General features: G+C 71.6%; 45 protein-coding genes, 1 other RNA gene and 2 pseudogenes (2 of these 48 running past the window's edge). 22 read left to right on the top strand and 26 right to left on the bottom strand.

Annotation, left to right across the window (positions count from 1 at the left end; translation table 11 throughout):
- Both IE260_RS14020 and IE260_RS14015 read right to left on the bottom strand, forming a co-directional pair.
- Positions 1-200 carry the beginning of a serine hydrolase domain-containing protein gene (locus IE260_RS14020; protein WP_189871541.1) on the bottom strand. The gene continues 976 nt to the left of window position 1, outside the view, so only the first 200 of its 1,176 coding nucleotides appear in the window; the start codon lies at positions 198-200; its stop codon lies beyond the left edge, outside the window.
- Positions 152-1,528 (bottom strand): multidrug effflux MFS transporter, encoded by a 1,377-nt coding sequence (locus tag IE260_RS14015; RefSeq protein WP_189871539.1) that lies wholly within the window; start codon positions 1,526-1,528, stop codon positions 152-154. The genes IE260_RS14020 and IE260_RS14015 overlap by 49 nt, the downstream gene beginning before the upstream one ends.
- Before the next feature lie 88 nt (positions 1,529-1,616).
- On the opposite strand from IE260_RS14015, the gene IE260_RS14010 reads away from it, so the two are divergent.
- The gene (locus tag IE260_RS14010; RefSeq protein ID WP_189871537.1) at positions 1,617-2,642 is read left to right on the top strand and encodes a Gfo/Idh/MocA family protein; all 1,026 of its coding nucleotides are present in this window, start codon (positions 1,617-1,619) and stop codon (positions 2,640-2,642) included.
- Here the strand turns inward: IE260_RS14010 and IE260_RS14005 are convergent.
- Positions 2,629-4,269, bottom strand: coding sequence for an alkaline phosphatase D family protein (locus IE260_RS14005; protein WP_189871535.1), 1,641 nt, complete (start codon positions 4,267-4,269; stop codon positions 2,629-2,631). The genes IE260_RS14010 and IE260_RS14005 overlap by 14 nt on opposite strands.
- A gap of 143 nt (positions 4,270-4,412) precedes the next feature.
- On the opposite strand from IE260_RS14005, the gene IE260_RS14000 reads away from it, so the two are divergent.
- On the top strand, positions 4,413-5,198 hold the full coding sequence (locus IE260_RS14000; RefSeq protein ID WP_189871533.1) for an SDR family oxidoreductase: 786 nt from the start codon (positions 4,413-4,415) through the stop codon (positions 5,196-5,198).
- 403 nt (positions 5,199-5,601) lie between these two features.
- Here the strand turns inward: IE260_RS14000 and IE260_RS13995 are convergent, their stop codons facing one another.
- A complete protein-coding gene (locus IE260_RS13995) occupies positions 5,602-5,928 on the bottom strand; it encodes a nuclear transport factor 2 family protein (RefSeq protein ID WP_189871531.1) in 327 nt (108 codons plus the stop codon).
- 121 nt (positions 5,929-6,049) lie between these two features.
- On the opposite strand from IE260_RS13995, the gene IE260_RS13990 reads away from it, so the two are divergent.
- The 3 genes from IE260_RS13990 to IE260_RS13980 all read left to right on the top strand — a co-directional run bounded on the left by IE260_RS13990 (position 6,050) and on the right by IE260_RS13980 (position 8,190).
- A complete protein-coding gene (locus IE260_RS13990) occupies positions 6,050-6,595 on the top strand; it encodes a DoxX family protein (RefSeq protein WP_189871530.1) in 546 nt (181 codons plus the stop codon).
- A gap of 31 nt (positions 6,596-6,626) precedes the next feature.
- Entirely contained in the window at positions 6,627-6,977 is a 351-nt protein-coding gene (locus IE260_RS13985) for a MazG-like family protein (RefSeq protein ID WP_189871528.1), read from the top strand.
- Positions 6,978-7,119: 142 nt separating this feature from the next.
- The gene (locus IE260_RS13980) at positions 7,120-8,190 is read left to right on the top strand and encodes a PASTA domain-containing protein (RefSeq protein WP_189871526.1); all 1,071 of its coding nucleotides are present in this window, start codon (positions 7,120-7,122) and stop codon (positions 8,188-8,190) included.
- 433 nt (positions 8,191-8,623) lie between these two features.
- Here IE260_RS13980 and IE260_RS13975 read toward each other — a convergent pair whose 3' ends face one another.
- Both IE260_RS13975 and IE260_RS13970 read right to left on the bottom strand, forming a co-directional pair.
- Positions 8,624-9,355 (bottom strand): DUF7873 family protein, encoded by a 732-nt coding sequence (locus tag IE260_RS13975; RefSeq protein ID WP_189871524.1) that lies wholly within the window; start codon positions 9,353-9,355, stop codon positions 8,624-8,626.
- 132 nt (positions 9,356-9,487) lie between these two features.
- Positions 9,488-10,273 carry a hypothetical protein gene (locus IE260_RS13970; RefSeq protein WP_189871522.1) on the bottom strand — a complete coding sequence of 262 codons (786 nt, stop codon included), beginning with the start codon at positions 10,271-10,273 and terminating at the stop codon, positions 9,488-9,490.
- 639 nt (positions 10,274-10,912) lie between these two features.
- Between IE260_RS13970 and IE260_RS13965 the strand changes: the two genes are divergently transcribed.
- Both IE260_RS13965 and IE260_RS41650 read left to right on the top strand, forming a co-directional pair.
- Positions 10,913-11,077 (top strand): hypothetical protein, encoded by a 165-nt coding sequence (locus IE260_RS13965; protein ID WP_189871520.1) that lies wholly within the window; start codon positions 10,913-10,915, stop codon positions 11,075-11,077.
- A pseudogene (locus tag IE260_RS41650) lies at positions 11,074-11,187 on the top strand (NUDIX domain-containing protein); the annotation flags it as partial. The gene IE260_RS13965 and the pseudogene IE260_RS41650, both read left to right, overlap by 4 nt.
- Positions 11,188-11,208: 21 nt before the next feature.
- On the opposite strand, the gene IE260_RS13960 reads toward IE260_RS41650, so the two are convergent.
- From IE260_RS13960 to IE260_RS13940, 5 genes are all read right to left on the bottom strand, one after another.
- Complete coding sequence (locus IE260_RS13960) at positions 11,209-13,470, bottom strand: UvrD-helicase domain-containing protein (protein ID WP_189871518.1); 2,262 nt, start codon at positions 13,468-13,470, stop codon at positions 11,209-11,211.
- Positions 13,471-13,517: 47 nt separating this feature from the next.
- Positions 13,518-20,549, bottom strand: coding sequence for a DEAD/DEAH box helicase (locus IE260_RS13955; protein ID WP_189871516.1), 7,032 nt, complete (start codon positions 20,547-20,549; stop codon positions 13,518-13,520).
- A 137-nt stretch (positions 20,550-20,686) separates the two neighbouring features.
- Complete coding sequence (locus IE260_RS13950; RefSeq protein ID WP_189871514.1) at positions 20,687-21,067, bottom strand: PIN domain-containing protein; 381 nt, start codon at positions 21,065-21,067, stop codon at positions 20,687-20,689.
- Positions 21,064-21,321: a hypothetical protein gene (locus IE260_RS13945; RefSeq protein ID WP_189871513.1), complete on the bottom strand. Its 258-nt coding sequence runs from the start codon at positions 21,319-21,321 to the stop codon at positions 21,064-21,066. Before IE260_RS13945 ends, IE260_RS13950 begins: the two co-directional genes overlap by 4 nt.
- A gap of 93 nt (positions 21,322-21,414) precedes the next feature.
- Positions 21,415-21,939, bottom strand: coding sequence for an ATP-binding protein (locus tag IE260_RS13940; protein WP_189871511.1), 525 nt, complete (start codon positions 21,937-21,939; stop codon positions 21,415-21,417).
- A gap of 150 nt (positions 21,940-22,089) precedes the next feature.
- Between IE260_RS13940 and IE260_RS13935 the strand changes: the two genes are divergently transcribed.
- Both IE260_RS13935 and IE260_RS13930 read left to right on the top strand, forming a co-directional pair.
- Positions 22,090-22,983: a helix-turn-helix domain-containing protein gene (locus tag IE260_RS13935; RefSeq protein WP_189871509.1), complete on the top strand. Its 894-nt coding sequence runs from the start codon at positions 22,090-22,092 to the stop codon at positions 22,981-22,983.
- On the top strand, positions 22,980-23,195 hold the full coding sequence (locus IE260_RS13930) for a DUF397 domain-containing protein (protein ID WP_189871507.1): 216 nt from the start codon (positions 22,980-22,982) through the stop codon (positions 23,193-23,195). The genes IE260_RS13935 and IE260_RS13930 overlap by 4 nt, the downstream gene beginning before the upstream one ends.
- 70 nt (positions 23,196-23,265) lie before the next feature.
- Here the strand turns inward: IE260_RS13930 and IE260_RS13925 are convergent, their stop codons facing one another.
- The 3 genes from IE260_RS13925 to IE260_RS13915 form a co-directional block, all read right to left on the bottom strand.
- Entirely contained in the window at positions 23,266-28,806 is a 5,541-nt protein-coding gene (locus IE260_RS13925; RefSeq protein WP_189871505.1) for an Eco57I restriction-modification methylase domain-containing protein, read from the bottom strand.
- Complete coding sequence (locus tag IE260_RS13920) at positions 28,803-31,886, bottom strand: DEAD/DEAH box helicase (protein ID WP_189871503.1); 3,084 nt, start codon at positions 31,884-31,886, stop codon at positions 28,803-28,805. Before IE260_RS13920 ends, IE260_RS13925 begins: the two co-directional genes overlap by 4 nt.
- 134 nt (positions 31,887-32,020) lie before the next feature.
- On the bottom strand, positions 32,021-33,325 hold the full coding sequence (locus IE260_RS13915; RefSeq protein WP_189871501.1) for a serine/threonine-protein kinase: 1,305 nt from the start codon (positions 33,323-33,325) through the stop codon (positions 32,021-32,023).
- Positions 33,326-33,542: 217 nt separating this feature from the next.
- On the opposite strand from IE260_RS13915, the gene IE260_RS13910 reads away from it, so the two are divergent.
- On the top strand, positions 33,543-35,135 hold the full coding sequence (locus IE260_RS13910) for a CBS domain-containing anti-phage protein (protein WP_189871499.1): 1,593 nt from the start codon (positions 33,543-33,545) through the stop codon (positions 35,133-35,135).
- A gap of 27 nt (positions 35,136-35,162) precedes the next feature.
- On the opposite strand, the gene rnpB is transcribed toward IE260_RS13910, so the two are convergent.
- The 4 genes and pseudogenes from rnpB to IE260_RS13890 form a co-directional block, all read right to left on the bottom strand.
- Positions 35,163-35,566: RNase P RNA component class A (rnpB, locus tag IE260_RS13905), an RNA gene on the bottom strand.
- 115 nt (positions 35,567-35,681) lie between these two features.
- A pseudogene (locus tag IE260_RS43040) lies at positions 35,682-36,398 on the bottom strand (DMT family transporter); the annotation flags it as partial.
- An 82-nt stretch (positions 36,399-36,480) separates the two neighbouring features.
- A complete protein-coding gene (locus IE260_RS13895) occupies positions 36,481-37,308 on the bottom strand; it encodes an AraC family transcriptional regulator (RefSeq protein WP_189871497.1) in 828 nt (275 codons plus the stop codon).
- 28 nt (positions 37,309-37,336) lie between these two features.
- Complete coding sequence (locus IE260_RS13890) at positions 37,337-37,912, bottom strand: Uma2 family endonuclease (protein ID WP_189871495.1); 576 nt, start codon at positions 37,910-37,912, stop codon at positions 37,337-37,339.
- 162 nt (positions 37,913-38,074) lie between these two features.
- Between IE260_RS13890 and IE260_RS13885 the strand changes: the two genes are divergently transcribed.
- The 4 genes from IE260_RS13885 to eda all read left to right on the top strand — a co-directional run bounded on the left by IE260_RS13885 (position 38,075) and on the right by eda (position 41,007).
- Positions 38,075-38,836 (top strand): MerR family transcriptional regulator, encoded by a 762-nt coding sequence (locus tag IE260_RS13885; protein WP_189871493.1) that lies wholly within the window; start codon positions 38,075-38,077, stop codon positions 38,834-38,836.
- Positions 38,833-39,444: a hypothetical protein gene (locus tag IE260_RS13880; protein WP_189871491.1), complete on the top strand. Its 612-nt coding sequence runs from the start codon at positions 38,833-38,835 to the stop codon at positions 39,442-39,444. The genes IE260_RS13885 and IE260_RS13880 overlap by 4 nt, the downstream gene beginning before the upstream one ends.
- Before the next feature lie 50 nt (positions 39,445-39,494).
- Complete coding sequence (gene yaaA / locus IE260_RS13875; protein ID WP_189871489.1) at positions 39,495-40,277, top strand: peroxide stress protein YaaA; 783 nt, start codon at positions 39,495-39,497, stop codon at positions 40,275-40,277.
- A gap of 70 nt (positions 40,278-40,347) precedes the next feature.
- Entirely contained in the window at positions 40,348-41,007 is a 660-nt protein-coding gene (gene eda / locus IE260_RS13870) for a bifunctional 4-hydroxy-2-oxoglutarate aldolase/2-dehydro-3-deoxy-phosphogluconate aldolase (protein ID WP_189871487.1), read from the top strand.
- Here eda and IE260_RS13865 read toward each other — a convergent pair.
- From IE260_RS13865 to IE260_RS13855, 3 genes are read right to left on the bottom strand one after another with little or no spacing between them, the layout of a single operon-like run.
- On the bottom strand, positions 40,982-42,619 hold the full coding sequence (locus IE260_RS13865; protein WP_189871485.1) for a bifunctional RNase H/acid phosphatase: 1,638 nt from the start codon (positions 42,617-42,619) through the stop codon (positions 40,982-40,984). The two genes, eda and IE260_RS13865, sit on opposite strands and share 26 nt — an antisense overlap.
- 12 nt (positions 42,620-42,631) lie before the next feature.
- Positions 42,632-43,375: a zinc ribbon domain-containing protein gene (locus IE260_RS13860; RefSeq protein WP_189871568.1), complete on the bottom strand. Its 744-nt coding sequence runs from the start codon at positions 43,373-43,375 to the stop codon at positions 42,632-42,634.
- Positions 43,372-44,223, bottom strand: a complete 852-nt coding sequence (locus IE260_RS13855) for a Nif3-like dinuclear metal center hexameric protein (protein WP_189871483.1) — start codon at positions 44,221-44,223, stop codon at positions 43,372-43,374. The genes IE260_RS13860 and IE260_RS13855 overlap by 4 nt, the downstream gene beginning before the upstream one ends.
- A gap of 186 nt (positions 44,224-44,409) precedes the next feature.
- On the opposite strand from IE260_RS13855, the gene IE260_RS13850 reads away from it, so the two are divergent.
- Positions 44,410-45,588, top strand: coding sequence for a hypothetical protein (locus IE260_RS13850; protein ID WP_189871481.1), 1,179 nt, complete (start codon positions 44,410-44,412; stop codon positions 45,586-45,588).
- Positions 45,589-45,686: 98 nt separating this feature from the next.
- Positions 45,687-45,854, top strand: coding sequence for a hypothetical protein (locus IE260_RS13845; RefSeq protein ID WP_189871479.1), 168 nt, complete (start codon positions 45,687-45,689; stop codon positions 45,852-45,854).
- Between the two features lie 85 nt (positions 45,855-45,939).
- Here IE260_RS13845 and IE260_RS13840 read toward each other — a convergent pair whose 3' ends face one another.
- Positions 45,940-46,836: a MaoC/PaaZ C-terminal domain-containing protein gene (locus IE260_RS13840; protein ID WP_189871477.1), complete on the bottom strand. Its 897-nt coding sequence runs from the start codon at positions 46,834-46,836 to the stop codon at positions 45,940-45,942.
- A gap of 568 nt (positions 46,837-47,404) precedes the next feature.
- Positions 47,405-48,844: an MFS transporter gene (locus tag IE260_RS13835; RefSeq protein ID WP_189871475.1), complete on the bottom strand. Its 1,440-nt coding sequence runs from the start codon at positions 48,842-48,844 to the stop codon at positions 47,405-47,407.
- Positions 48,845-49,052: 208 nt separating this feature from the next.
- On the opposite strand from IE260_RS13835, the gene IE260_RS13830 reads away from it, so the two are divergent.
- The 5 genes from IE260_RS13830 to IE260_RS13810 all read left to right on the top strand — a co-directional run bounded on the left by IE260_RS13830 (position 49,053) and on the right by IE260_RS13810 (position 53,986).
- The gene (locus IE260_RS13830) at positions 49,053-50,792 is read left to right on the top strand and encodes an MFS transporter (protein WP_189871473.1); all 1,740 of its coding nucleotides are present in this window, start codon (positions 49,053-49,055) and stop codon (positions 50,790-50,792) included.
- A 132-nt stretch (positions 50,793-50,924) separates the two neighbouring features.
- Positions 50,925-51,587, top strand: coding sequence for a class I SAM-dependent methyltransferase (locus tag IE260_RS13825; protein ID WP_189871470.1), 663 nt, complete (start codon positions 50,925-50,927; stop codon positions 51,585-51,587).
- 10 nt (positions 51,588-51,597) lie between these two features.
- Positions 51,598-52,596 carry an N-acetylmuramoyl-L-alanine amidase gene (locus tag IE260_RS13820; protein WP_189871468.1) on the top strand — a complete coding sequence of 333 codons (999 nt, stop codon included), beginning with the start codon at positions 51,598-51,600 and terminating at the stop codon, positions 52,594-52,596.
- Positions 52,597-52,754: 158 nt separating this feature from the next.
- Positions 52,755-53,588: a DUF5336 domain-containing protein gene (locus tag IE260_RS13815; RefSeq protein WP_189871466.1), complete on the top strand. Its 834-nt coding sequence runs from the start codon at positions 52,755-52,757 to the stop codon at positions 53,586-53,588.
- A gap of 104 nt (positions 53,589-53,692) precedes the next feature.
- Complete coding sequence (locus tag IE260_RS13810; protein ID WP_189871463.1) at positions 53,693-53,986, top strand: hypothetical protein; 294 nt, start codon at positions 53,693-53,695, stop codon at positions 53,984-53,986.
- 19 nt (positions 53,987-54,005) lie between these two features.
- Here the strand turns inward: IE260_RS13810 and IE260_RS13805 are convergent, their stop codons facing one another.
- Genes IE260_RS13805 through IE260_RS13795 form a run of 3 tightly spaced genes read right to left on the bottom strand, consistent with a single transcriptional unit; the run spans position 54,006 to position 57,186 of the window.
- Positions 54,006-55,076, bottom strand: coding sequence for a prenyltransferase/squalene oxidase repeat-containing protein (locus IE260_RS13805; RefSeq protein ID WP_189871461.1), 1,071 nt, complete (start codon positions 55,074-55,076; stop codon positions 54,006-54,008).
- Positions 55,073-55,807, bottom strand: coding sequence for a class I SAM-dependent methyltransferase (locus IE260_RS13800; protein WP_189871460.1), 735 nt, complete (start codon positions 55,805-55,807; stop codon positions 55,073-55,075). Before IE260_RS13800 ends, IE260_RS13805 begins: the two co-directional genes overlap by 4 nt.
- A complete protein-coding gene (locus IE260_RS13795) occupies positions 55,801-57,186 on the bottom strand; it encodes a glycosyltransferase family 4 protein (RefSeq protein WP_189871457.1) in 1,386 nt (461 codons plus the stop codon). The genes IE260_RS13800 and IE260_RS13795 overlap by 7 nt, the downstream gene beginning before the upstream one ends.
- Before the next feature lie 197 nt (positions 57,187-57,383).
- On the opposite strand from IE260_RS13795, the gene IE260_RS13790 reads away from it, so the two are divergent.
- On the top strand, positions 57,384-57,671 hold the beginning of the coding sequence (locus IE260_RS13790) for a TetR family transcriptional regulator (RefSeq protein WP_189871567.1). It continues 330 nt past the right edge of the window; the window shows 288 of its 618 coding nt (coding positions 1-288); its start codon is at positions 57,384-57,386; its stop codon lies off the right edge, out of view.

The raw sequence follows: 57,671 nt of genomic DNA, 5'->3' as shown, positions 1-57,671 counted from the left end.
AGCACGGGCCCACGCCCGACGGCCACCACGACGCCCGCCGCCCAGGGACGCTTCCCGGTGGTGAGGTCGTGGACCTCCCGCACCAGGAGGCGGAGCTGTTCGGGGTCGAGCCCGGCCCGTTCCGGCGTGTCGCTGCGCAGTCTCGGTGCGCTCAGCTCTCCACTCCCTCCACCGTCGCACGCTTGTTCGCAGTACGGCACATTCCCATGAAGCAGGCCAGCGCCACCAGCGCCGCGCCCAGCTGCACGACCGCCATCGGCAGGGCGGTGTCCTCCCCGGCGACGCCCACCAGCGGAGAGGCGATGGCGCCGATGAGGAAGGACGACGTACCGAGCAGGGCGGAGGCGGAGCCGGCGGCGTGCTTCACCCGCATCAGGGCGAGCGCCTGGGTGTTGGGCAGGGTGATGCCCATCGCGGACATCAGCACGAACAGCGCGGCGGCGACGGGCGCGAGCCCCACGTCACCGAAGACGCCCAGGGCCATCAGCAGCAGAGCCACCGCGGCGGCGATGACGACCGCGAGCCCGATGCCCAGCACCCGGTCCAGCCGTACCCGCCCGACCAGGACCTTGCCGTTGATCTGCCCGACCACCACCAGGCCGATCGAGTTGAGGCCGAACAGCAGGCTGAACGTCTGCGGCGAGGCGCCGTAGATCTCCTGCACGACGAACGGGGAGGCCGAGATGTAGGCGAACAGCGAGGCGAAGGCGAAGCCGCCCGCGAGCATGTAGCCGCTGAAGGCCCGGTCGGCCAGCAGCGTCCGCATGGAGCGCAGGGCGTCCCCCACGCCGCCGCTGTGGCGTTCGGCGGCGGGCAGCGTCTCGGGGAGCTTCGCCCACACCACCCCGCCCAGCAGCACCCCGACGACGGTGAGCACGACGAACACGCCCCGCCAGTCGGTCAGGCGCAGGATCTGCCCGCCGATGAGCGGCGCGACGACGGGGGCGACGCCGGAGATCAGCATGAGGGTGGAGAAGAAGCGGGCCATGGCCACACCGTCGTACAGGTCCCGGACGACGGCCCGCGCGATGACGATCGCGGCGGCGCCCGCGAGACCCTGCGCCAGCCGGAAGGCGACCAGCAGTTCCACGGTGGGCGCGAACGCGCACAGCGCGGTGGCGACGACGTAGACGGCGAGGCCGGCCAGCAGCGGGCGCCTGCGGCCCCACTTGTCGCTCATCGGGCCGACCACGAGCTGGCCGAGGGCCATGCCGGCCAGGCAGGCGGTGAGCGTGAGCTGGACGGTGGCTGCGGGCGCGTGCAGGGACCTGGTGACCTCCGGGAGCGACGGGAGGTACATGTCCATGGCCAGCGGGGGCGTGGCGGTCAGGCCGCCGAGGACGAGCGTGACGAGCAGTCCGGCACGGCGGGTGCCGCGCAGCGCGGAGACGGCCGGTTCCGTTTCCGGTCCGGCCGCCTGCGGGCTGTTCGGTGTGAAGTCCGATCCAGTGTCCGTTGCTGTGTCCGTTGACGTGTCCGTCGGTATGTCCGGTGGCGTGTGCGGTATGGACGGCCCGCGCTCGGGCATGTGCCCCTCCCTCTTCGGCAGATCCGGCACCTATGCTCTCAGCTCGAACGGACGGACCGGTACGAACGTGAGTGAGGGTGGGGCACGGGTGACCGAGCAGAGGGTGCGCTGGGGGGTCCTGGCGACCGGTGGGATGGCGGCGACGTTCACGGCGGATCTCGTCGATCTGCCGGAGGCGGAGGTCGTCGCGGTGGCCTCGCGGACCGAGGCGTCGGCGAAGGCGTTCGCGGAGCGGTTCGGGATAGCGCGGGCGTACGGCGACTGGGAGTCGCTGGCCCGGGACGAGGACGTCGACGTGGTGTACGTCGCCACCCCGCACTCGGCGCACCGGACGGCCGCCGGCCTGTGCCTCGAGGCGGGGCGGAACGTGCTGTGCGAGAAGCCGTTCACGCTGAACGTGCGCGAGGCGGAGGAACTGGTCGCGCTGGCCCGCGAGCGCGGGAGCTTCCTGATGGAAGCGATGTGGATGTACTGCAACCCCCTGGTCCGGCGGCTGAAGTCACTGGTCGACGACGGCGCGATCGGCGAGGTCCGCAGCGTACAGGCGGACTTCGGCCTGGCGGGCCCCTTCCCTCCGTCGCACCGGCTGCGGGACCCCGCGCAGGGCGGCGGCGCGCTGCTCGATCTGGGCGTGTACCCGGTGTCGTTCGCGCATCTGCTGCTCGGTGAGCCGTCGGACGTCGCGGCCCGGGCGGTCGTCTCCGAGGAGGGCGTCGACCTCCAGACGGGTGCCCTGCTCGGCTACGACAGCGGCGCTCTCGCCTCGGTGCACTGCTCGATCATCGGCGGCACGCCGAACTCCGCCTCGGTCACCGGTTCCAGGGGCCGCATCGACGTCCCGTACGGCTTCTTCTTCCCGGACCGGTTCGTGCTGCACCGGGACGGCCGCGAGCCCGAGGAGTTCGGGGCCGACCCGGCCGACGGGCCCAGGGCGAGCCTCAAGCACGAGGCGCGGGAGGTGATGCGGGCCCTGCGGGCCGGCGAGACCGAGTCCCCGCTGGTCCCGCTCGACGGCACGCTGGCCGTGATGCGGACGCTCGACGCGATCCGGGACCGCGTCGGCGTCCGCTACCCGGGCGAGAGGGAGAAGGACCTCCAGGTCATGCCGGCTTGAGGCCCTGCTCCCCCACCTCCGTCACGAAGGACGCGGCGGTCGTGAGCGGCGCGCCCTCGGTGGTCACGTGGGAGACCGTCTTGAAGTCGGCGCGCGCCAGCTCCCGGCCCAGCGTCACCGTCGCGTAGCCGCGCTGCCCGTTGAAGAACTTCAGGTGCGGGTTGGCGGTCATGAGGGTGTCCCAGTTGGACGGCTTCTCGGAGCCGTTGCCGCCGCTGGTGATGGAGGTGGTGACGATCTCCGTGCCCATGGTCTTCGACCCGGGGTCGGAGAAGTCGCGCTTGATGTCGAAGCCGTAGTGCACGTGCACGTCGCCGGTGAGGACCATGAGGTTCTCGATGCCGGCGGCCTGCGCGCCGGCCAGCACCCGCTCGCGGGAGGCGGGGTAGCCGTCCCAGGAGTCCATGGAGACCTTGGACGGCAGGGTGGTGGAGTTGTAGCGCTGCGAGAAGGTGACCTGCTGGGGGACCACGTTCCACACGGCGTTCGACCGGTGCCAGCCGTTGATCAGCCAGCGCTCCTGGGCGTCGCCGGTCAGGGTGCGCGCCGGGTCCTCCGACTCGGGGCCGGAGAACTGCCAGCCGTCACCGTAGGCCTGGTTGGAGCGGTACTGGCGGGTGTCGAGAACGTCGAACTGGGCCAGCCGGCCCCAGTGCAGGCGGCGGTAGAGCTGGAGGTCGGGGCCCTCGGGCAGCTGCGGACGGCGCAGCGGCATGTTCTCCCAGTAGGCGCGGTAGGCGGCGGCCCGGCGGAGCAGGAACTCCTCCGGCGGGACGCTGTTCTCCGGGGTGTCGTCCGCGTAGTTGTTCTCGGTCTCGTGGTCGTCCCAGGTGACGACGAAGGGGTGCGCGGCGTGCGCGGCCCGCAGATCGGGGTCCGACTTGTAGAGGGCGTACCGCAGGCGGTAGTCCTCCAGCGTCACCGTCTCGTGGTTGAACAGCGCGGGCAGGGTGCCGGTGGGGTAGGCGCGGGAGCCGCCGGCGGAGTTGACGGCGTACTCGTAGAGGTAGTCGCCCAGGTGGAAGACGACGTCGACGTCCTCCTCGGCCAGGTGCCGGTAGGCGGTGTAGTAGCCCTGGTCGTAGCGCTGGCAGGAGACCAGGCCGAAGGTGAGGTCGGCGGCCCGGCTCTGGCGCGGGGGCGCGGTGCGGGTCCGGCCGGCCGGGCTGATCCAGCGGCCGGCGCGGAAGCGGTAGTAGTACACGTGGCCGGGTGCGAGGTGGTCGACCTCGACGTGCACGGTGTGGTGGAACTCGGGGTGCGCGGTGGCCGTGCCCCGTCTGACGACGCGGCGGAACCGCTCGTCGAGGGCGACCTCCCAGCCGACGGTGACGCGTTCGGCGGGCAGTCCGCTGTCGGCCTGGTACGGGGCGGGGGCCAGCCGCGTCCACAGCAGGACGGACTCGGGCAGCGGGTCGCCGGAGGCGACGCCCAGCGTGAAGGGGTCGTCGGTCAGCTGTGCCGGGTCGAGTTCGGCGGCGCTCGCCGTGCCGGCGGCCGGCAGGTTCACGGAGAAGGCGAGCGCGGCGGCGGCGCCGGTGACGGTCAGGAAGCGGCGGCGGCCCAGGTGACGGGCGGCGGCGCGCAGTTCGGGCGCGTGCGGGGGCTGGTGGTTCGCGGGTGTCATCCGATCCTCCCCTTGCGGTGGGTGCAGGGGGCATTCGAATGGCCGGGAACGACAGCCGCTTGGCGCGGACATGGCGGGCCTGTGGCAGGTCCGTAGCGGAAGCGTGAGTTCCGCATGATCTCCCACGCGTACGCTGCCGACCCATGAACACCGTGAGAACCACTGACGAGGGAACGGCCGGCCAGCAGAGGATCGCCGTGGTCACGGGTGCCGGTTCCGGCATCGGCCGCGCGGTCGCCGCCGAACTGCTGCGCGCCGGCTGGTCACTGGCCCTCGCCGGCCGGCACCCCGAGACCCTGGAGGAGACGGCCGCACTCGTACCGGGCGGCGACGCCCTCGCCGTGCGGGCCGACGTGTCCCGGCCGGAGGACGTGACGGCCCTGTTCGCCGCCGTGCGCGACCGCTTCGGGCGGCTGGACCTGCTGTTCAACAACGCGGGGACGTTCGGTCCCGGCGGCGTGCCGGTCGAGGAACTGTCCTACGACGCGTGGCGGCACGTGGTGGACACCAACCTCAACGGCGCCTTCCTGTGCGCGCAGGCCGCGTACCGGCAGATGAAGGAGCAGGAGCCGCAGGGCGGCCGCATCATCAACAACGGCTCGATCGCCGCCCACACGCCCCGCCCGCACTCGGTGGCCTACACGGCGACCAAGCACGCGATGACGGGCCTGACCAAGTCGCTGTCACTGGACGGGCGGGCCTACGACATCGCGGTCGGCCAGATCGACATCGGCAACGCGGCGACCGACATGACGGTCCGCATGCAGACCGGCGCCCTGCAGGCCAACGGGGAGATCGCACCCGAGCCGGTGATGGACGTGGCCGACGTGGCGCGCACGGTGCGGCACATGGCGGAGTTGCCGCTGCAGGCGAACGTGCAGTTCGCGACGGTCATGGCGACGGCGATGCCGTACGTGGGACGCGGCTGAGCGGACGGCCTCGGGGTCCGCCTCTCCGATCTACACAAGGGGAATGTGGAATTCCGAACCATTGCGGCCGGTAGCGGACTTATGCTCAACTCTCCTTCACCAGAGCTTCACAGTTGGAGCGTCGGCCTTCCATAACCGTCTCGAGCCATACCGAGGGGGAGGGGGCAGCCGTTCCGCCACACCGGGTGGGGGTGGACCTCGCGTGGGACCGCGAGGTGCGCACCGGTGGGCGGAACGGCTGCCGAGTACCGCCGTACGGCGGACGACCGCGACGGACGATCATCTCCGACGGCGTCGCGCTCGGGATCGTCGAGCCCGCTCGTACGTGGTGCCGGTCCCGGTGCCCTCCGTCACCGGGACGCCAGGAATCGGAGCGCACGCGAGGACGAGCCCCGCGGCGCGGTCACGCCTGCCCGGTCTCGAACCGCGAGATCTTCCCGTCGTCCTCCACGGTGAACGTCCACCGGGTGCGCATCTCGCCCCAGGTGTCGTTGCTGTAGCGGGCGATGAGGGCGCGGCCGCCGTTCGACTCCCGGTCGACCTCCATGTGGCCGTGAGTGGAGAAGATCTCCCGGTCGATCCAGTCGGCGAGGTCACGGTCGGCGCCGTCGTCGGCCATGGTGGCGCCGTGCGCGAGGAGCTCCATGAAGGCCTCGCGGTCGTGGGCGTTGACGGCGGCGACGAAGGCGCGGACGGCCGGGTCGCTGAGTCGGGTCGTCTGAATCGTCATGCCGCTCAGCGTCACACCGGCTCCGGGGCCCCGCCACCCGAACGGCGCCCGTGGCGCGCGCATGGAAGGCAGCCGGTGCCACGGTGGGAGGTGAGCCACCGCCACCTGCGAAGGAGTCGACGTGACCTGTTTCGACCGACGCGATCTCGGTCTCCTGCTGCTCCGTCTGGGTACGGGCGGCGTCCTGGCCGCGCACGGCGCGCAGAAGCTGCTCGGCTGGTTCGGCGGCCACGGGATCGAGGGGACCGGCCAGTTCATGGAGTCCGTCGGCTACTCCCCCGGCAAGGCCAGCGCCACCGCGGCCGGGCTCGCGGAAGCCGGCGGCGGGACGCTCCTCGCGCTGGGCCTTGCCACCCCGGCCGCGGGTGCGGCGGCGGCCGGCGCGATGGTGGGCGCCGCGGCGGTGCACGCCCCGAGCGGCTTCTTCGCCCAGGCCGGAGGCTACGAGTACGCGGCCTCCCTGGCCCTGACGGCCACCGGCCTCGCGGTCACCGGCCCCGGCCGCCTCTCCCTGGACCACGCGCTCGGCCACGCCGTCAACCGGAACTGGATGGTCCCGGCGGCGTTCGCGGTCACGGCAGCCGCGACGGCACTGGTCGTCGGGGCGCGGAACAGGCGGCTGCGGAAGGCGGCGGAGGGCGAGCAGGAGCCGCTGTTCGACGCCTGACGCCCCGACCGGCCGTGGCAGGCTGCTCCGTATGAGCGACGCCCACGGCAACGACACCCCCACCGGCCTCTGGGACTCCATCGACGACCTGTGGAAGTGGCTGGAGGCGGACCAGCCAATCGGCGGCAGGGAGGGCCTGCTCCTGCGCATGCTGAAGCTCTCGGAGGAGGTCGGCGAGGTCGCGGAGGCCGTGATCGGCGCGACCGGCCAGAACCCGCGCAAGGGCGTCACCCACACGTGGGACGACGTCCAGGCGGAGCTGTGCGACGTCGTCATCACGGCGCTGGTGGCACTGCGCACGCTGACACCCGAGGCGCGGGAGGTGTTCGGGCGGCATCTGGCGCGGGTGACACAGCGGTCACTGGGGACGCGGGACGCCTGAACGGCAGGGCGACCGCCCGCACGACCGCTTATCCGGAGTCGGGAGCCTTTCTGACGTTCTGTACGATGCGGTCGCTCCACAGACGGCCAGAGCACCATCCGCGCGGGCCCGTCATGACCCTCATCGAGAAGGACCACCTGTCATGTCCCGCCCGCCCGCCTCTCCGGCAACACCGCCCCGCCGACCGCCGGCCCCCGGTACGCGGTGGTGGCTGACCACGCGCGCCCGCATCGGATTCGTGCTCGCGGTACCGCTCCTCGGCCTGCTCAACCAGTACCTGGGCTTCCTGGTCCTGATCGCCGCGATCGTCCTGATCTGGAAGGAGAACCCCTGGCAGAAGGGCGCGAAGGTGGCCGCCACCATCGGCGCCATGGCGCTGCTCGGCGCGGTCGTCCCGGATCCGCCCGAGGACGGGGGGCCGGACACCGTGGCGGGGCTGGACGCGAAGGGCGCGCAGAGGGAACGTACGGCCGCCACCTGGCCCTCCCCCTCGCCGACCAGGAGCCCGGCACGGCCCTCGCAGCCCCCGCCCCAGGCTCCGGACTACCGGGGGCAGCGGCTGGACACCGCACGGGACAAGGCCGAGGCCGCCGGGTTCGGTGTCGACGAGCACAACGCGTCCGACGAGGGCAAGAGCATCATGATGCGGTCCAACTGGACGGTCTGCTTCCAGAAGACCGACTGGACGTCCAGTGGCACCAAGGCGATCCACTTCGGCGCGGTGCAGACCGGCGCGCCGTGCCCGGAGGCGGACGGCGGAGCCATCCCGTGGCCCCGGATGCCGGACCTGGTCTGGAAGACGTGGAAGACGGCGCACCAGGAGGTCGTGGACCTCGGTGTAGTGCCGGACCACCATCTGCGAGCGGACACGGCGTACGGCAACGACCGGCTGCCCGACGAGGGCGAGTACGACGACTGGCGGGTGTGCGCGACCGACCCGGCCGAGGGCGCGGACGTCACCCTCGACACGTGGGTGACCCTGGAACTGACCGACCCGGACAACGGCTGCCCCGAGCCGGACCAGGGGCACGACGACAAGGTGGACCTGCCGGACCGGGACGACGACGGCGACCCCGACTACCGCGACCCGTTCCCCGGCGACCGGAACCGCACCAGCACGTTCCCGGACGGCTTCCCGAGCGGCTCGGACGGCTCCGGCGGCAGCTCGTCCGGCGGGGGCGGCTGGAACTGCCCCCGCACCCGCTGGTGCTGACACGACGCCCAGTCCGGCGCCGCCCGGGACGTGGCGGAGCCCGGGAGTCGTATCCAGCTCCCGGGCCCCTGGGGATGCCACCCAATTGCGCACGCCGGCGGCGTTTAAGAGGACGGATCAGTCATCAGGCCGTCGTGTTCTTCCTTTGAACTACCGCACCAGGACAGAGGTGCAGGCGAGAGTCGAACTCGCATCCGACGGCGTTCGTCCGGCCCCGTTCGATCCGGCGATCGGCGGCGATGCTGAGACTGGAGCGAGAGTCTGAGATTGATCGCGCAGGTACCGCGTGTACCGCTGCCCCGCGCCTCTTCAGGCTGAACTTCAGTTTCAGCTTGCGCTCATCACGCGGACCGGTCCTCAATCCGGCCCGCGCCTGTCGCGCACCCCCGCGCTCGCACGCGGGGGCGATCGTGGAGGCTACCCGCTCCCGGCGTCAGCCGAACAGGTAGCCGAACACCGCCTCACCCACCCGCTGGTCGGTGACCTCGGCACCGTTGGCCTCCTCGCGGGCGAACTTCACGGCCTGCTGGAGCTTCTCGACCCGCTCCACCAGCTCGTTCACCCGCCGCGCCGGGAACGCCCCGGAGAACTTCACCGTCGTCCAGTACCCGATCGGCACGTCCTCGTAGTACACCTCGACCTGCGCCGGGTGCTTGTCGGTGGCCTCGGCCTTGACGTGGTTGCGCGGGACCTTCTTGGTACGGATGGTCCGGACGGGGTCCGTCTTCCACCAGTCCGTGGACGGGTCGAGGGACCATGCCTCGGCGGCGTCGAGCACGGGGAGCTTCTTGACGAAGGTGTGCAGGTCGGTGAGCTGCTTCTCCAGGAAGAGGAGGTAACTGACCGGGACGTCCCGGAGGACGGCCCGCCCGTCGACGCTGACGTCCGCGCGGGCGGCGCAGTTCGCCCAGTCCTTGGTGGCGGTCACGTCGAACAGCCGGGTCAGCGACGCGGCCATCTCCCGCAGCACGTCCTCGGCCTTCACCTGCACCCGCGTCGACTCGGGCGGCAGCTGCTCGCCCTCCTCGTCCTTCGGCTGGTACGTACGCGAGATACCGGCGAGCAGCGCGGGCTTCTGCACCTTCTGGTGAGCCGCGGTGATGTCCTGGAGCGACTTGCTCTTGACACCTTTTTCGACGGCGATGATCTGATTGAGTTTCGCCACGACGTCCCCCTCTTTACGAACGCCAGGACGATACCTCTGGGGCCCCTGGCCTCCGCATCTTCTTTTTCACGCCCGAAGATGCCGGGAGGGGGCCGCGCCGAGCACACGGCGGGGCCCCGATGCGTCAGCGGGTCACTTGAGCTTGTCCGTCTGGGCCTCGATCACGGCCGTCGGCACCGCCGCCGCCTTGCCGAGCGTGGCGAAGTCGACCGTGTAGTACGTCGCGACGGTGTTGCCGACGCGCACCACCTCGGTGTTGAAGGTGGCCGAGCCCGCGCCGTCCATGTCGGAGTCCGCGGAGAACGCCACGGACTCGTCACCGGCGCCGGAGGACTTGCCCGCCGCGACCTTCGTGATCTTCTGCTTCTCGCCCTGTCCCGTGAGAACGAATCCCCCTGAGCAGGACTCGATGCCGTCGGTGACGGCCTTCAGGGCCTTTTCGGCGCCGTCGTCGTCGTACGAGGACAGGCCCACGAAGGTCACCTTGACCTTGAAGGCGTTCTCGATGTCGGCCTCGCTGATGTCCTCGGGAGACTTGGAGGCGGCGTCCGACACGGGCACCTCGGTGACGGAGTTGCTCGCGCCTTCGTTCGTGTCGCCGGGCGCCAGTCCGGCCATGGCGTGGGCGAGCGGCGCGCACTCGGCCTTGTCGGTCGTCACCCCGCTCTTGGACTTGGGCAGGGTGTCGTCGCCGGAATCGACCTTGTAGCCCTTGACGTCGCCCTGCGCCAGCAGCAGCTTCTCCAGCTCCGCCGCGCCGACCGCCTTCGCGGCCGTGGCCGACGATGAGGAGGACTTGCCCGACTCCCCGGACGCGTCCTGGTCGTCCGATCCCCCGCCGCACCCCGTGATGAGGGCGAGCGACAGCACGCTCCCGGTCGCCATAGCGCCCATGCGCGCCCTCGATGATCTCTTCATGAGCGGATCATGAAGGTTCTGTTCGAAGAACGTCAAGGGACTTGTAAAGGTGGGCATTACAGCGTGACGCGCGCAGCGCTGAGACCCGGTCGGGTCGCGTGCAAGGCACAGCCGTGACGCCGCTCGTCCACGCCGAGCAGGCCGAGTTCCTGGAGTTCAAGCGGTCTGCTCGATGCGCTCGAGGATGTCCGCACGCATCTCCTGCCCCAGAGACCATGCGCCGGCGACGCCGCAGGGGGCCAGCTGAGCCGCCACTCCGGACGGCGCCCACTCCCAGCTTGGGGACGGGCGCTCTGTAATCGGCAGGTCAGACCGGCAGGTTCCAGAAGGGGCCGTCGGGTGTTCAGAGCCAGAAGCGTTGTGTGCCGTCCGGGTCCGCGGTCAGGCGAGGTCGGAGTGTGCAGGTGAGCCCGCGTCGTGCCAGACAGTGAGAGCCTCTTCCGCTGATCCCACAGGCGCAAAGGGCCGTGCTGGTGCGCGGTCCAGCCGCCTTCGGCCGGTTCGGGAGCTGATCCCGTCGAGATCGAGCATGCGCGCAATCAGGGAGGGCAGCGTGCTGGACGAGGTGGGGCGGGCCCGTGACGGGCCCGGTGGCGTCGGCGGCGTTGGTGCCTCGACCTGGATTACCGAGGTGGGGTCTTGGTAGACGAGCTCCAGCCGCGTTCGGTGATCGGTCTGGTCACGGTGCACCGGGTCCACTGGCTGCTGTCGAACTGGAACAGGCCGTCGCCGAGGAAGATCGCCGCGCCAGCGCGCCTGCTGGCTGATCTGATCCCGCCGTCCCCGGGAGCCGTCACGTCATGAGACCCACGGCACCCGATCCCTCCGACACCGACGCGTGGCATGCGTATCTCGCGGAGGGCAACGCCAAGCAGGCCCGCAAGCGCGTGGCAGCCGATGTGCTGCTACCGGACGGGTCCCGTTCGCTGGTCACCTCAAGCAGCGGTGGATCCTGAAGATCCGGATGGCGGTTCATCTGGCTTGAGCAGATCAGTGGTGCGGTAAGCGGACGCGTCGGCGTTTGGCGGGAGGAAACGGCTGGCCCTGCCGCTCCAGGTGACGATGAGCTCATCCCGGGCGCGTGTGGCCGCGACGAACACCAAAGAACGGGCTCGCTGCTCCTCTTGCCGGTAGCGGTCCGCGTTCGTGACCTTGTACTGCTCGATGCGCTGGTGCGGCACCTGTCCCTCGCCGACCGAGGTCAGGAACACACGCTGGAACTCCAAGCCCTTGAAGCGGTACATGGTGCCGATACGAACCGCGTCGATGTCCGACCGCGCACCGTCCTTGCCGAGTTCCACGACCGGCAGTCGGAACTCGCTGACGAAGACGTGGGCGAACTCCTGGGCCGAAGCACCGTCCGGGACGGCGACAGCCATCGCCGAGTACGGCGTGCCGTACATGTCGTGACGCTCCCTGATGAGGGTGGCGACAGCGCGCATCTCGGTCCGACGGTCCGGAGCACACCAGAACTGGGGTGCGAGACCGGTCAGTACGGATCGGTAGCCGTCGAGGGTGTCACTGCCCGTATCCAGGTCGTCGAAGGTCTCACCTTCGACGAGACGGTTGGCGCTGCCCAGGATCTGCCGGGTGGTGCGGTAGTTGAGAGTGAGACGGCGTGAGGCGCGGCCGCGGATCTCGATGCCGTGGTGGCTGAGGACGACGCGGCTGCCGTAGATGCGCTGATGGGCGTCCCCGGCCAGAAAGATGTCGTTGGGGCCCTTGCGGACCATCGCGCGCAGCATCCGCCAGTGGGATGCAGACAGGTCCTGCGCCTCGTCGACCACGATGTGCTGATAGCGGGGCTTGAGCCACATCCCGCTGCCCGCCTCTCGGTGGACAAGGTCCAGGCCGCCGAGCTCGTCCTTGTAGCGGGCCTGCTCCTCGACGCGGGCCATGCGGCGCTGCTCGAGGCTGGCCGCCTGATCGGCGATGAGCGCGTACGTAGTACGCCGCGCGGCGTCCAGATGGGCCCGGTAGGCCTGCACGAGTTGCCACACCTCGTAGCGCTGGCCCGTGCTGATGCGCGGGCGTCCCGCGCGGGTGACGCGCCGATAGGAATCCCAGGAACCGCATCGGTGGGCGAGGATCACGTGCTTGAACTCGGCGTCGAGGAAGTCCGCGTCGTAGTCCAGCAGGTCCAGCTCGGTACGCACGGTGTGCCACAGCTCCATGGCAGCCGCATCGTCCAAAGGCATACCTACGTTCAGGTTTGACTCCTGAACGATCTCGCGGGCGAGCGCGTCGACGGACTTGACGTCGACCCGGCGCAAGAGGTCCTCGCCGCCCAGCTGACGCAGTCTCTCCTTCAGATCGAGGGCGAGGTTGGTGTTGTAGGTGGTGAGCAGTACCGGACGCGTGTGCCCAGACGGCAGCCGGTCGACGAGGTGGCGGACGCGGTGCAAGGCGACGACCGTCTTGCCGGTGCCGGGTCCGCCGGTCACTTTCGCCGATCCCCTGAAGTCTGCTGAGGCGATTCGGTGCTGTTCGGGGTGCAGGAACAGTCGCCAGGCGTCGAAACTCCTGCCCAACGCGTCGAGAACGGCATCATCGTCGGTTTCCGCCTGGGACACGGCACGTTGCGCTGCCCGCGCCCAGTCGTCGGTGTTGACCTGATCGTCCGCGCGCCACTGGTCCGTGATGTGCCGCCGTACGTCCTCCGGGTCCATACGGTTGCGCAGGGCGAGGAGGACGTCGCGGGTGAGTTCCGGCAGGTTGCGGGTGAGCAGCTCGTCCAGCTGCTCCTCTGTAGTGACCTTGTCGAGCGCCGGCAGCAGAGAGGGGACCACACCCAGGTCGACGAGGGTGCGGTTGCCGTACCCGGCGAAGAGCGGGATGGCACGCTCGGTGAGAGCGACGACGTTGGCGCTGACTTCACTCTGGTCGACGACTTCGACCCCGCCCGAGACCGGATTGATCTCCACGGTGAGCCGGGCGAGTTCGTCACGGGGGCGGGCCCCGTCGCGCACCGCCAGGACCCGCATCTCGTCTCCGCCGTCCGTCGACAGCAGCAGCACCATGCAATGGCTGTCGGCGCGGGCGAGGTACAAGTCTCCGTTGTTCCCGGCCTGTCGCAGGAACGACAGCCGCAGGGCGCGGTTGTTCCGGTCGGCGCGCAGGCGTTGGACGAAGTCGGTGACGGCCTCCGCCACGGCCGGGCCCCTGCGTTCCGCGTCCGCGTGTGCCTGCCGGTTCACCTGGACCCGCGTTCTGCCTCGCCCGGCCGGACGACCCGCCCCGTGCCTCATCGCACGCCCCCCTCCTCGCCCAGCAGGCGGGCGAGTTCCGCCACGTCCCAGGCGTCCGGTGCACGCACCTGCCAGCCGGCCGCCGCGCACTGCGCCATGTACTCGGTGTCCTCGACGTCCTCCGCCAGGACAATGCCGATCCTAGGCCCTGGCCAGGCGAGTTCGACCGTGCGGGACACACCGTCGACGTCCCAACTCGCCTTGCCCGCCGGGACGTCACCGAATGCTGCCAGCCGCTCGGCCAGCGCGGCGACCTCCGGGTCACCCCACTGCGTCAGCTCTCCCAGGACCAGCTCCCATGCGGTGCGTTCCACCGGAGTCATGTCCTCGTGGGCCGTCCGGGCGGCCGGCGGGTTCTCCACCGGTTCGGGGGTCGTGGCGGCGATCGGCTCGGGCTCGTCGTCCGGCAGCACCAGCCCCGTGCCCGGGGTGTCGTTCCTCACTGCCGCGAGCAACCCGCTCCCCTGCCCCGCGGTCACCGCGAGCAGTCCGGCATCGAAGCCGTCCAGCGTGGTGCGGGCGAGCGCCAGCCCGTCGGCCGTCCCCTCCCCCGCCGGGTCGAGGAACTGAATGATGTTCCCCCAGCACAGCCACGCCTTCCAGCGCCGGCGATGCTCGGCCCGGTCCCCGGCGACGGCATCCGGTCGGTCGTCGAGCACGGCGAGGGCACTCCACCGCCACGCCTTGCCGTCGGCCCGTCGCGCCCCGACCGCGACCAGCGGCAGCCCCGAATCGTCCCGGAAGGCAAGCATTTTCAAGCCCTGGCCCGAGACCGCGGGAACGGTGTCACCGCGGAGGGCCGCCTCGATCCACGGCACCGCCGAGGCCGGGTCCGCGTCGACCACTTCCCGCCTGCGCAGCACGGCGGGCACGCTCACCGCGAGCTGGGCGAGCTGCTGCCACTTGCCCTGGCGGGGATCACGCAGGAAACCGAGCAGGGCGGGGACGGCACCCGCGAACAGCAGGTGGTCCACGTCGGCGGGATCACGCCGTGCTCTGCGCCACTGCTCGCGCACCATCGCGCCGGGACCGCCGACCGACGTCACGTCGTACGGCGGCCAGGCGGCGTCGGCCGCACGGCCCGCGACGACGGCGGCGAGCGGGTCGGCGGGGGCGTCAGGGTCCGGCGTCCCCTCACCCTTCAGAGCACGGTCCCAGGCGACGACGTCGTCCCAGGTGATCTGCCAGACGAGTATCCCGTCGGCGCGCAGCCGGGCGCGCTTGGCGGCGTCGGCGGCGATCCGGTTGGCGTGGGAGGAGGCGTGCCAGCGGTAGCCGTCCAGGTAGACGGCGACCGGGAGCGGGGCCGCCCCGTCACTCGTCGTGTCTCCGGCAACCGGACGGAACAGCAGGTCCGGGCGGGTGCGGTAGCCATGCAGGTCTTTCTGCGCCACCACCTCCCAGTGGACCTGGCTGCCGTCCGGCCTGGTCAGGGTGAACTGTTTGCCGGGCCGGCCGGTGGGCGTCGAGGCGTGATCCGCCGCAGCGCCGTTGTCCTGGCTCGCGAGCCAGCGGTCCAGGCATTCGATGAAGCGGCGTTCGAGATCGCTCTCCGCCTGGTCGGCGAAGCGGAGTCGGGCATCGGCCCCGTCCTTGTCCTTCTTGTGGAAGTCCCACCCGCTGCGGCCGTCGGAGCCCAGGAGGTTGTCCAGCATCCACAGGGCTTCCTGCCGGTCGAGGAAGGGATAGTCCCGCTCCGGGGCATAGCCGAGCAGACACGTGTGACAGGCGCGTCGCGCGGTGTCCCGGCAGGGGCACTCCCGCAGCGCCCGCTGCGCTTCGGCGAGCACCAGTCTGATCTCCTCGCCGTCGCGCTCGACGAGGCGCTGGAGATAGCCGGTGCCGCCGGGCAGGGCGTCATACAGGACGAGGTAGTTGCGGGTGAGCTCGGTCTCCCGGTCGGGTTCGGTGGCGGGTGCGGAGCGGATGTGCGCCGGGTCGCCGCCGTAGCGCAGCGCGAGGCCGAGGTGGAGGGCGGCGGCGAAGGAGGCGAGGCGTTCCGGCACGTTCAGCGTGGCGGCGGGCAGCAGGATACGCAGGGCCTCCGTGCGGTGCTCGGTGGCCGTGATGACCGGCACGTCCTCCGGCTCGGCCTGCTTGTCGCGGCGCCGGGTGGGGCACCAGGGCCGGTGGTGGGCCAGTTCGGGCCGGCCGAGCAGGGACTGGCTCAGCGCCTCCTGGACCGGGGCGTGGCCCGGCTCACGGTCGGTGGCACCGCCGCAGCGCGGGCAGACGGTGAAGCCAGTGATGGCGACCTCGGTGCCGGCGAAGTAGGTGTCATTGCGCCTGCCGTGCCGCCGCTTGCCCAGGTTGAAGCGGCGGATGACCGCCTCGCGGACATGATCCACGCCGAAGGTGGCCTTGTGGTGGCGCCAGCTCTTCTTGATGTTGGCGGGGTCGATGTCGACGGCGGTGACCGTGGTGTACAGCGTGGGGTTGCGGCTGTCCTGGTCATCGACGATCCGCGCGTCGTCCCGCTTGTCGTGGGCTGTGACCTTGCGGGGCACGACGACTCGGTGCAGGGCGTTCCGTCCGCCGATACCGGGCCCGCCGCAGCGTGGGCAGGGCGAGGTGTCCTGCTCGGCGCCCTCACCGGTGCGCACGTGACCGCACTCCTTGCACACCCGCCATGTCTGGAGCCCCACCGGCATGCCGTCGGTGGAGTCCTTCCTCGTCGGGCCGAGCTCGAAGCCGTCGACGACATGGCGGTAGCCGCGGACGTAGTAGGCGTTGCCCGGGGCGAGTTCGGTGAGCGCGGATTCGGCGGGACGGTCGTAGACGCGCGGCTCGTTGTTCCAGCGGACCTTCGGCTTCCCAGCCCCGTCCCCCTCGGCCGCGTCCGGTGTACGGGCCTTGCGCGGCGGCTCTTTGTAGGTGAGCTGGGCCTCCAGTCGGACGCCGTCCTCGACGAGGCTGTAGTTGGGCAGCAGGCCGTGCTCGACGAGGAAGCCCTGGGCGTCCGCCTGGCTCATCTTCTGCAGGAGCTGGGAGACGCCCTTCGCCTCGCGGATGAGATTGCGCCGCTCGCGTGCCTCGTCCTCCACGGGCTCCTGGAGCGAGTCCGCCGCGTCGTTGATCAGAGCGCGGCGCCGGGCGAGTTCGGCCCGCTCGGCCTCCCAGGCGTTCCGGGCGTCGTCCAGCCGCTCGGCCAGCTTCTCGGCCGCGTAGCGCCGGAGCGTCTTGCGCGCGTCGGAGGAGGCCCCGGAGCCGGGCACGCCCTCGATCTCGGGGAACAGGTCCAGGAAGGCGTCGGCGAGGTCGAGGCGTCCCTTCGTGGCGTCCCGGAACGCCTTCAACCAGCCGCCACGGCCCACCAGTTGGGTCACCCGGTCCGGCAGGGGCGGCACCCCTTCCAGGGTGCCACGGGCCGCCCGGTCGATCAGGTAGGCGGTGTACTGGCGGCAGAGCAGCTCACCCGCCGACAGGAAGCAGCCGGGCGGCAGGATGGGACCGGCGATGAGGTTCTTCGGTTCGGCGAGGTGGTACAGCGCGCGGGGGCTGGTGTCGGCCAGCGTGACCATGAACGCATTGCCGGTGGAACGCCCCGCGCGGCCGACCCGCTGGACGTAACCGGCCGTGGAGGGCGGCAGGGAGGCGAGGATGACGGCCTCCAGCTGTCCGATGTCGATACCGAGTTCGAGGGTTGGTGTGCAGGACAGGACGTTGGGGTCGGTGTGCTGGACACCGCGCCTGAATCCTTTCTCCACCTGCTCCCGCTCCTTGCGGGTCAGAACGCCGGTGTGTTCGGCGGCGACCACGCTGTACGGCTCGGTCTCCCGGTACAGACGCCGGTAATAGTCGGAGCGGTAGTCGCGGGTGGCGCGCCCGCCCACGTCCGGTGAGGGGCGGGTGAGGGTGCCCTCGCAGCGCTTGAGCGGGCAGCGCGTGCCCTGCCAGACCTCGGCCCGCTGCGGCGGCACGGTCTGGGTCCAGCCGCACTCGGGGCAGGTGAGTGCGGCGCGGGCGGTCTGCTCGTCGTCCAGCGGGCGTACCCGGATGTGTCCGGGGGTCAGTCCGTAGACCCCGGCATTGTCGGACTTGTCCGCCTGGTTGGTCCGCCGCCGGGCCAGTGCGCCGATGTTCTCGCGGGACAGTTCCCGCAGCAGGTCCGCCACGTACGTCTGTGCCGCGTCCCGGTCCAGACCGAGGCACCGCTGAGTGAAGTCCACGTACCAGCTGTCGCGGCTGTCGGCCCGCTCGAAGTCGGTGCGTCCGCTGCGGGCTCCGGCCACGACGAAGGCGGGGGCTTCCGAGTTGCGGCCGAAGGCCGGCATACCGGGAGCGCGGAGAGTGGTGAGGTACGGGTAGCGGCCGCGGCCTTCCTCGTCTATGAACGTGTCCAGCCAGGCATGGTGGATGCCACCGTTCTGCCGGAGGTGCTCCAGCAGTCCGCGCACATAGCCCTCGAAGTAGCGCAGGCGCTCCGGGCTGTTCTCTTCGGGAAGGACGACGCCCGGTGTTCCGGCATCCGCGTCCGCGGTCCCCGGCAGCGCTTTGCTCAGCTGGACCTTCAAGAGGGAGTCGGCTGCGTTGGCGGCGGCCTCCGGGTTGGGCAGGTGGACCTCGGCCGCGACCGTGCGGGTGAGCTCCAGTGTGCGCCCCAGACGGGAGTGCAGGCCGAATTCGAGGAGGGTGTTGAAGGCGAGGCGCTCGCCGACCAGCTCCCAGGTGGACTCAGGGATGCGTTTGCGCCCCGCGAGGAGACGCTTCACCGGGTCCATGTCGTGCAGGTCGGGAGGTACGACAGAGGCGAGCAGCCGCTCCTCGGGGACGGCGGCCCGGCTCACCAGGGAGGAGATCAGCTCGTTCAGCGGGACACCGTCGGCCGCGAACTCCTCGCTGTCCCTCATACGTACGGACAGCTGCTCATGGATGAGGGAGCGCAGGGAGAACTTCCATGAGCGGCTGGCGACGAAACCGGCGCGGTGGGCAGCGTCCTGCACGGAGTCGTTGAAGATCAGCGTCTTGCGGCGGTCCCGCCCCTGTTCGTCCCGGTCGGGCAGCTCTCCGCCGGTGAACAGCTGGGTGACGACCACCGAGGCGAGCGGGGCGACACCGGCACCGAGGAAGCGGATGCCCTGGGACTGCCCGCAGGCCGGGCAGCGGTCCTGCTGGGCATACTCGCTCTGTTCCTGGTTGTCGAACCAGGTCCACACGTACACGCCGTTCTCGGGTGCCGACGCGATGCTGTCGTCGGCGCGCAGGACCTCGTCGGGGTCGAGCCGCCGCAGGGCCCTGCCGTTGTCCTCCAGGACCAGCAGCGTCGCGTCGTGCGCGGCGCCCCTGCGGGCACGCGGGGCGGCCCGGCGGGCCAGCGTGGCGCGGGCCTGCTCCGCCGCCTCGGCCGGGGTGGCGGCGATCATCGCCCGCACCCGGCCCTTGGCGGCCCCGCGGGCCGCGCTGGCGCGGTAGATCTCGTCCGGCGCGTGCACCAGGTTCAGCGGGTTGCGGTCGGGGCAGATCGCCGCCCAGCCGGAGCGCCCGCAGTGGCGGCAGTAGGCCGCGGGCAGCCGCCCGGAGCGCTGCACGCGCCGCCGCCGCTCGGTCTGCGCGGCCACGGCCACGGCGCGCCGCTCGGCGTCCACACGGTCCTGCCCCGCGCGGTTGTCCTCGGCGAGGGCGGCCTGATCGGTGTCCGCCCAGGAGAACACCGGCTCGGGCGCGACGAACCGCAGCACGCGGGAGAGCGCACGCAGCCAAAGGTGGGTCTCCACCAGCAGCAGCGGCCGGTCCTTCCCGTCCGGTGACTTCGGCTCGCGGGCCACGGAGACGAGCGCCACGAACCGGGCGAGGGCGGCGGCGGCGGTCGGCGGGTCCTGGACGGCCACGCCCCGCCAGGCGGACGCGTCCGGAAACGCCTCCAGCGCCTCGGCGGCGGTCAGCGGACCGTCCTTGGCCCGCAGCAGCGCGTGGGTGTAGGGGTGGGCCAGCAGCCGTCGCCCCAGCTCGCGAGGATCGGACGTGTCGCAGCCGACGGTGGCACGGGCGACGGCGTCCAGCCCGTCGGGGAACCTCGCCGGGTCGGGCAGGGCGACCAGTTCCTCCGGGGTCGGCAACGGCAGCGAGTGGTCGACCGGGGAGAGGAACTCCTCGACGTCCCGCCGGTCCTCCCCCACCACCGCGTCGTCGGGGAACCGCGTCCCGAACACCTGCGAGGCCACATCCAGCATGGCCCGGGTACCGCCGATGGAGCTGCCGGACCCGAGGGTCGCCGAGGTCGCCACGGGACAGATGGACCCCAGCGGGCGCCCCTTCTCGGCGGCGCCCACAACGGCGGCGAGGCGTCGCAGCAGCATGGCGACGTCCGTGCCCTGGGCGCCGTCGTACGTGTGGAACTCGTCGATGACGACGTACGCGAGGTCGGCGTCCCGCCACAGCGGGGCGTCCTGCTGCCGCTGGAGCAGCAGGTCCAGCATCTTGTAGTTGGTGATCAGTATGTCCGGCGGGTTGCGCCGGATCTCGGCGCGGTCCACCTCCACCCGCTTGTACGGCGAGCTGCCCCGCGCGGACGCCTCACCGATGTACAGCCCCGCCGTGACCTCGCCCAGCCGGGGGTCCTTGTCGAGCAGGTCGCCGAGCCGGTCCGCCTGGTCGCCGGCGAGCGCGTTCATCGGATACAGCAGAACAGCTTTGACGCCGAACCGCCCGGCCGCCTTCGCCCGCCGGCAGTGGTCGAGGACGGGGATGAGGAAGGACTCGGTCTTGCCGGATCCCGTACCGGTGGTGACCAGGGTCGGCTGCGGCCGGTGCCCGTCCTTGCTCGTCAGCCGGGCGAACGCCTCGGCCTGGTGCGCGTACGGCACCGGGAAGTCCGCCGGATACCAGTCCAGGTGTTGCTGCCAGCCGTCCGCCGCGGGCCGGAAAGGCCGCCGCAGCCGCAGGTACGGCCCCCGGAAGAGGCCGTCCGCCGGGTCAGTGAGGAAGTCCTCCAGGGCGTCCTGGGTGTCGGGCTCGGCCAGCGCGAAGGTCGTGGTCAGGTACTCAACTGTGGTGTCACGCAGTGTCTGCGCGGCCAGTGTGGGTCTCATGACGCGCTGTGGCCCCCGTCTTCCGTTCCCGTCCCGTCGACCGATCGAAATCGATCACGTTCCACTCTACGGCGGAGGTCTGACAACGCCGCCGCGTTCAGCGGGATCGGGGGGATCGGCTTCAGGTCATAAGCGGCTCACGGACTGAGGTCGATGACGCGTACGGGCTGCCCCGCCCAGACCTCGGGCGCGGCGGTGGCGACCACCGCCCCGCTCGGCCGTTCCGCCGTGGGCTCGGCGGCGTATCTCGTATGGGCAGGCCCCCAGGACGCCTCCCGGGCCACGGCGAGCGCGGCGGGAAGGTCCAGGTCGAGCACCGTGATCCCGGGAAGCGCGGCGAGGTGCTCTGCGGTGCCGGGCCGTACCCGGTCCGCCTCGACCAGGGCACAAGCCGGGGCATAGAGAAACCAGCCCGCCTCGGCATGCGCTCTGTGGATCAGCCGGGAGGCGAGCACGTTGCCCTTCCCGGCCGCGATCATCGCCGTCTCGTCGAGGACGATGTGCAGAGCCTCCGTCACCGTACCCCCGCCTCGCCGAGACGCCGGTCCAGCTCGGCGTCGAGCGCCGCCTGTTCGGTCGCGCTCGGGTCGTACCCGTTCCACTCCCGCAGGGCGGCACGCGCCTGCTCCGCACGGGCCTTGCGCTCCTCCGGGGTGAGGAGCGTTTCCGCGAGGTGGGCCAGGTAACCCCGCAGGGACATGCCCTCGGAGGACGCTATCCGGGCCAGCCGGTCGCGGGCTTCGACGGGGATGCGGATGTTGGCGTCGGACATGCGGGGCCTCCCGGTACGAGCCTGTAGGAGAAAGTACGAGCCTCCACGAGGATACGGGTACGGGTACGTACCCGTCGAGCCTCGCGGGCGTGCTCAGGGGAGGGCAGCGGCGCCGAGCACGTATTCCGCCCAGACCGTCTTGCCCGGCCCGTCGGCGCGGGGGTGCCAGTCCCAGCGGGCGGCCAGGCGGGACACGAGGAGGAGACCGCGGTTTCCCTCGTCGAGGCCGGCGAGACCCTGGGCGGGTGCGGTGGGGGCGGGCCGACGCGGTAGCCGTTCGGCTCGAGTGTCGGTGACCTGCACACGGACCATGCGGCCGTCGGGTGCCGCGTCCAGGCGGAGGTGGAAGTCACGGCCGGGGACGTGCCCATGCTGGACGGCGTTCGCGGTGAGCTCGGCGACGATCAGCGCGAGGTCGTCGTGGGGGCGGGTGCCGTAGGGGAGGCCCCAGGCGTCGAGGCGCACCGCTGCGAGACGGCGGGCGAGGCGGGCGCCGCGCGGGGAGGAGGTGAACCGCATGTCGAAGGTTCGGCCGAGGGCGGCGGCGCTGGTGGTCAAGCGGTCTCCGAGCAAGCTGAGTTGAGAGGTGCCTGTGGGGTTGGCGGGTTTGCTCGTCATGCCGCCAACGATTCCTTTGGTCGCGTAGCGTGACCAGTGGTGACGCACTGACGCGACCGGGGTGTACGTGTCGTGCGGTGACGTGTACGAGGCGCGTGGCGTGACGGCGTTCCCCGCGGGAGCGTTGGGCCGGGGAGGCGGTGGGCGGCGATGGCGGAGCGGGTCGGGATCGAGGCGGGGGTGAGCCTCGGGGACGGGTGGGCAAGCGACGGAGCCTCGGCCTCCGGCGGTCGGGCGGCGGACAAGGCTGGGCAGGGAGTCGTCGTCGCGTTCGGGCAGACCATGAAGACGCTGCGGATGCGGGCCGGTCTGGACCGGGCGGAGTTCGGCAAGCGGCTCGGGTACTCGGCGGCGACGGTCGCGTCGTTCGAGCAGGGGCGGAGGATTCCGTCACCGCGGACGATCGACCAGGCGGATGAGGTGCTGGGGGCGGACGGGTTGCTGTGCCTGTGGAAGGAGCAGGTGGAGCGGGCGCAGTATCCGGTGTTCTTTCAGGGGATGGCCGCGTTGGAGAAAGAGTGCATTGAGCTGCTCATGTACGACTCCCACGTTGTCAACGGCTTGCTTCAGACGGAGAAGTACATGCGAGCCTTCCTCTCCATGCGCCGTCCGCCTCTCGACCAAGACACCACGGAACAGCGAGTGGCCGCACGACTGGCTCGACAGGACATCTTCGACCGGCGACCCGCACCGTTGCTGAGTTTCGTGATGGATGAGGCCGTGTTGCGGCACCGGTACGGCGGCAAGGAAGTGCTGCGGGGACAGCTGGAACATCTACTGCTGATCGGCGACAAGCGCAACGTCGAGATCCAGGTCATGCCACTGGAGTGTGAGGACAACGCGGGCGTGAACGGACCGTTCACGGTAGTCACCCGCAAGGACGGCAAGAAGTTCGTGTACGCCGAGAACCATGCGAACAGCATCCTGGACACCGAGCCGGAACAGACGGCTCTCGCCGCCGCTCGCTATGGGATCATCCGATCACAGGCTCTCACCCCGCGAGAGTCACTGGGCTTCATCGAAGGGTTGCTGGGATCGCTATGAACAACGCTGAGTCCTCGACCGTCGTATCCGGCCTCGCCTGGTTCAAGAGCAGCTACAGCGGAACCGAGGGTGGGCAGTGCGTAGAGGTCGCGGCCAGTACGGCCGCTGTGCACGTCCGCGACTCCAAGGCCGTCGCCGGGCCGGTCCTCACCGTGTCGCCTGAGGCGTGGGCGGGGTTCGTCGGCTTGGCGGTGTCGGAGTCCGGCGTCTGAGACTCGTACGTGCGCGAGAGCCCTGCCAGTTCCTCTCGGAGGCTGGCAGGGCTCTCGTGTGTACGCGCGGTCAGCCCGCCTCACGCAGGCGGCGGCTGAACTCGTTGTGCGCGGCGCGCATCTCGGCCTTGCGGTGGGCCCGGTAGAGGGGGTCCGTGTAACCGTCCGGAACCTTGTACTCCTCCGGGAAGCCCTCCGCCGAGCTCAGCTGCTTCCAGGCGTCCTTGGGCTGGCCGTACCCGTACTGCTGATGTGCCTTCGCGATACGCCGGCCTGTGGCGTCGAACCACATGTTCTCCTCGTACTGCTGGAGTACGGGGAACCTGGCGTCGTACATGGCCACCAGCTCGGCGGCACTGATCCCGAGCCACACGGCGACGAGGGCGTCGATCTCGACCAGGGCCGCGCGACGGGAGAACTCCGTGCGGAGGGGCGTGTCGCGGGTCCAGGTGGGACCGATGCCCTGGGTGAGCGGAGGCGTACTTTCGGGCCAGACCTTGCCTGCAGCCCAGGTGTCCTGCTGCCAAGTGGGGTCGTACAGCTCCTCCCAGAGTCGGGCGTAGACGTTGGTCTGGCAGTTGAGACGGAGGGTGCGGAGGAGGAGGGCACCCTCCAGCGGATGGCCTTGGGTCGGTGCGGGCATGACCTTTGCCTCGCCCGTCTGAAGGTCAGATCGGCCCGTGGCACGCAGGAAGTAGTCCAACGGCAAGGACGCCCAAAATCCTGCCGTTAGCGCAGTCTCCCTGTCGCTGGCCAGCGCAGCGCTTTGCATTAGGTGCACGTGCGTTGGTCCGGGCGGCAACAACACTGCGTACAAGGCTCGCTCGGTATCGGAGGCAATCTGCCTGCGCCACCCGACCCGGTAGAACTCCGAGTATGGCCGCATACTCGCCTCGCGCAGCAGCGCGTCGACGGCCTTGTCGAACTCCTCACCTTCCAGCGTAGGGTCAGCCACTCTGACGTCGGCCTCGGCAGCCGCGGCCGCCGCCGGGTCATCCAAGAGCTGCCTGAGCCGAACGTGGTCCAGCCATCGATCCTGCCGCGAGGTGAACCTTCGGTCCCGATTGGGGCGGTAGTTAGTGCGTGGCACGGCGTCCACCGACAGGTTCATGTGCTCTAGAGCCTCGTAATCCCGCACGCTCTTCGAGCCGCCCTCGGGAGCCTGTCGGTGCAAGGGCGTAGCGACGCTGATCAGAGGGCCCTGGAGGATGACGTCCTGCCACCCCTCGACAAACCCAGGCGCCCAGCTGAAATAGCCTGCCTGGCGGTCAGTTGTTTCGTAGAAGCCGATGGTGATGCGCGGGTTGAGGGCGCCAAGTCGTCGAGGCCACTGAGCGAGCGCCGCGATGGCTGCTTCCTCCGCTCGGGTCACGGGGAATAGCAGCTTGGTCTGTCCGATGGGAGGCGGCTTCTCCTCACCTGCCAATTGGCGCCACTCAGCAAGGCGAGTCTCATCAACCGTGACGATTCGGTCACGGTGCGGTCGCAGGTCCCACTTGCCATTCTCCTTCACTCCTGGCACTGGCCCCCGTCCGTCATGTCGGAGAGATTTGATCAGCACGCTTGGGTGCAGGAGCCAGCTCAGGTGCTGGAAGCAAACATCCCTTTCGCCGCCATACACGTTGATGCTGAAGTGGCGGCTGTTACCCACAGGGCGGGAGAAGAGGAAGAGCTCATTTACAAAGTCGGCGTGGAGTCGGAGATGCCGATATGCCGCTCCTCGGAGAGCCGCCTCCTTCGAACCTGTAAGGTGCGTGGACGGGTGGATCAGTCCAGCAATCCCCTGTTCTCCAATCGCTCTCCACGACAACAACATGAACGCCCGGTACATATCCGGTCTTGTCCGAACCAGCTCCGGATACGTATCTACCGACGACAGAAAATCCGAAACTCCCGCAACGGTCTCCAGCTCGCCCAAATAAAACGACCGGTTCTCCGACTTGCCCAGCAAGTCAGCCACGTTCTCGGCCCGATTGGCCTCCACTTCCTTCCCGCCCAGCACGAACCACGGCTCGATCTCCGCGAGGACCCCGTTCTCGTCCCACTCCTGCCGGACCCACGGAGGATTCCCCACCATCAAGTCGAACCCGCCCTCCGCGAAAACATGCGCGAAGTCCAACTCCCAGTGGAAAAAGCCCCGTTCCCTGGCGACCCGCTCCACCGTCCCATACCACGGAAACGTGTGCCCGAGATCCGCTGGCCGGGCCCACGCCAGGCCCGCGACCATCTTCCGGTCGAGCTCGTCCTCCTTCTCGTCCAGCTCCTCCAGATCCTCGACGCCCTCGAAAGACACGATGGAGACCTGCTTGCCCTCCTCCGCGAACGCGTCCTCGTTGCCGACCACGGCCTCCGCGAACTCGATCCAGTCGTCGAGGGACTCGAGGGCGACCCGCCGGTCAGGGTGGCCCTTCTGCAACGCGGTGAGGTCCTCGCCGTGCGGGGCGTACTCGAACCGGTCCGTGCCGTCGAGGAGGCCGATCTCCTCCAGCGGCCAGAACCACAGCGCGCACCACGCGTCCATGAGCTGCTTGAGCCGCCAGTAGGGGCTGCCCTTGCGGTGCAGGGCCTCCAGGACCGCGTCCCGGTCCATCGGCGTACGCCGGCGCTTGCGGTCCTGCGGGACCGTCGTACCCCACACGTCCACGTGCCGCGCGATCTCCTGCTCGGAGAGCTTCAGCCGCATGACGACCAGTTCCCACAGGTACTCGACACGCCGGGCGAGCTTGATCAGCCGTCCGGTCTGCGTCGTCTTCACCTTTTCCCAGTCGTCGTCCTCCCCCGCAGCGGCCGTACGGGCTGCGGCACCACGACCGGCACCACCACTGTCCGCCGAGGCGAAGTCGAACGACAGCGGCTCCCAGATTTCCAGCCCGAGATCGAATGCACCCTGCCCCGACTCGGCGTCCTTCTCCTCCACTTCCTCCAACGTCGGGGCGCCCTTCGCCTTCCCCGCCCCCGTCCGCTTGGAAACGCCCCTGGGATTGCGCCGCATGGCCGACCGCCACTTGCGCAGCGCTGCCACCAGCTCCGGCTCCAGCCAGTCGACGACCTCACCGTCGACGACCGCCTTGACGGTCTCCTCCGGCGTCCCCTTCTTCAGCGTGCGCAGGCCGACCTTCTCGCCGATGGAGCCCCAGCCCATCGCGGGCAGCAGGAACTGGTGCACCTCGCGGGCCTTGAGCTTCTCGCTCAGCGGCACGTGCCGCGGCTTCTGCGGCTCCCTCGTCGTCAGCCAGCCGCCCTTGCTCAGCTGGTTGCCGGGGTAGACCTTGCGGGACGCGCCGATCAGGGAGTTGCCCCGGTGGAGGTGAAGGCCGTACCAAGGGGCCTTCATGCCCTGGTACATGGTGTTTAGCCAGAGCGAGATCTCGGCGAGTTCGACGGCCGTCTCGTTCAGGTCGACGCCGTACGCGTTGTGCAGGGCGATGTACGCCTTCACCTTCTGCAGCTCGCGCTGGTAGTCCTCGGGGTCGATCTCCACGCCCCGCTCGCGCTGGGCGAGCCGCAGGTACAGCTCGGCGAGCTGGTTGACGGCCTCGTTGAGGAACGCGCCGGAGCCGAGGGCCGGTTCGCAGACCCGCCAGCGCAGCACGTCGGCCGCGTTGACCCACGCCTTCTCCGGCTCCTTCGGGTCGACTTCGCCGCTCTCGTCGAGACGGAAGCGCAGGGTCTGCTCCACCGTGGCCTGGGTGAGGGACTCCGGCGTGTAGTAGGAGGCGCTGGTCTGGCGGTCGCGGCCGGCGAGGCGGTAGACGTACGAGCCGACCTTGTGCGGGACCGGCACGGGCCGGCCGGTCTCGGGGTTCAACTCCGTGCTGACGAAGACGCTGTCGCCGGGGCCGTCCGGGTAGCGCCCCGAGGCGACCTGGCTCGCGCGGATCAGCCACGAACCGCCGCTGGGGTCACCGCCCTTGGCGACCTCGTACAGCGGTTCGTCCGCGATGAAACCGGTGTAGGACATCAGGCCCTCGTACACCGCGCCCAGATGGTTGATGCTGAGGTTGGCGTACGAGATGAAGCCGCCCCGTCCGCCGCGCCGGCCTTCGACGACGGTCAGGTTGCGCAGCACCTGGTGCAGAACCTTGTTGCGCAGCCGCAGGTCCAGGGTGCGGGGCCGGTCGGTGGCCCTGCCGTCGGGGGCGATGTCGTCGGGGTGCGTGATCTTCTGGTCGACCAGCTTTATCGACTTGGGGTCGAAGAGCCGCGACTTCAGGGCCTCGATGCGGACGCCTTCGTACCCGTCGTCCTCGGCCAGCTCAGCGCGCTCGGCGGGGATGTCGTGCAGGGCATCGCGGGAGGTGATCGTGTCGGCCACGGGATGGCCCTCGAAGACCTTCTTGAACAGCAGCTCCAGGGAGTCGTGGAAGTGGTGGCGGTCTCGGGAGGCGCTGGACAGCTTCTCCTGGACCGCCAGCTCGCGCAGACGGGCGACGCTGTAGCCCTGGACGTACTCCTCGCTCTTCATCGGCAGGATGCCCAGCTCGGGACGGGCCTCGGCGTAGAGCAGGAAGAGGATGCGGTACAGGTAGCGCAGCGACTCCTTGGTGAGCAGGCGCGGCAGGGCGTCCCGCTCGGCGAGCGCGTCCGGAAGCCATTCGGGCAGGTCGTCGGGCTTGACGCCCTGCTTGTCGGCGAGTTCCAGGACCTCGTTGGCGATGAGCTGGACGGACTTCTTCAGGCCCTCGCGCAGATCGCTGGTCACTCCCACGGAGTGGTCGCGGGACTCGGCCACCAGGCGCGCGATGTCGTCGTCGCCGCCGTCCCGGGCCGGGCGCAGAGCCGGCGCACCGAACAGGGCTGCAATGACGTCGAGTTCGCCGGCCGACGCGCCCTTGACCCCCTTGCGGGGCAGGGCGGTCTCCAGGCTGACCGCCAGATGGCGGCCGCGCGCGTAGTTCTCCCGGTCGGCGAGGACCATGACGCCACCGAAGAGGAGCAGGAGGTAGCGAGGCGCGTTGTCGGCGGCCAGCAGCCAGGCGGCGAGGTCGGTGACCGTGGTCAGCGTCTTGCCGGAGGCCACGCGGACGGGCACGGCGAGGCGGTTGGCGGAGCCGTCGCCGCGTGTGCCGGCGATGTCGTCGGCGAAGCCACCGGTGAGCACGGCGATGCCCGGCTCACTGTGGGCAACGGGTACGGCGACAGGGCCGGCTGCGCTGTGCACGGTGAGGTGTCCGGGACGGCGCGGGGTGAAGCCGAGCGCGTCGAGGACGCGCCCGTGCCAGGCGTGCAGGTCCGCCCGCCACTGGCCCTCGGGACCGTCACCGAAGGTGCGCGCGGCGGGGGCGGGCTGGAAGGCGGGTGGTTCCTCCGTGGTGCTGTGTGCCTTCAGCGCCTCGGTCGCCGCCTGCTGGGCGGCGATGCCCTCCGGGTCGGGCAGTAAATTGAGCTTCTCCGCCTCACCGCCCACGGTGAGCCGCACGTCGAGATAGGGACCGGTCAGATCCCTCAGGCCCTGGCGGGGCGTGGGGCGGCCCTGGCGCTCCTCGGCCGCCCACTTCTTGAGCCGTCCGCCCTTCAGCTGCTTGGGCAGGATCTCGTCGAGGTAGAAGGGCGGGAAGTATTCGCCCTCGTTGATCAGAGCGTCGAACTTCACGCTGGCTCCTGTGGTCATGAGCTCGGCTCCAGGGCGGCCAGGACCCGGATCATCGGGTCGCCGGTCGTGCGCAGCCGGGTCGCGGCCGTTTCGAGGTTCTCGGCGGCCCGTTCGCGGGCGGTGCGTCCGCCGGTGAAGCCGGGCAGCGGCTCTGCCAGCCAACGGCCGACCTTTGCCTCGTACTTGCGCAGCGGCTCGTCGACGTGTTCCTCGGCCTCGGCCCGCAGCCGGTCCATCTCACGGCGGGTGGCGGCCACGGCTTCGGGGACGCGCGGCTGGAGGGCGGCCGGGTCGCCCTGGGCGAAGTGGTCCGGCATGTCCGGGCGCAGGCCGAACTCGTCGAGGAGCGGCCTCGTCAGCTTGCGGACCCGGGGCTCCTCCCCGGGCCGGCCCAGCCGGTCGACGGCCAGCCAGGCCAGTACGGTCGGGCGGCCTTCCTCGTTGGACCACACGCCCTGGGTGAGGAAGACCGGCTCCGGCACCCGAGCCCGGTCCACCTGGATGACGTAGGCCCGCTGGCGGCCCAGCTGCACCAGCACCTTGTCGGTGATCCACTCCAGGACGGGGTGGAGTTCGCCCACGTAGTGGGCGTCCGGCCACAGGGAGGTGGAGTCGGCGTCCTCCCGCGCCCGGCGCAGCGAGTCGGCGGCGTCCTCCCGGCTGAAGGTGAGCTTCATGCGGCGGGTGATGCCGTGGTCGCGCAGGTAGCCGGAGGGCAGGACGTCGAGCCGGTCGGCGAGATCCTCGGGGGTGTCGAAGCTGAGGTCGTGGCCGTGGACGGTGGTGTCCAGCCGGAACGCCTCCAGGTCGGCGAGCTCCTCCAGTCCGGCGAGGACGTAGTCGCGGCGGTCCGAGAACAGGCGCAGCTCCTCCACGACACGGAGAGGGGCGCGGTCCGGGTCATCGGCTTCCGCGGTGTCGGTGTCCCCGTCCGGGACCACGGCCGGGGCTTCGTCCGCGGGGTCGTCGTCGAACGAGAAGCCCGCGTCCTCCTCGAAAGCGTCGTCGAAGTCGAAGGTGACATCCCCGTCGTCGTACGGGTCGCCGTCCGTACCGAACTCGGCGTTCAGTTGCTGGGCGAGCGGCAGATCCGCGGGCGTGCGCCCGGCTTCCAGCTCGTCCAGGTCGTCCATCGACACGGTCTGGAGGCCGTCCAGGGCCTGCTGGGGCGGCTCCCCCTTGAAGAGCGCCTCCATGACGCGCTTCTCCTCCAGCGCGCCGTCGTTCACCTTCGTCGCCGCCTCGACCGCGCCGAGGACGTCGTGCACCCGCTCCTCGCGGGTGAGGACCTTCTCCGCGATGTGGGTGTCGTCCAGCGCGCCCTCGACCGCCGACTGGAGGATCATCGCCCGGAACTCGGGCGGCCGGGTCTGCCCGTACCGGTCGATGCGGCCGTTGCGCTGCTCGACCCTGATCAGGCTCCACGGCAGGTCCCAGTGGATCAGGTGGTGACACTGGCGGTGCAGGTTCACGCCCTCCGAGGCGCCGTCGCCGGTGAGCAGCAGCCGGATGTCACCGCCGGCGCGGGCGAACTCGTCCACGTACTCCTGCTGAACCCGGTCGGAGACGCCGCTGCTGTGCAGCACCTTGACCGCAGCCTTGGCGTCCTCGGCGTCGGTCCAGCCGAGCAGCGGCGGAAGCACCTCGCCGAGCCAGTCGAGGGTTTCGCGGCGCTCGGAGAAGACGACGGCCCGGGTGGGGCTGCCGGGGCGCACCTCGATACGGCGCAGTTCGTCGACCAGCCCCTTGAGCTTGGAGGTGGCGTTCATCCCCTCGGGCCCCTTCGCCGCGCGTTCGATGGCGCGCGCCAGCTCCATCAGGCGCAGCAGGCTGGCTGCCTCCGCGGTGCGTTCCTCGATGCCGGACAGCGGGGAGTCGGTGATCTGGTGCCGCTCGGGAAGGGTGTGCCCGGTCTGCGTGAGGCGCTTGCGTGCCGTGGCGAAGAGGGCGCGGTGGGAGGAGAGGAAGGACTTGAGCAGGACGTAGGGGAAGAGCCGGTCGTCGGCGGTGACGTGCTTGTCCGGCTGGACCAGCCACTGGCCGGCCAGTTCCTGGAAGACCTCCTCTTCCAGCGCGTTGGCACGGCAGCGCAGAGGATGGGAGCCGCCGCGCGGCGCCCAGTGCCCGGAAAGCTGCTCCGCCACCTCGGCGCTGACCTTGGTGCGGCGGATCATCAGGGGTTTGAGCTCTTCCGGCTTGGGCTTGTGGGAGTCCTGGACCGCCATAGGGTCCAGGAGCCGGATCAGGCCGGTGAAGGCGGGCATGTTGCCGTTGTGCGGGGTGGCGCTCGCCAGGATCAGCGCGTCGGTGTTCTCGGCGAGCAGGTCGGCGAGGGCACGGCGGTCGCTGCCCTGGTTGATGAGGTTGTGGGACTCGTCGATGACGACCGCGTCCCAGCGGATGTGTTCCAGCCATGGACGGTAGCGCTTGGGGTTCTTGAGGGTGTCCATGGAGATGATCACGCGCTTGTAGTACGTGAACGGGTTGCGGCCCGCGGGGATCTTCCGCTCGATACGGGCAATACCGGCACTGTCGAGGCGGACCAGGGGGAGGGAGAAGCGGGTCCACATCTCGTGCTGGAACTGCTCCAGGACAGGAGCCGGCGTGACGACGAGAATGCGCTCGCCCCGCCCGCGGCGGATCAGCTCACCGAGGATGACACCGATCTCCAGGGTCTTGCCGAGGCCCACGACGTCGCCGATCAAAAGGCGCGGGCGCAGCGGATTGGCCAGGGCCTTGGCCGCCGGGCGCAGCTGGTAGTCCATGCGGTCGAGGAGGAAGCCGTCCGTGAGCGCCAGGCGCCGCTCGCGCTGGGGCAGCGGAGTCTTGCGGAGGACGGCCTCGAGGAAGAGGCGGCCGCGGCGGAAGTGCGGGGAGCTGTCGGCGACGAGTTCGGTGTTCTCGGGAAGGAGGACGCGTACGGTGTCCATGGTCGGGACGAGGAACTTCGCCTCCTGACCGCGGACGAGGTCGGAGGCACCGACCGCCTCGATCAGGAACTCACCGGGACGCACCTGCTTGGGCTTGCGGACCATCCATTCCTCGTCCCGTACCTCGATCACCGAGCCGGCGGGCGGGGGGCCGTCTAGGGCGGGCATGGAGGGTCCTCTCAGGTGGTGCGGGTCGTGTCGAGGGTAGCGCTGTGCGAGTGGGGCCAAGGGGTCGCGTGCGGATTCGTCACGGCTCGTCGCCACTGCGCCGCGCTCTGTGAGCGGGCAGGCGCGCCCCTGCCCTACAGATCTCCTCGGCGGGCGTAGCGCTGCCGTAGGCCGGCTGCCACCTTCTGCGCGTTGCGCGGTGGCGCCTGCGGAGCCGGAGGCTGCGGTTCCGGGGTCTGATCCGCAGGGGGCGGGAGACGGTAGCTCGTCGGCGCGGGCTCCGCTGCGGGGCCCGGGGCCGGGTCGGCGAGGGTCGGTGTGTAGCCGTCGGCGCGGTCCGGGGCTTCTGCCGCCTGCTCGATCTCGTCTGTGGTGACGATGCCGAAGAAACCCAGGTCCATCTCCGGCAGGGCGGTCTCGATCGCCTGGCGGGCCAGTTCCTGGACCTCCGGGTCCACGTCGTCGCTGAGGGCTCCGGCGGGAAGTTCCGGGGCCAGTCCAGCGGACGCGACCAGCTCCTTGAGCTGTTGCGCTGCAGTCGCGAGCGGCAGGTTGGCGTCGCCGAGCAGCGTCATCAGGCTGTCCTCGACGGCGTCCAGAGCAGGGCGCTGGGCCGGAATGCTCACCAGCGTCTTGGCGAGCAGAGGCAGAAAGGGCAGTCCGACCCCGTCCCACACCGGCTCCGAGGTGCTCGGCCCATGCGGGTACGGCGGCCTGCCGGTGAGGACGAAGAAGAGAGTGGCGGCGAGCGCATAGACGTCCGCGGGCCGATCGGCTCGCTTGGCGTCCCGGTACTGCTCCCACGGCATATAGGGACGGGTCCCCATCCTGGTCCCCGTCCTCGTCAGGGCCTCGCTGGACGCCCGCTCGATCAGGACGGCGAGTCCGAAGTCGAGCACGACGGGACCATCCAGGCCCAGCACCACGTTGTCGGGCTTGAGGTCGCGGTGCAGCAGGTTGGCGTCATGGATGGCCCTCAGCGCGTCCACCAGTGCCAGTCCGAGCGCGGCGTACGGGCCCAGACCAAAGGTGCCGGCCTTCTGCACCATGGTGGTCAGGGAAGGTCCCGCGATGTAGTCCATGGCGAACCACGGCCGGCCGTCCGCAGGGTCCTCATCGAACGCGATCAGCGCAGGCACCCGGTCGCTCACCACGGCCCGCACGGCGTCGATCTCCCGGCCGAACCGCTCTCGATACTGCGGCTCGCCGTCCAGCAGCTGCGGCTGGATCATCTTGACCACGACCAGGCGCGACGCCTCACCTTCGGCGGCCTCGTCCGGCGCGACCATGTTGTACGCCGCGGCCAGTTCGTCCGAGAAGCCCTCCAGCGGGATCCTGCGCGCCAGATAGGCGACGCCCATGCCGCCCTGACCGAGCTTGGCCAGCAGTTCGAACGGGCCCACCACCCGCGGGTCGGTCTCAGTGTCCAGCGGCTTCATCGGCGCTCTCGTACCCCCACCCCATACGTCACGTCCCGCACCCCGTTCCCCGTGCTATCGATCAGTCTACGGGCTGCGCACGGGCCGGGCAGGTGCCTGAAAGGCACTGCTCAAGACAGGTCAAGCGACCGGTTTTGAACGGCGGTTGACCGACTCTGCTATAGGTTCCCGCCACACGATCACTTGTTCGGCGGGACACTCACGGGGAGGGAACGGCATGCGGGCCTGGGTGGTGCGTGCGGGGGAGAACGGGGAGCGGGAGCGGGCGGCCCTGGAGGAAGGTGTTCTCGTCGTCGGCTGGGACAGGCTCCGGAGCGGAGATCTCGCCGGCACGGCCACCCGCGACTCGATCAAGACGGCTGTGGCCGCCGCCTATCCCGACGAAGGTCCGTACACGATCGGGAACTGGGCCGGCCAGCTCTACCGCTTCGCCCATGAAATGCAGCCCGGCGACCTCGTCGTGTTGCCGCTGAAGTCCTTGCGCGTCGCCATCGGCCGGGTGAGCGGTGACTACGAGTACCGCGCGGACGCCCCCGACGGCATGCGGCATGTGCGGCAGGTGGAATGGCTGATCAAGGACCTCGACCGGCAGATGTTCCAGTCCGATCTGCTGGACAGCATGGGATCTCTGCTCACCGTCTTCGAGCTCAGCCGGTTCGGGGCGGCGGAGCGCGTAGCCGCGCTGGCCGAGGGAAAGCCCGACCCGGGACGGCCCGACGCGGACGAGTTCGCCGCCACCCTCACCGAACCCGCCAAGCTGTACGAGGAGGTGCGAAGGCGCGGTGCCGAGGAGCCGCTGACCCTGTCCATCCGGGACTTTCTCGCCGTATGGGGCGTCCAGCGGCGTCACCCGGCGGCGACCGAGCAGATCAAGAACGACCTTGAGGCACGGGGCCTGGTCACCGTCCCTCCGTTCACGGAGGGCACCCTGGACAGCCAGATCGCCGTCCTGGCAGGAGGGGCGGAGCCGGACGAGTCGGGGACAAGCGCGGTGACCCGGCTGTCCGGCAGCGCGGTGCAGTCGCCCGCGGTGCAGAGCGCCGCACAGGCCGCAGGTCATCTGCCGGAGGACGAGACCGAGGCCGAGACCGTCGCCTACCGGGTGAGCAACCTCGACTCCGCCAACCGGATGCCTGAGTGCGTCCGCGTCGGAGACAGCCTCCAGACCGCCATCACCCTCATGGTTCTGCGCAGCTATAGCCAGCTGCCCGTCCTGGACCCCGACGGGCGACTGCGCGGCGTCGTCAGCTGGGAGTCGATCGGGCGGGCCCGGATGGCGGACCCGAACGCCGGTCTCGACGCCGCGACGGTACGGGGACAGGAGGCGGACCGCTCCGACGACCTGCTCGACTGGATCGGGGCTATCCAGCAGTCGGGCTACGTCGTTGTCCGCGACCACGAGCACAAGGTCTGCGGTCTGATCACCGCTGCCGACCTGACCGTCCAGTTCGGTACACGTGTGCGCCCCTTCGTCCTCGTCGAGGAGATCGAACAGCGCCTGCGCCGGGTGGTCGACCGGTGCATTCCGCTCGACCGGATCAGGGCCGTCGTACCCAAGGGACTCGCTGCCAAGGTGCGGTCCGCCGCGGACCTCAGCTTCGGGGCGTACAAGCACCTTTTGAAGGTTCCCGAGAACTGGGCCGCCCTTGGGTGGAGCATCGACCAGGAGCATTTCCTGACGGCGCTGGAGGAATGCCGCACCTTCCGCAACGACCTCATGCACTTCAGCCCGGACCCTGTGACCAACGAACAGCTGGTTCCGGCTCAGGGGTTGCTGGAGCTGCTCCGCTCCCTGGATCCGCAGGTCTAGCGATGTGATCCGGCGGCAGCCGAGAGGCAGACGAGTCGGGCTGTACGCCGGGTTCTGTTCCCCGGGTTCCTCGCGGAGCCCGGGGCGACGGCCATCCATCTAGGACCGGCGTTGCCGCCGGCCTCGTGCGGTCTACCCGCGGACTCGGGCGGGCAGCCCTCGAACGTCCGCGCAGGGACACCGGGGTGTCCCCTCTTGACCTTGCTCCGGGTGGGGTTTACCTAGCCGCCTGGGTCACCCCAGGCGCTGGTGGTCTCTTACACCACCGTTTCACCCTTACCGAGGACCGAGGTCCCCGGCGGTCTGCTTTCTGTGGCACTGTCCCGCGGGTCACCCCGGGTGGCCGTTAGCCACCACCCTGCCCTGTGGAGCCCGGACGTTCCTCGGGAAGCCCCGCTAAGGGGACTCCACGCGGCCGTCCGCCCGGCTCGTCTGCCGTGCCGACCATGCTACCCGGCGGACGCCGTCCTTCGGCGCCGCGGCCGTGGCCAGCACCGAGCCCGCCAGGATCAGGGCGAACGAGACGCCGATGCCGAGGGTCAGCTCCTCGTCCAGGAAGAGGGCGCCCGCGGCCACGGCGACCGCCGGGTTGACGTACGTGATCACACCGGCCCGGGTCGGTCCGATCTCCTTGATCAGCTCCAGGAAGACCACGAACGCGATCGCGGTGCAGACGACGCCGAGGCCGACGAGGGCGGCCAGGACATCGCCCGAGGGCATGGCGGCGGGCCGGGTCAGGAAGGCGGCGGGGGCGTAGACGACGGCGGCCAGCGTGAGGCAGGGGGTGATGAGCTGGAGGGTCGGGACGTCCTTGAGGTGCCGGGCGGCTATCAGCGGGGCGGTGGCGTAGCCGACGACCGTGACCAGCACTTCGGCCAGGGAGCGGGCGTCGCCGCCGGTGAGGTGCGGCAGGGTGAGGACCGTGACGCCCGCGAGACCGAGGGCGAGACCCGTGATCCGGCGGGCGCCCACGCGTTCCTCGGCGCCGAAGAAGCGGGCGAGGAGGAGGGCGACGATGGGCACGCCCGCGATGAGCAGTCCGGCGGTGGAGCTGGACAGGTGGCGTTCGGCGTCGGTCAGGGTCCACCAGGGGCCGACGATCTCGATGACCGCGAAGGCCAGCATGGGTTTCCAGTGCACCCGGACGGTACGTGCGAGACCACCTTGGCGCAGGGCGAAGGGGAGCAGGAGGGCCGCGCCGAGCGCGCACCGCGCGAACACCACGACGGACGGCGACAGCTCGTCCACCGCCACCTTGATCATCAGATAGGGGATGCCCCAGACCACTCCCATCAGGGAGAACAGGAACCAGCCTCGTGCAGTCATGCGACGAGTCTCGGCCGGGTCAGCGGGCTCCGTCTTGAACGCTGTTGCGGTACGCCGCCGGGGTCACGCCGAGGACGCGCCGGAACCAGCGGGTCAGGTGTGCCTGGTCGGCGAAGCCCACGAGCGTGGCCACCTCGGCGGGGCGCAGGCCCGCCTCCAGCAGCGTGCGTGCCCTGGTCACCCGGTACTGGGCGAGCCAGGCGTACGGCGGTATCCCCATCGTCGTACGGAAGGCGCGCAGCAGTTGGTAGCGGGACAGGCCCAGGTCCGCGGCGAGCGAGGCGAGGGAGGGCGGGGCGAGCAGTTCGTCGGCGAGGCGGTCGCGTACGGTCCGGGCGAGGCGATCGGCGCCGGGCACGGTGTCGCAGGCCGCCCGGGCCGTCGAGTGGCGGCGGGCCAGCGCCGTGAGCAGCCAGGGGACGCGGGACTCGGCCTCCAGGGGGTCGGGACAGCGCGCCAGGTCCGAGTGCGCGGCGCGCAGGGCGTGGGCGAGTTCCGGGTCGTCGAGGACGGGTTCGCGGAAGTGCGGCAGGCCGCCGAGGGTGCCGTCGGCGAGCAGGGCGGGGTCGGCGTAGAGGGCCTGGTAGGCGTAGCCCTCGGGGGCGGCGGGGCCGCCGGTGTGCATCTCGCCGGGTTCGAGGACGACGATCGAGCCGGGGCCGGAGTGGATGCGGCCCCCTCGGTAGGCGATGACCTCCAGGCCGCCGACGGTGACGCCCACGGTGTACTCGTCGTGGGCGTGGGGGGCGTACTCGTGCCGGGCGAAGCGGGCGGTGAGCAGGTCGAGGGGCGGGCCGTGGTGGCCCAGGCGTGCCCTGGTCCACCGTGCCTGTTCGCGTGCGTCCACCTCGCGCCACCCCCTGCCCCCAACGGGATCAGAGGAAGTCGGCGGTGTCCAGTTCGAAGGCGAAGGGGTCGGGGAGGGCGAGCGGTTTCCCGAGGGGGCGGGTGCAGTGCTCGCGGTACTCGTCCTTCTCCGGGTCGCTGAACAGCGTGATCGACGAGGCTTCGCGGTCGACGAGCAGGTAGAGGGGGATGCCGCCGCGGGCGTAGCAGCGGCGTTTGGCCTCGCGGTCGGCCTGGGGCTTGGTGGACGTCACCTCCAGGACCATGGCGACGCCCTCGCAGGGCATCCAGGGTTCAGCGCCGCGGTAGAGGCGCAGTTTCGTCGGGGCGAACGTACCGTCCGGGATCGCGTGGTCTTTCGGGCAGGCGCCTCCGCTCCTCAGCTTCAGGCCCTTGTTCCCGGAGAACTGCATCTCGGTCCGGGAGTTCCTGATCACCTGGCTCACGATCAGCCCGATGTAGTCCTCGTGGTCCCCGTCCGGCGGCGGCGTCACAACGATCTCCCCCTCGATCAGCTCCGCCCGGAAGCCTTCCGGCGTGTCCAGGGCGAGGAACCCCTCCAGCAGGACCTCCGCCTGCGTGAGCTCGTGGGCCATGGCAGCCATGTCACGCCCCTCCTTCGGTCGCTCGCCAGACTGGGACATCGGCTGATCACCTGTCCGAGAGATCGGGAACCGTTCCCTCGATCGTGGCACACGACGACCCCGCCGTCAGGCACCGGCGCCGCCGCTTGACCCTGCCGCAACGTCAACGTCTTCACTGAAGTCATGCGGATCGGAGAACTCGCCGACGCCGTCGGCGTCACCACGCGGACGGTGCGGCACTACCACCACCAGGGGCTGCTGCCCGAGCCGGAGCGGCTGCCCAACGGCTACCGGACGTACACCCTGCGGCACGTCGTCGTGCTCGCCCGGATCCGGCGGCTGACGGAGCTGGGGCTGGGGCTGGCGGAGGTGCGGGACGTGCTCGCGGACGAGGCCGGGAAGGACCTGGCCGAGGTGCTCGAGGAGCTGGACGCCGATCTGGCACGGCAGGAGGCCGCCATCGCCGAGCGCCGGGCGCGGCTGCGGACGCTGCTGGCGGCGGAGGGCGGCCTGCCGGCCGAGGGGCCGGTTTCGCCGGAGCTGGCCGCGCTGTTCGCCGACATGGCGCACGTCTCCGATTCGCCCATGGCACGCCGGGACCGCGAGATGCTCGCGCTGCTGGAGAACACGGTGGCCCCGCAGGACCGGGAGCAGCTGCTGGGCGCGCTGCGCGGTGCCCTGGGCTCGCCGGAGGCGGTGGCCCGGGCCCACCACGCCTACGCCCTGCTCGACGACCTCGCGGACGCCGCCGTCGACGACCCGCGGGTGGCGGAGGCGGCCCGCGCGCTCGCCGACTGCATTCCCGCGGACATGCTGCCCGATGACGAGACCGTCCTCGACTCCGGCCACAGCATGCTGCGCGCCTTCTACGCCGACTTCGCGCCGGCCCAGGCGGAGGCGATCCGTGAGGCCATGCGGCTCGTCGCTCGGGGACGGCGGCCATGAGGGCCGTCGTGAGAGTCGCGTGGCTCATGGTCCGGCACGAGCTGCGGTTGCTCGCGAGCCTGGTGCTGTGGGCGGCCCGGCGGACGCACGGGACGGCGGCAGGCGGGCGGGCGTTCGGGTATGCGCGGGGTCAGGGCGCCATGATCTTCGGATTCGGGTTCGTGTGCGTGGTCGAGTCGCTGACGATGTCCGTGCTGCTGCGCGACTGGCCCACGGTGCACCACGTGGTGCTCCTCCTGGACGTGTACACGATCGTCATCGTCGTCGGAATGCACGCGGCGTCCGTGACCCGTCCACACGTGCTGGAGCCGGACGGCGGCCTGCTGCGCATCCGCCGGGCCGTCCACGTCGACGTGCGGATACCGCTGGAGCGGATCGCCTCGGTCCGGCGCGAGCTGCGCACGGTCCACGAACGCACCGACGGTGAACTGCACGTCGCCGTGGGCGCGCAGACCTCCGTCACGCTCCACCTCACCGAGCCCGTCCCCCACGTCACCTTCTTCGGCCGGCGCCGCGAGGTCCGCGTGGTGCGCTGCCACGCCGACGACGCCGACGCGCTCGTACGCGCCGTCACGCAGGCACGGGACGGCCTCCTCCGGCGCGCCTAGGCCGAGACGGCACGCCGTACCCTGGCCGGAGTTCGACCGAAGGAGTACGTGTGCTTGTCCTGCTGCCGCCGTCCGAGGGAAAGGCGTCGTCCGGCCGGGGTGCCCCGCTGAAGCCGGAGTCGCTGTCGCTGCCGGGGCTCACGGCGGCCCGTGAGGCCGTCCTCGACGAGCTGGTCGAGCTGTGCGCGGCCGACGAGGAGAAGGCGCGCGAGGTGCTGGGCCTGAGCGAGGGGCTGCGCGGCGAGGTCGCCAAGAACGCGGAACTGCGGACGGCCGGAGCGCGCCCCGCCGGGGAGATCTACACCGGCGTGCTCTACGACGCCCTGGACCTGGCCTCCCTCGACCCGGCCGCGAAGCGGCGGGCCGCCCGCTCCCTGCTGGTGTTCTCCGGGCTCTGGGGCGCGGTGCGCGTGACCGACCGGATCCCCTCCTACCGCTGCTCGATGGGCGTGAAGCTGCCCGGTCTCGGGGCGCTGGGCGCGTTCTGGCGTGCGCCGATGGCCGGGGTGCTGCCCGAGGCGGCCGGGGACCGGCTGGTGCTGGATCTGCGGTCTTCGGCGTACGCGGCGGCGTGGAAGCCGAAGGGCGAGGTCGCGGGGCGGACGGCGACCGTGCGGGTGCTGCACGCCCCGACCCGGAAGGTGGTCAGCCACTTCAACAAGGCGACGAAGGGGCGGATCGTCCGGAGTCTGCTGACGTCCGGGAGCGCGCCCGAGGGCCCGGCGGAGCTGGTGGAGGCGCTGCGCGACCTCGGGTACGTGGTGGAGGCGGAGGCGCCCGCGAAGGCGGGGAAGCCGTGGTCGCTGGACGTGCTGGTGGACGAGATTCACTGACACTCCCAGGCACATTGCAGCATGCGCAACGACCTTTGCGCATGCTGCTTCTCGCGGGCACGATGAGGTCATGACCTCACCGCAGCCCTCCTCCTCCCCTGCCTCGGTCCTGGATCTGGCGCCCGTCGTGCCCGTCGTGGTCGTCGACGACGCCGCCGACGCCGTACCGCTCGCCCGGGCGCTCGTCGCCGGCGGGCTGCCCGCGATCGAGGTGACGCTACGGACGCCGGCCGCGGTCGACGCGATCCGGGCCATCGCCCGCGAGGTGCCGGACGCGGTGGTCGGTGCGGGGACCCTGATCACCCCGGACCAGGTCACCGAGGTCATGACGGCCGGGGCGCGGTTCCTCGTCAGCCCGGGCTGGACGGAGGCGCTGCTGGAGGCGATGCGGGCGTCCGGGGTGCCGTTCCTGCCGGGGGTGTCGACCACGTCGGAGGTGGTGGCGCTGCTGGAGCGCGGGGTGCGCGAGATGAAGTTCTTCCCGGCCGAGGCCGCGGGCGGCACCGCCTACCTCAAGGCGCTCGCCGCCCCGCTGCCGCAGGCCCGCTTCTGCCCGACCGGCGGCATCGGCCCGGCCTCCGCTCCGGAGTACCTGGCGCTGCCCAACGTCGGCTGCGTCGGCGGCAGCTGGATGCTGCCGAAGGACGCCGTCGCCGGCCGCGACTGGGGGCGCGTGGAGGCGCTGGCCCGTGAGGCGGCCGCGCTCAGCGCAGGTGCGACGTGTCGTTGAACAGGCGGACGCTGGCGCCGCCGTCCGCGTAGTAGGCCACCGCCGACAGCGAGGCCGCCGACAGCTCCATGCGGAACAGCGACTCGGGCGGGGCGCCCAGGGCGAGCTGTACGAACGTCTTGATCGGCGTGACGTGGGAGACCAGCAGGACCGTGCGGCCCGCGTACGCCGCGACCAGCTTGTCGCGGGTGGCGGCGATGCGGGCGCCGGTCGCCGCGAAGCTCTCGCCGCCGCCGGTCGGCTCGGCGTCGGGTGAGCCCAGCCAGGCGTTCAGGTCGTCCGGGTAGCGCTCGCGCACCTCGCCGAAGGTGAGCCCCTCCCAGGCGCCGAAGTCGGTCTCGCGCAGGCCCTCGTCGACCGTCACCTCCAGGCCGAGGCGGGCCGCGACGACGGCGGCGGTCTCGCGGGTCCGGGCCAGGGGCGAGGACACGATCGCCTGGACGGTCCCGCGCCGGGCGAGGCTCGCGGCGACCTTCTCGGCCTGCTCGCGTCCCACGTCCGACAGCGCGGGGTCGCTGCCGCCACTCCCGGAGAACCGCTTCTGCGGGGTCAGCGGCGTCTCGCCGTGCCGGAGCAGGACGAAGGTGGCGGGCGCCCCCAGGTCCGGCGGCCCCCATCCGGGCGTCGCGACGGCCTTGGCGGCGCGTACGTCGGCGCCGGCGCGGGCGGCCGGGGTGGTGGCGGGGCCGGGCCCGGCAGCCTGCCCGTCGACACCGGTGCCCTCACCGACCGCCTCGACACCACCGACGGACGCGGCGGCCTCGCCGGCCGGCTTCGCAGCCCGGGCTCCCGTCTGCCCAGCACCGACGTCCGGCACGGCCGCCCCGGGCCCCGGCACTGCGGCCTCGGCCTCCCGCTCCGCGGCACCGGCGCCCCTTCCGGCCCCTCCGGCACCACCGACGGACGCGGCAGGCGCACCCTTCGGCTTCACGCCCGCGGCATACGGCGCCGCGGCACCGGTGGCAGGCTCGGCGCCCTCGGCATACGGCTCGGCGGCACCGGCGCCCCGGCCGGCCGCCCGGGCACCACCGACGGCCTCGGCAACCCGCCCCTTCGGCTTCACGCCCCCGGCATCCGGCTCGGCGGCAGCGGTGGCCGGGGTCGTCGGTGCGGTGTCGCCGGACCGCCTCGTGCCGACGCCGCCCGCGGAGCGTGACGCCGCGTCCAGTTCGGCCGTGGACAGCGACGGCGACCACTGCTCGCCGCGGCTTCCCGCGTCCATCGCCTCGTTGGCCAGGCGGTCGGCGTGCTTGTTGTCGGCGCGCGGGATCCACTCGTACGTCACCCGCCCCGGCGGGAAGACACGCCCCGCCTCGGCCGCCAGCGGCTTCATGGCGGGGTGCTTGATCTTCCAGCGGCCCGACATCTGCTCGACGACGAGCTTGGAGTCCATCCGGACGCGGACCGTCGCCGACGGATCCAGTGTGTGCGCGGCGCGCAGACCGGCCAGCAGGCCCCGGTACTCGGCCACGTTGTTCGTGACGACGCCCAGGTACTCGGCGGTCTCGACGAGGGTCTGACCCGTCGCCGCGTCCAGTACCACCGCTCCGTAGCCCGCGGGTCCCGGGTTGCCCCGCGACCCGCCGTCGGCCTCGACGACGAACTCCCGCACCGCAGGGACCCCCTACAGCCCGGAGTCGGAGGTGCGCACCAGGATGCGGCGGCAGTTCTCGCACCGCACGACCGTGTCGGGCGCCGCCGCGCGGATCTCGCTCAGCTCGGTGATCGCCAGCTCCTGGCGGCACCCCTGACAGGTCCGCTGGTACAGCTTGGCCGCGCCGATGCCGCCCTGCTGCTCACGCAGCTTGTCGTAGAGCTTCAGCAGGTCGGCGGGCACCGAGGCCGCGATCACCTCGCGCTCCTTGGTGACCGACGCCGCCTCGCCGTCGATCTCCTCGAAGGCCGCGTCCCGGCGGCCGGTGGCGTCGTCGATCTTCGCCTGTACGGAGGCGACCCGCTCGGTCAGCTCGCCGGCCCGCTCCTGCGCGGACTCGCGGCGCTCCATCACCTCCAGGACGACGTCCTCCAGGTCGCCCTGCCGCTTGGCGAGGGAGGCGATCTCGCGCTGGAGGTTCTCCAGGTCCTTCGGGGAGGTGACGGCGCCCGAGTCCAGGCGCTGCTGGTCGCGGGCGGCGCGCTGGCGCACCTGGTCCACGTCCTGCTCGGCCTTGGTCTGCTCGCGGGCGCAGTCGCTCTCCTCGGTCTGCGCGGCCACGAGGAGGTCGCGCAGCTGGGTGAGGTCCTTGGTCAGCGACTCGATCTCGGCGTGCTCGGGCAGGGACTTCCGCTTGTGCGCGAGCTGCTGGAGGCGGACGTCGAGGGCCTGGACGTCGAGGAGTCGGATCTGGTCGGCGGGCGCGGCGTTCAGTTGGGGGCTCCTGCAGTCGAATCGGGGGACGCCGCGTGGGCGGTCCAGGGGTCGGTGACCGTCTTCGAGACGTGGACCCTGAGGTCCCATCCGTTCCGGTCGGAGATCTCGTCGAGCTGGGCTGCGGCCAGCTCGCACCAGGGCCACTCGGTGGCCCAGTGCGCCGCGTCGAACAGCGCGAGGGGGCTGTGGGCCAGGGCCTCGGAGGCCGGGTGGTGGCGGAGGTCGGCGGTGAGGAAGGCGTCGACGCCGGCCGCCCGCACCTCGTCGAAGAGGCCGTCGCCGGAGCCGCCGCTGACGGCGACCGTGCGCAGGGTCGCCTCCGGGTCGCCGGCCACACGGATGCCCTGCGCGGTGGCGGGCAGCCGCTCGGCGGCGCGGGCGGCGAACTCGCGGACGGTCAGCGGGTGGTCCAGTTCGCACACGCGGCCCAGGCCCCGGCAGCCGTCGGGGTCGTCCGGGTCCGGTACCAGGGGCCGTACGACACGGAGGTCGAGCGCGCCGGCCAGCGCGTCGCTGACGCCGGGGTCGGCGGTGTCGGCGTTGGTGTGGGCGACGTGCAGCGCGATGTCGTTCTTGATGAGCGTGTGCACCACGCGGCCCTTGAAGGTGGAGGCCGCGACCGTGGTCGTCCCCCGCAGGTAGAGCGGGTGGTGGGTGACGAGCAGGTCTGCGCCGAGCTTCACCGCCTCGTCGACGATCTCCTGCACGGGGTCGACGGCGAACAGGACCCGGGAGACCTCCTGGTCGGGGTCGCCCACGACGGTCCCGACCGCGTCCCAGGACTCGGCCCGCTCGGCGGGCCACAGGTTCTCCAGCGCGGCGATGACTTCTGACAGACGGGGCACGCATGCAAGGCTACCTGCCTGTTCTGTGCCGTTGTACCGCCTCGGCCGTCCGGCCCCGTGCAGCACAGCCCTCTCCGCTCCCTCAGGCGAATCGTTCCTGTGCCACTCATACGTGTGATGGGGACGGGCGCCGGTCCCCCGCCTGTGCGTACGAAAACTAGCTTCGTCGCCGGAGGTGACCGAACGATGACGGCCTGTGCCATCGAGCCTTCGGCGGACCACGAGAACGACGGGACCCCGCGGGCGGGCTGCACCATCGCCGCGGAGGGCGCCTACGCCGCGCGCCTCGCCCGCAGCGGCGACTCCCGGTACCCCGAGCGCTGGACGCTCGACGGCCCCGAGCCGTACGCGGTACCGCTGCCCGGCAACCAGCCGGAGGAACCCGGCACCGAGGTGCAGCCGATGGGCGACGGACGGGTCCTCGTCCACCGGATCGCCGCCGGACGCCACCTCTTCTCCCTCCTCTACCCGACCGGGCCCGGCACCGGCGAGCTGCCGCTCGGCGCGGTCGAGTGCCAGGACGAGGGCACCCGGCTGCGGCTGCTGCCGCCGGCCCCGGGCGGCGAGTGCGCGTACGCCCTCGCCGTAGGCCCGCGTTCGACGGACCTGTGGCAGGTGGCGGGCGGCGCCTTCGGACCCGAGCACCTCGCCGAGATCCCCGGCCGCTGCTCGGGCGGGGCGTGGCTGGACCGCATGGGACGGATGCTGGCCGTGGACCGGGAGACCGACGGGCGCACCAAGGCGATCGTCGTGGACCTGGAGCGGGACGGCGAGGTGTCGCCGCTGCTGCAGATCGCCGCCGACAGCGACGACCGGGTGCTGCTGGCCGACCCGGACAGCGGACTGCTGCTGATCCGCTCGGACGCCCCGTCGCCGGGCCGGGACCGGCTGGGCTGGGGCGTACTGGGCAGCACGCTGCCGGTGCGCTTCCCGGAGTGCCTGCGCCTGCCGGAGTGCGCCGTGACGCCGTTCGCGATCCAGCCCGGCCAGGTGCTCACGCCGGAACGCTGTGCGGTGGCACTGCGCGTCGACGGCGCCTTCGACAGCTGGGTCGGGGTGTGGCGGCCCGTCGAACGGCAGGTGCACCATTTCCCCGCCCCCTACGGCTGGTTGACGGGCACCGGACTGTGGACGGCGGACGGCGAGCTCCGTCTGCCGTACGCGACCCCTCAGTCGCCGTGCGGCCTGGCACGGCTGACGGCGCCCCCCGTGAACGAGGAGAGGACCGGACTCCCGGCACGGGAGGCTCCGGACGAACCGGCACTACCGGATCTTCCGGATCAACCGGACGACCCTCCGTCGCCCGCCGCCCCACGCCCGGTGCCGTTGCAACAGGCGCCATTGGCACGGCTTGTAACGAACTAGTGCCGGTTGGCGTGGCCGCCTGGATTCGGCCCGAGGTGTGCCGGTTACACTCGCCCGGCTGTAGGAAAGATCATGTTTGACGGGGTGAATTCCTTCCGATGAGCGACGCCAGCACGACCCAGCCGATGCAGGCCGACGGTGCCGACGTTCAGGAGACCGCCACCGGCCACGGCCGGCACCGCGGCCCGGTCTCCACACAGGACGGCGCGACCGCACCGAGCGGCCGCCACCGCAAGCCGGCCGAGGAGGCCGGAACGGCGGCCTGACGGTACGTCAGGCCAAGCAGCGAGCGGCTCCGGCCCCGCTCGTCCCATCCGACGGGCGGGGCCGTTGTCGTACGCACATGACGTTTCACGCGTACCGGACGACGGTGTCGGCGAGCACAGCGGCGTCCTGCCTCGCCCACTCTCGGCTCCGCTCGCGCGGGGGGACCCCCGTGACGACGCTCACGGCCACCCGCACGGTGCCCGCCTCCGGCCGCCACATGCGCACGCGCAGGGTCTCCCCCGGGTACACGACCCCGGCGAAACGCGTGCGGTAGTCGCGCACCCGGGTCACGTCACCGTCGAGGAGCGTGTCGACGACCGCCTTGAGGGTGGCGCCGTAGGTGCACAGCCCGTGCAGGACGGGCCGGTCGAACCCGGCGCGGGCCGCGAACGCGGGATCGGCGTGCAGCGGGTTCCAGTCGCCGCAGAGCCGGTACAGCAGCGCCTGGTCCTCGCGGACGACCCGCTCGACGACCGCGTCGGGCTCCCCCTGCGCGGCGGCGGCCCGGACGGACGGCCCACGCTCCCCGCCCCAGCCGCCCTCCCCCCGCACGTAGATCTCGGCGTCGTCGGTCCACAGCGGACCCTCGGCGTCGGCGACCTCGGTGCGCAGGACGAGGACGGCCGCCTTGCCCTTGTCGTACACGGCGGTGACCCGCGAGGCCGCGGTCGCCCGGCCCGTCACCGGGACGGGCCGGTGCACGCGCAGCCGCTGCCCGCCGTGCAGGACCCGGGCCAGGTCCACGTCGACGCCGGGCGTGGACAGACCGCCGGTCACCCCCGGGGCGCCCCCGCCCGCGACGGTGGCGAAGCTCGGCAGGACGTGCAGCCGGGACTCCAGGGTGTAGCGCAGTTCGCGGGGATCGGTCGCGGGGACGCCGGCGCCGATGCCGAGGTGGTAGAGCAGGACGTCCTTGTGGTCCCACGCGATCTCGCGGGTGCGTGGTGCGGCGGCGAGCGCTGCGGCTGCGTCGATGGGCACGGGTTCTCCTGATCACCGGGATCACGACGGCTCCGACCCTACGAGTGCCGGGTGCTCCGGCGGTTGCCGGTCCGGCGTTTGCCTCGCCGCCCGGCAGGGGTGTGGGCCGGGGTGGGTCGCGCAGCCCGGCGCTCACGGGTTGCCGCCCGCGCCCACCCGTGCCGCCCCGGGCGGCACGACTGCCCGCGGCTGGGCGACCCCGGCAACCCGCGGGTGAGCGAGCCCGACAACCCGCGGTGGCGCGGAGCCGCAGTCGCGTACGGCGAGAAGGGGACGTGTCGGGGGGTGTCCGCCCGCAGTGGTTGGCGCGTCGACGCGGGTCAGTTGGTGACCCACCGATTCCGCGCCGTTCCGAGGACGGACACCCCCCGGCGCGGCCCCGACCCACCCACAACCGAAAGCGCTACGCGCACCCCCGACGACCCGCACAGGCCGCCGCAGGCACCCGCAGACACCACCCATCGCACCCGCAGGCACAACCCCCGCACACCCGCAGGCGCAACCCCCGCAGACCCCCCGCGCACCCGCAGGCACAACCCCCGCAGACCCCCCGCGCACCCGCCGGAGGCTACCGCCGCCGCTCCCCCGCCGGCAGCCACACCCGCATCAGCACCGCCCCCACGACCAGCACCACCGCCGCCGTACGGAACACCAGCGCATACCCCTCCGTCAGTGCCACCGGCCCCACGTCCCCCTCCCCGGACCGCGCCGCCGCGATCGTCGACATCACGGCGAGCCCCAGCGAACCCCCCATCGTCCGCGAGGTGTTGACCAGCCCGGAGACCAGCCCCGCGTCCCCCGCCGCCGCCCCGGAGGTGGCCAGCGCCGCCAGCGGCGTCGCCGCCAGCCCCGCGCCCAGCATCATCAGCACGCCCGGAACCATGATCGCGACGACATACCCCCCGTCCGCGGTCATCGTCGACTGCCAGCCGAACCCCACGGCCGCCACGGCCGTCCCCAGCACGGCCACGCTCCGCGCCCCGATCACCGGCATGAACCGCGGCGCCAGCTTCGACCCCAGCACCACGGCCAGCGAACTGGGCACCAGCGCGAGCCCGGCCTCCAGCGGCGAGTAACCCAGCACGTTCTGCGCGTACAGCGTCATGAAGAACCACATCGAGAACATCGCGGACCCGCACACGAGCATCGCCACGTTCGCGGAGGCCACCGACCGCAGCCGCAGCAGCCCGAGCGGCATCAGCGGCGCCGCCGTCCGTGCCTCGACGAGGAGGAACAGCCCGATCAGCAGCACCCCCGCCCCCAGCGGCCCCAGCGCGGCCGCCGCCGCCCACCCCTCGGACTCGGTCTGCGAGATGCCGTACGCCAGCGTGGCGAGGCCGGCCGTCACCAGCACCGCCCCCGGCAGGTCCAGCCGCCGCCGTTCCCCCGCCCGGCTCTCGGTCAGCCACAGCACCGAACCGAGCAGCACCACCGCACCCACCGGCACGTTGATCAGCAGCACCCAGCGCCAGGACAGCCCGTCCACCAGCACGCCGCCGACGAGGCCACCCGCGGCCCCGCCGCCCGCGCCCACGGCGGTCCAGGTCGCGATGGCCCGCGCCCGCGCCGCCCCCTCCGGCACCGCCGCGGTCAGGATCGTCAGCGTCGAGGGCGCCAGTACCGCCGCGCCCAGCCCCTGCGCGGCCCGCGCGACCAGCAACTGCCACCCCTCCTGGGCGAATCCGCCGCCCAGCGAGGCCAGCGTGAACACCCCGAGCCCGACCAGGAACATCCGCTTGCGCCCGTACAGGTCCCCGGCCCGCCCGCCGAGCAGCATGAAGCCGGCGAAGGCGATGGCGTAGGCGTTGACCACCCACTGCAGCCCCTGCGCGTTCAGCCCGAGGTCGGTCCGCATCGACGGCAGGGCGACGTTGACGACGGACACGTCGAGCACGACCAGGAACTGTCCGGCGCACGCGAGCGCCACGACCAGCCAGGTGGGTGGCGTACGGCGCGGTGATATGTGCGTGGAGTCGGCGGTGCGGGCGGATTCGAGCATGGGCGTCATGCTCTCAACCCGGCTGCGCCCCTTGCATCGGGATTTCGTCCCCGGCGGCCTGCGTCGCAGGGCCTAGGACCGCCCCAAGAGCAGGTCAAGAATTCATTAGGGACTCGAAGCAACGGAATAGTTGCCCGGGCAGACGGGGTTCATCCTGCACACACTTGGCACGTACGCGTACGCACTCGCTCACTCCCCGGCCTGGAGGCCCCACGCAATGACCCACACGACGACCGACGAGCCCAGCCGGAGTGCGAGCGGGGCCACCGTCCCGGTACTCGCCTTCGCGGGCATCGTCGTCGCGGTGATGCAGACCCTGCTCGTCCCGGTCATCAAGGACCTGCCCCAGCTCCTGGACACCTCGCCCAGCAACGCCACCTGGGTCCTGACCTCGACACTGCTCTCGGGAGCCGTGGCCACGCCGATCATGGGCCGCCTCGGCGACCTCTACGGCAAGCGGCGCATGCTGGTCCTCAGCCTGGCCGTGATGGTGGTCGGCGCGCTGGTGAGCGCCTTCACCGACGCCCTGCTCCCCATGATCGCCGGCCGTACGCTCCAGGGCTTCGCGATGGGCGCGATACCCCTCGGCATCGGCCTGATGCGGGACATGCTGCCCCGCGAACGGCTCGGCTCGGCGATGGCTCTGATGAGCTCCTCGATCGGCGTCGGCGGCGGCCTCGCGCTGCCCGCCGCCGCACTGGTCGCCCAGCACGCCGACTGGCACGCCCTGTTCTACGGCGCCGCCGGCCTCGGCGTCGCGGCGATCGCCCTGACCTTCCTCGTCGTGCCCGAGTCACCGCTGCGCGCGAAGGGCTCCTTCGACCTGCCGGGCGCCCTCGGCCTCTCCGCCGGCCTGGTCCTCCTCCTGCTCCCGATCACCAAGGGCAGCGACTGGGGCTGGTCCTCGGCCACCACGCTCGGCCTGTTCGCCGCCGCCGTCGTGGTGCTCGTGCTGTGGGGCCTGATGGAGTTGCGCCTGAAGGCCCCGCTGGTCGACCTGCGCACCACGGCCCGCCGCGAGGTCCTCCTCACCAACCTCGCCTCCATCATGGTCGGCGTCTCCTTCTACGTCGTCTCCCTCGTCCTGCCCCAGCTCCTCCAGCTGCCCTCCGCCACCGGCTACGGCCTCGGCCAGTCGATGGTGGTCGCCGGTCTGTGCGTGGCCCCGCTGGGCCTGACGATGATGTTCACGGCCCCCGTGTACGCCCGCCTGTCGGCCCGCTACGGCCCCCGCACCACGCTGATCATCGGTCTGCTGGTCATCGCGATCGGCTACGCCGGCGGCCTCGGCCTGATGGACGCCGCCTGGCAGACCGTCATCACCTCGGTGATGCTCGGCGCCGGCATCGGCCTCGCCTACTCCTCCCTGCCCGCGCTGATCGTCGGTGCGGTGCCGGCCTCGGAGACCGGCGCGGCCAACGGCCTCAACACGCTCATGCGGTCCATCGGCACGTCGGTGTCGAGCGCCGTCATCGGCATGGTGCTGGCCAACACGGCGAACGACGTCGGCGGGGTGGCCGTCCCCACCATGCACGGCTTCCGCGTCTCCTTCCTGATCGCGACCGCCGCGGTCGCCGTCGGCCTGGTCATGGCGTTCTTCCTGCCGCGCCGGCGCCCGGCGGCCACCACGCAGCTGCGCGCCAGCAGCGAGGAGGACGCGAACCTGGCCCGCGCCGAGGAGGTGCTGCGCGGCTTCCAGGGCCGGGTGCTGGCCGCCGACGGCGCCCCCGTGGCCCGCGCCAAGGTCACCCTGATCGACCGCCACGGCCGCCAGGCGGGCGCGACCCTCTCCGCCGAGGACGGCTCCTACGCCCTCGCCGTCCCTTCCGAGGGCCCGTACGTCCTGGCCGCCCGCGCCCCGGGCCACGGCCCGCTCGCCCACGCGGCGACGCACGAGGGCGACGACCGCCCGGTCGACCTGGACCTCTCCCTGCCGGGCGAGACGGTCCCGGCCTGACCCGCACCGCCTGCCGACCCGCACCCCCTGTCGCACAGCGCGGCAGGGGGTGCGGCAGCATGGGGCGTCCGCACAACCTGCGCGCACCCGCGTGCCCCGTGCACCCCGCACGCCCCGACCGAGAGGACCCCCATGCCCGCGGCACCCACGCCGGACGTCCTGGCCGCCTTCGAGGCCGCCAAGGGGTTCATGCCCACGCACGAGGGTCTGGCCCTGTACGCGGCGGCGGTTGAGGCGGGCGGGCTCGGGCTGCCGCTCCTGGAGGTCGGCACCTACTGCGGACGCTCCACGCTCCTGCTCGCCGACGCGGCCCGCCGGGCCGGCGTCACCGCGCTCACCGTCGACCACCACCGGGGCAGCGAGGAGCAGCAGCCGGGCTGGGACTACCACGACCCGGAGACGGTCGACCCCGAGCTCGGCGTGATGGACACCCTCCCCGCCTTCCGCCGCACCCTGCACCGGGCCGGGCTGGAGGAGCACGTGGTGGCGCTGGTCGGCCGCTCGCCCCAGGTCGCGGCGCTCTGGAACGCCCCCCTCGCCCTGGTCTTCGTCGACGGCGGCCACACCGACGAGCACGCGAGTGCCGACTACGAGGGCTGGGCCCCGCACGTGGCCGTCGGCGGCCTGCTGGTCATCCACGACGTCTTCCCGGACCCGGCGGACGAGTTCACGGGCCAGGCCCCGTACCGCGTCTACCTCCGGGCCCTCGCGTCCGGGGCGTTCACGGAGGTCTCGGTGACCGACTCGCTGCGCGTCCTGCGGCGAACGGGAGCGGGGATCCGGGGGCGCGGTTAGAGTCGCAGACGTGTCGTACACAGGCCCGGAGTTCGATCGACCCCAGCCCCGCCGCTCCCCGTTGCGCCGCCCGCTGACCGTGGCGCTGGCCGCGCTGGTGCCCGGGGCGCTGCTCGGGTGGGGGGTGTACGCGGCGGTCGGCGGCTCGGGCGACGAGGGCGGCGGTCCGGATCGCGCGGGCGGCGTGAGCGCATCGCGGGTGCCGTCCTCCGGCGCTCCCGCCCACTCCGACGACGACGCCAAGAAGCCTACGGGCGCGTCCCCTTCGCCCTCGGCCGGGAAGCCCTCCGCGTCCCCGTCGAAGTCCCCGTCCCCGTCGGGTGCCGCCGGCTCCGGCCCCCTCAAGGGCAAGGTCGTCGTCATCGACCCGGGCCACAACCCGAACAACTTCCAGCACGCCTCCGAGATCAACCGCAAGGTGAACATCGGGACGAACTGGAAGGAGTGCGACACCACGGGTACGGCCACCAACGCGGGCTGGCCCGAGGCGAAGTTCACGCTCGACGTGGCCCACCGGCTGCGCACGCTCCTGGAACGGCAGGGCGCCACCGTGAAGCTGACGCAGGACGGCGACCGGTCCTACGGTCCCTGCGTGGACGAGCGGGCCCGGATCGGCAACGAGGCACGTGCGGACGCCGCCGTCTCGATCCACGCCGACGGCTCGGGGACCGGCAACCGCGGCTTCCACGTCATCCTGCCGGGCTCGGTGCACGCCGGCTCCGCCGACACCCGCGCCATCGTCGCCCCCTCCGCCGACCTCGGCGAGCGCATCGCGGGCAACTTCGTCCGGGTGACCGGCAGCGCACCCTCCAACTACGTGGGCGGCGGCACCGGTCTCGTCACGCGCGAGGACCTGGGCGGTCTCAATCTGTCAACGGTTCCCAAGGTGTTCATCGAGTGCGGGAACATGCGCGATAGCAAGGACGCGGCGCTGCTGACCAGTGGCGCCTGGCGGCAGAAGGCGGCGCAAGGGATCTCTGAGGGAATCGTGAGTTTCCTGCGCGGGTAGCGATCAGCGTACGGATCCGGGCGGACAGCCTGATCGTACGGACGGTAGTGTCGTCCCTACGATGAGGGGCCACCCCCGCGCTTCACACCGGGGCCTGACGGCGACATGGTGACAGCGACGCCTCTACCGACGACGAGACGACCTACGAAGGACCTGAAGTGAATATCCGCTCCCTCACTCGAGGCGACGGCGTGGTGATCGGAGCAGCGGTGTTGCTGTTCATCGCGTCGTTCCTCGACATCTACTCGATCGACGGTGCCTCGGACAGCGCCGACATCCCCAGCCTGTGGGGCAGCGGGCCGGTCGTGCTCGGTGTCGTGCTGGCGGGCATCATCGGCGCCGCGCTCGTCGTCGTGGCGCGGGGGCTGCCGCAGCCGCGCAAGGTCGCCGGTCTCGACCTCGGCCAGTTCGGTGTCACCTTCACGGTCTTCGCCGCGTGGTGCGCGCTGGGCAACGTCTTCGACCCGGCGGGCGCGTTCGACAACGACGGGGGCTTCTCCGACGGTCTCGGTGCGGGAACGGGCCTGATCCTCGCCCTCGTCGCCACGCTGATCATGGCCGCCGCCGCGGTCGCCACCCCCCTGGTCCCGGCCCTCAAGGGCGCCCTCCTCCCGGCCCCCCGCCCGGCCGCGCCGCAGCCCTACGGCGCCCAGCCGCAGGGTGGTTACGGCTACCCGGGCGCACAGCAGCCGTCGTACGGCGGGCAGCCCGGTCAGCCGGGTCAGCCCGGCCAGCCTTACGGGGGCCAGCCGCAGCAGGCCCAGCAGCCCCAGCCGCAGGCGCAGCCGGCCGGGGACTTCTCGCCGTTCTGGTTCGCCGTGCCGGTGCCGCGTCCGCTGTTCGGGGAGGACGGTTCTCCCACGCCGATCGCCGAACTGGCGCCGGGCACCTGGTACCTGGCGGTCGAGCAGCGCGGTTCCGCCCTGGTCGCGCAGACGCAGGACGGCCGCCGCGGTGTGCTGCAGGACACCTCCGGCATCCAGCGCGGCTGACCGCCCCTCGTCTCCCGACGGCCCCCCGCCCGCCGGACCTCACGGTCCTTCGGGCAGGGGGCCGTCGTAGGTTTCAAGCAGGCGTCCGGGGCCAGACGGTAAGCATGTCCCCTCGATATCGCACTGGTTCCAACTCCGCCGGGACGGCCGTCGCGGTGATCGCGGACATCATGGCCGTCATCCTCGGACTGTGGATTCTGATGTACCTGCTGGACGCCAACCGGGCCAACGACCTGGTGCAGTTCGTCCACGACGCGGCCAACTGGCTGGCCGGCTGGTCACGCGACCTGTTCACCTTCGACGAGGACTGGGCCCGGGTCGTGGCCGGCTACGGACTGGCCGCGGTGGTCTACCTGTTCGTCGGCCACGCGATCGCCAACCGGCTCCACCGGCACTGAGCGGCGCGGCGAGCGGCGCTCAGACGCAGCAGTCCGGGTCGAGTCCCCTCGGCAGGCGGTCGCCGCCGAACACCTGGCAGGTCGCCTCGTGGCCGCCGAGCGCGGCGACGGCGAGGAGCAGGGAGCCGGCGGTCCAGCTGGTCAGCTCGCGCGGCCAGATCGCGTCGTCTTCGAAGACGTAACCCGTCCAGTACAGGCCGCTGTCGGCGTCCCGCAGGTGCTGGATCGACTGCAGGACGTCCAGGGCCCGGTCGGACTCGCCCACCGCCCAGAGCGCGAGCGCGAGTTCGGCCGACTCGCCGCCGGTGACCCACGGGTTGGGCACGACGCACCGCACGCCGAGGCCGGGGACGACGAAGCGGTCCCAGCTCTCCTCGATGCGGGACCTGGCCTCCGTGCCGGTCAGCGCGCCGCCCAGCACCGGGTAGTACCAGTCCATCGAGTAGCGGCCCTTGTCGAGGAACCGCTCCGGGTGGCGCCGGATGGCGTGCCGCAGCGCGCCGGCCGCCAACTCCCAGTCCGGCTGGGGTTCCTCACGCTGTTCGGCGATGGCGAGGGCGCAGCGCAGCGCGTGGTGCACGGAGGAGCTGCCGGTCAGCAGCGCGTCCGTGGTGTCGGTGCCGTCGTCGTCACGCCGCCAGCCGATCTGCCCGCCGGGCTGCTGCAGGCGCAGCACGAACTCGATCGCCCCGACGACGACCGGCCACATCCGGTCGAGGAACGTGTCGTCGCCGGTGGCGAGGTAGTGGTGCCAGACGCCGACGGCCACGTAGGCGACGAAGTTGGTCTCCCGGCCGCGGTCGGTGACCTCGTCGGCGTTCCCGTCGGCGTAGGCCGCGTACCAGGAGCCGTCCGGGTTCTGGTGCCGGGCCAGCCACGTGTAGGCCCGCTCGGCGGCCTCGTGCTCACCGGCCGCGTCGAGGGCCATCGCGGCCTCGACGTGGTCCCAGGGGTCGAGGTGGTGCCCCCGGAACCAGGGGATGGCGCCGTCCTCCCGCTGCACTGCGAGGATGCCGCGGACGGTCGCGGCGGCCTGCCCGGCGGTCAGTACTCCGGGCAGGACGAGGTGTTCCGTGCGGGGAGTGGTCACGCGGCGTCCACCGGCGGGAGGTGGGGCTTGGTCGCGTACGCCACGAAGCTCTTGCCGATCAGCGGGTTGAGCGCCTGCTCGGCGACCCGGGTGGCCAGCGGCTTCTTCATGATGTCCCAGACCAGCAGCTTGTGGTACGCCCGCACCGGCAGCGCCTTGTCGTTGTCGACGCCGAAGGCGCACTTCAGCCACCAGTAGGGCGAGTGCAGGGCGTGCGCGTGGTGGGTGCCGTACGGCTTGAGGCCCGCCTCGCGGATCTTGGCGAGCAGTTCGTCGGCCTTGTAGATGCGGATGTGTCCGCCCTCGACCTCGTGGTAGGCGTCGGACAGCGCCCAGCAGACCTTCTCGGGGCCGTAGCGCGGCACGGTGATCGCGATGCGCCCGCCGGGCCTGAGGACGCGGACCATCTCGGCGAGCACGCCCTTGTCGTCGGGGATGTGCTCCATCACCTCGGAGATGATGACGACGTCGAAGGACTCGTCCGGGAAGGGCAGGGCCAGCGCGTCGCCCTCCATCGCCGTGGCGGTGGCGCCGGCCGGTGCCTCGCCGGCCTCCTTCATCGCCGCGAACCACTTCGCGACCTCGCGGATCTCGTCGCCGTTCTGGTCCAGCGCCACGACCTGCGCGCCGCGCCGGTAGCACTCGAAGGCGTGCCGGCCGGCGCCGCAGCCGAGGTCCAGGACGCGGTCGCCCGGGGCGAGCGGGAACCGGGAGAAGTCGACGGTCAGCACGTGGCCCTGCTTTCGGGGTAGACGCCGGTGTCACTTGTCGGGATCGGGGAGGCGGCCCTCGGGGCGGGGGCGGAGCCGCCGATGGCCTCGCGGTAGCGGGCCACCGTTCCCTCGGCGGCGCGGGCCCAGGTGAACTGCCGCAGCACCCGCTCGCGTCCGGCCGCCCCGAGCCGGGCCCGCAGCTCCGGGTCGCCGAGCAGCCGTCCGAGCCCCGCGGCCAGTGCCCCCGCGTCGCCGGGCGGCACCGCCAGGCAGGTCTCCCCGTCGCGTCCGGCGACCTCCGGGATCGCCCCGCCGGTGGTGGCCAGCAGCGGCGTGCCGGTCGCCATGGCCTCGGCGGCCGGCAGCGAGAACCCCTCGTACAGGGACGGCACGCAGGCGACCTCGGCCGAGCGGACGAGGTCGACCAGTTCGGCGTCCGAGATGCCCTTGACGAACTCGACGGCGCCTTCGAGGCCGTAGCGTTCCATCGCCTGGGCGACGGGCCCCTCGGCGGGGCGCTTGCCGACGACGACGAGGTGGGCGTCGGGGTGCTCGGTGCGCACCTTCGCCAGCGCCTCGACGAGGAAGACCAGGCCCTTGAGCGGCACGTCCGCGCTGGACGTCGTCACGATCCGGCCCGGCACCTGCGGCACCGACGCGTCGGGCGAGAACAGGTCGGTGTCGGCGCCGATGTGCACGACGTGGATGCGGTCCGGCCGTACGCCGAGGTGGTCGACGATCTCCTGCCGGGAGGTACCGGAGACGGTGAGGACGGAGGGCAGGCGGCGCGCGACGCGCTTCTGCATGCGGGTGAACGCGTACCAGCGGCGCACGGAGTACCGCCGCTGCCAGGTCTCGGCGGCGTCCAGCTCCAACTGCCGGTCGACGGTGATGGGGTGGTGGATGGTGGTGACCAGGGGTGCGCCCACGTCGCCCAACAGCCCGTAGCCGAGGGTCTGGTTGTCGTGGACGACGTCGAAGTCGCCGCGGCGGGCACGCAGATGGCGGCGGGCACGCAGCGAGAACGTCAGCGGTTCGGGGAATCCGCCGGTCCACATGGTGGCGACCTCCAGCGCGTCCACCCAGTCGCGGTACTCGTCGCGCTTCGGGGTGCGGAAGGGGTCGGGCTGGCGGTAGAGGTCGAGGCTGGGCAGCTCGGTGAGGGCCGGGCCGCAGCGGGTCCCGTCGACGACGTCGAGGACGGGGTAGGGCTGGGCGCCGATGACCTCGACCCAGTGGCCGAGGCGGGCCAGTTCGCGTGAGAGGTGGCGGACGTAGACGCCCTGGCCGCCGCAGAACGGGTTTCCCTTGTAGGTGAGGAGTGCGATGCGGAGCGGTCGCAAGCCGTCGGCGGCGGGCTCCTGACGGGGTCCCGCCTGACTGGCCTCAGCGGTCACTCTGGGCCCCCTTCTCACTGCGCTGTCCCGCGAGACTACGCCGGGACGATAATCTAGAACAAGTTTCATACTTGATCGTTCAGAGGCTCCGAATCTACCGGCAGGTAGGGGTGCTGTGACGAGTGGATCAGGTGATTCACGCCACGGCGCGGCACCCCACCGGGCCGGGCAAGGGGGAGAAGGTGGCCAAGGTGGACATGCCGGAAGCCGGCTCCGTGCGCCGCGCCGCTTCCCCGCCCCTCACCGAGCGGCAGGAGGCGCGCCGCCGCCGCATCCTGCACACGACCGCCCGGCTGGCCTGCCGGGGCGGTTTCGAGGCCGTGCAGATGCGTGAGGTCGCGGAGTCGTCGCAGGTGGCCCTCGGCACCCTGTACCGCTACTTCCCGTCCAAGGTCCATCTGCTGGTCGCGACGATGCAGGACCAGCTGGAGCACCTGCACGCCACCCTGCGCAAGAGCCCGCCGGCGGGCGAGACGGCGGCGGAC

It is taken from the genome of Streptomyces viridiviolaceus (genome assembly GCF_014650995.1).
Classification (GTDB): Bacteria; Actinomycetota; Actinomycetes; order Streptomycetales; family Streptomycetaceae; genus Streptomyces; species Streptomyces viridiviolaceus.
The sequence above is the reverse complement of the archived record's forward strand: the minus strand, read 5'-3'. Positions and strand labels throughout refer to the sequence as shown.

Coding starts and splice junctions, on each gene's coding strand:
- IE260_RS14015 (WP_189871539.1), bottom strand. CDS start 1,528: ATGCCCGAGCGCGGGCCGTCCATACCGCACACGCCACCGGACATACCG.
- IE260_RS14005 (WP_189871535.1), bottom strand. CDS start 4,269: ATGACACCCGCGAACCACCAGCCCCCGCACGCGCCCGAACTGCGCGCC.
- IE260_RS14000 (WP_189871533.1), top strand. CDS start 4,413: ATGAACACCGTGAGAACCACTGACGAGGGAACGGCCGGCCAGCAGAGG.
- IE260_RS13995 (WP_189871531.1), bottom strand. CDS start 5,928: ATGACGATTCAGACGACCCGACTCAGCGACCCGGCCGTCCGCGCCTTC.
- IE260_RS13985 (WP_189871528.1), top strand. CDS start 6,627: ATGAGCGACGCCCACGGCAACGACACCCCCACCGGCCTCTGGGACTCC.
- IE260_RS13980 (WP_189871526.1), top strand. CDS start 7,120: ATGTCCCGCCCGCCCGCCTCTCCGGCAACACCGCCCCGCCGACCGCCG.
- IE260_RS13970 (WP_189871522.1), bottom strand. CDS start 10,273: ATGAAGAGATCATCGAGGGCGCGCATGGGCGCTATGGCGACCGGGAGC.
- IE260_RS13955 (WP_189871516.1), bottom strand. CDS start 20,549: ATGAGACCCACACTGGCCGCGCAGACACTGCGTGACACCACAGTTGAG.
- IE260_RS13945 (WP_189871513.1), bottom strand. CDS start 21,321: ATGTCCGACGCCAACATCCGCATCCCCGTCGAAGCCCGCGACCGGCTG.
- IE260_RS13940 (WP_189871511.1), bottom strand. CDS start 21,939: ATGACGAGCAAACCCGCCAACCCCACAGGCACCTCTCAACTCAGCTTG.
- IE260_RS13935 (WP_189871509.1), top strand. CDS start 22,090: ATGGCGGAGCGGGTCGGGATCGAGGCGGGGGTGAGCCTCGGGGACGGG.
- IE260_RS13930 (WP_189871507.1), top strand. CDS start 22,980: ATGAACAACGCTGAGTCCTCGACCGTCGTATCCGGCCTCGCCTGGTTC.
- IE260_RS13925 (WP_189871505.1), bottom strand. CDS start 28,806: ATGACCACAGGAGCCAGCGTGAAGTTCGACGCTCTGATCAACGAGGGC.
- IE260_RS13920 (WP_189871503.1), bottom strand. CDS start 31,886: ATGCCCGCCCTAGACGGCCCCCCGCCCGCCGGCTCGGTGATCGAGGTA.
- IE260_RS13915 (WP_189871501.1), bottom strand. CDS start 33,325: ATGAAGCCGCTGGACACTGAGACCGACCCGCGGGTGGTGGGCCCGTTC.
- IE260_RS13910 (WP_189871499.1), top strand. CDS start 33,543: ATGCGGGCCTGGGTGGTGCGTGCGGGGGAGAACGGGGAGCGGGAGCGG.
- IE260_RS13890 (WP_189871495.1), bottom strand. CDS start 37,912: ATGGCTGCCATGGCCCACGAGCTCACGCAGGCGGAGGTCCTGCTGGAG.
- IE260_RS13885 (WP_189871493.1), top strand. CDS start 38,075: ATGCGGATCGGAGAACTCGCCGACGCCGTCGGCGTCACCACGCGGACG.
- IE260_RS13880 (WP_189871491.1), top strand. CDS start 38,833: ATGAGGGCCGTCGTGAGAGTCGCGTGGCTCATGGTCCGGCACGAGCTG.
- eda (WP_189871487.1), top strand. CDS start 40,348: ATGACCTCACCGCAGCCCTCCTCCTCCCCTGCCTCGGTCCTGGATCTG.
- IE260_RS13850 (WP_189871481.1), top strand. CDS start 44,410: ATGACGGCCTGTGCCATCGAGCCTTCGGCGGACCACGAGAACGACGGG.
- IE260_RS13845 (WP_189871479.1), top strand. CDS start 45,687: ATGAGCGACGCCAGCACGACCCAGCCGATGCAGGCCGACGGTGCCGAC.
- IE260_RS13835 (WP_189871475.1), bottom strand. CDS start 48,844: ATGACGCCCATGCTCGAATCCGCCCGCACCGCCGACTCCACGCACATA.
- IE260_RS13830 (WP_189871473.1), top strand. CDS start 49,053: ATGACCCACACGACGACCGACGAGCCCAGCCGGAGTGCGAGCGGGGCC.
- IE260_RS13825 (WP_189871470.1), top strand. CDS start 50,925: ATGCCCGCGGCACCCACGCCGGACGTCCTGGCCGCCTTCGAGGCCGCC.
- IE260_RS13810 (WP_189871463.1), top strand. CDS start 53,693: ATGTCCCCTCGATATCGCACTGGTTCCAACTCCGCCGGGACGGCCGTC.